Genomic DNA, 56,169 nt, shown 5'->3' with positions numbered 1-56,169 from the left:
TGTGGGCGTAGACGTACGGCACCTCGATGTCGAGGTTCCGCGCCTTGATGTTGACGACGCAGAACGTGGTGACGGTGCCGCGGGGGCCGACCTCGACCTGTTCGGACGTGGCGACGCCGCAGGTGGGGCAGGCACCCCTGGGCGGGACGTACACCTTGCGGCAGGAAGGGCAGCGTTCGCCGACGGTGCGCCGCTCGGCGAGGGCGTCGAGGTGGGCGGTCTGGGCGCGGCCGGGCGTGTACGTGTAGTCGAGTCGGGCGGGGGCGACGATGCCGGTCACCGGGTCCGCGAAGTCGCCGTGGTGGCCGCCCGGTCCGCCGGCCTCGCCGTCGTACGGTTCGAAGCAGGCGATGTCGGTGATGGCGCCGGAGCGTTCCCCGGCCCAGCGGACGCGGACCCGCATGCCGGTGCGCACGGCGTCGGGGCCGGGGGCGTCGAGGGCGTGCAGGAGCGCGGTGTCGGCGCCGTCGAGGCGGACGAGCACCCAGGCGAAGGGGGTGCGCAGGGGCTGGCCGCGGCGCGGGGCGTGGTTCCAGGCCCAGGTGGTGACCGTGCCGGTGGGGGCGACCTCGACGAGGTCGCGGATCTCCTCGGCCGTGACGGGGTCGTACTCGACGGGAGGTACGAGGGTGCGGCCGTCCGTCGTGCGCACGCCGAGGACGACGCGTTCGCGCAGGCCGGTGAGGAAGGCGCTCTGCACGGGTCCGAGGGAACGGGTGAAGGGGAACTCGACGACCAGGGGGGCTTTCAGGACGTCCGGCACGGTGGCTCCCTCACTAGGCGCGTTTGTAGACGGGTGGCCGCTTCTCCGCGAAGGCGCGGGCGCCCTCCTTGGCGTCGGCGGTGTCGAACACCGGCCATCCGCGCGTGAGTTCGGCGGCGAGTCCGTCGGTCTCGGTCATCTCGGCCGTCTCGTACACGGACGCCTTCACGGCCTCCACGGCGAGCGGTGCGCAGGCGTTGACGCGGTCGGCGATCTCCAGGGCCTTGTCGAGTGCGGTGCCGTCGGGCACGACGTGCCCGATCAGGCCGATGGCCGCGGCCTCGCGGGCACTGTAGGGCCGTCCGGTGAGCAGCATCTCCAGGGCGTGGGTGCGGGGGATCTGGCGGGGCAGGCGCACGGTGGAGCCGCCGATCGGGAACAGGCCGCGCCGGACCTCGAAGAGCCCGAAGACGGCCGACTCGCCGGCGACCCGGATGTCGGTGCCCTGGAGGATCTCGGTGCCGCCCGCGACGCAGTGCCCCTCGACGGCGGCGATCACCGGTTTGCGTGGCCGGTGGTGGCGCAGCATGGCCTTCCAGTGCAGGTCGGGGTCGGCCTTGAGCCGGTCGCGGTACTCCTCCCCCGCCATGCCGTCACCGGCGAGGGCCTTGAGATCCATGCCGGCGCAGAAGGCGCCGCCCGCGCCGGTCAGCACGACCGAGCGGATCGAGTCGTCGGCGTCGGCCTCGGCCCAGCCGTCGTGGAGGCCGACCAGCATGGGCAGCGAGAGCGCGTTCCTCGCGGCGGGCCGGTCGAGCGTGAGCACCAGGGTGGCGCCTTCGCGCCGCACGGTGAGGTGTTCGGTCCCGCTCATGAGCCCTCTCCCCTCTGCCGGAACGAGAACAGGTTGCAGGAGGCGACGGAGCACTTCAAGGGTTTTCTGACAGTCAGTCAGATTCTTTTGCGCGGAGGCTTCCCACCTGTGCCGCCCTTTGCTCTGATGACCGGCGAACCGTCACGGAGCCAGGCCCCGCCGAGGTCAGGAGGAGCGGTGGAGTACAACCTTGCCGACCTGTTCGAGTCGGTCGTCGACGCCGTCCCGGACCGTGAGGCGCTCGTGTACCTCGACCACCCCGGCTCGGGCGCCGAACGACGGCTGACCTACGCCCAGTTGGACGCGGCCGCCAACCGGATCGGGCACCACCTGATCGACAGCGGCATCCGCCCCGGTGAGCACCTCGGGCTGCACCTGTACAACGGCGTCGAGTACCTGCAGACGGTGCTGGGCTGCCTGAAGGCCCGGATCGTCCCGGTCAACGTCAACTACCGCTACGTCGAGGAGGAACTGGTCTACCTGTACCGGGACGCCGACCTGGTGGCCCTGGTCTTCGACGCCGAGTTCACCGGCCGGGTGGCGGCAGCGCTGCCCGGCGTCCAGGGGCTGCGGCATCTGGTGCGGGTGGGCCGGGCGGATCCGGGCGCCGCGCCGGCGCCGGTCGTGCCGGCGGTGCCGTTCGCCGACGCGGAGGCCGCCGGGTCGCCGAAGCGCGGGTTCCCGGCACGCTCGGGCGACGACCAGTTCGTCATCTACACGGGCGGCACCACGGGGATGCCGAAAGGCGTGATGTGGCGGCAGGAGGACCTGTTCTTCGCCGGTCTCGGCGGCGGCGCGCCGACGGGTGAGCCGGTGCGCAGGCCGCAGGAGCTCGCCGAGCGGGTCACCGCGGGCGGTGACGGCATCACGTTCTTCCCGACGGCCCCGCTGATGCACGGGACCTCCACCCTGACGGCGTTCATCGGCTTCGGCCTCGGCCAGCGCGTGGTGATCCACCGCGGGTTCGTACCGGAGGAGGTGCTGCGCACGATCGAGCGGGAGCGGGTGACGAGCGTGTCGCTGGTCGGCGACGCGATGCTGCGGCCCCTGGTGGACGCGCTCGACGGGCCGCTGAAGGGCACGGACTGCTCGTCCCTGTTCAGCGTGTCGTCCTCCGGCGCGATCCTGTCCGACACCGTGCGCCGCCAGTTCCAGGAACGGGTCCCCGACGCGCTGCTGCTGAACAACTTCGGGTCCTCCGAGTCCGGTTTCAACGGCACGGCGACGGCGGACTCCGGACCCGGGCGCGGTTTCCGCGTCCGGGTCAACTCCCGTACCCGGGTGGTCGACCCCGTGACCCGTGAACCGGTCGGCGCGGGCGAGGTGGGCCGGGTCGCGCAGTGCGGCCATGTGCCGCTCGGCTACTACAACGACCCGGTGAAGACCGCGGAGACGTTCTTCGAGAAGGACGGCGAACGCTGGGTGCTGCTCGGCGACATGGCCACGGTCGACGAGGAGGGCGTCGTCACCGTGCTGGGCCGCGGCTCGCAGTGCATCAACACCGGGGGCGAGAAGGTGTACCCGGAGGAGGTCGAGCAGGCGCTCAAGTCCCACCCCGACGTCTACGACGCCCTGGTGGCCGGGGTACCGGACGCGAGGTGGGGCAACCACGTCGCGGCGGTGGTGCAGTTGCGCGAGGGAGCGCCGCGGCCGTCCCTGGAGGACGTCCAGACGTACTGCCGCACCCATCTCGCCGGTTACAAGATCCCCCGGCAGCTGGTGATCACGGACGCGATACGACGCTCGCCGAGCGGCAAGGCGGACTACCGCTGGGCACGGGACGTGGCGAAGGCCGCCGACCGGAGGGGACGGGCGTAGTCTTTGCCCGCGGTTGACCTGTGTGCCTGAACGGAGGGTGGGGGCGGGCCGTACGCGAGGTAGGCGGTCCCGACCTGCGGGCCCGGTCCGCCGTACCAGCAGGGAAACCGCACGGAAGGACCTACGGGTGTCGCACCTCACGCCCCCTCGCCAGCTGCCGGACGCGGACGCGGACGCCGACGGGAGCCCGGACCCCGACGTGCCGGCGACGGACGAACCCGAGAAGGACTCCGCGCCCGGCGCGCGGGAGCCGGGCGCCCACGTCGCGGACGAGCCCGACGCGCAGGCCCCCTCTCCCGCTCGCGGCGGCTGGTTCGGCTGGCGCCGGCGTTTTCCGCGCACCGCGCGGGGCGTGTGGATCGGTACGACCGTGCTGGCCGCCGTGCTGGTGTTCGCCGTGCTGCTCGTGCCCAACCGGCTCGACCAGATCACCGTCCAGTCGTTCCTCCGCCTCCCCGTCGAAGGCCTCTTCCTCGCGGCGGTCCTGCTCGCCCTGCCGTCGCGGGCGCGGCGGATCACGGCCGCCGTCCTGGGCGTGTTCCTCGGGATGTCGGCCATCCTGAAGTGCCTCGACATGGGCTTCCGGCAGACCCTCGCCCGGCCGTTCGACCTGGTCTTCGACTGGGTGCTGCTCGGCGACGCCGCGGACTTCCTGAAGGACTCGCTCGGCCGCACGGGCGAGATGCTCGCGGTGATCGGGGTCATCGCCCTGGCCGTGGCCGTGCTGGTGCTGAGCGCGCTCGCGATGGTGCGGCTGGGGAACGTGCTGGCCCGCCACCGCCGGATGGCCGCGCGTACCACGCTGGTCCTCGGCGTCGTGTGGGTCATCTGCTTCACCGTGGGGGTGCAGTCCGGCGGTGTCACGGTGGCCACCAAGGGCTACGCGCAGTACCTGTCGAACCGTGTGCAGTACGTCCGCGACGGCCTCGGTGACGCCGAGGTGTTCAAGAAGCAGCTCACCGTCGACGCCTATGCCAAGACCCCGTCCGACCACCTGCTGGCCGGGCTGCGGGGCAAGGACGTCATGCTCACCTTCGTCGAGAGCTACGGCCGGGTGGCCATCGACGATCCGAAGATGGGACCGGAGGTCAAGGCGACGCTCGAGGCGGGCGACGCCCGGCTGAAGGCCGCGGGCTTCTCCGCGCGCAGCGGCTGGCTCAGGTCTCCGGTGACGGGCGCCGGCAGCTGGCTCGCCCACTCCACGTTCCTGTCGGGCCTGTGGGTGAAGAACCAGCAGCGCTACCGGACCCTGACCACCAGCGACCGCGCCACCCTCACCAGCTACTTCCAGAAGACCGGCGCCTGGCGGACCGTCGGCATCGTCCCCGGCGTCCGCAAGGCCTGGCCGGAGGGCAAGTACTTCGGCCTCGACCACATCTACGACTCCGAGCACCTGGGGTACCACGGCCCCTACTTCAGCTGGTCGCCGGTGCCGGACCAGTTCAGTCTGGAGGCGTTCCAGCGGCTGGAGCACGGCAGGAAGAACCGCGACCCGATCATGGCGGAGATCATCCTGGCCTCCAGCCACAACCCGTGGTCGCCGATCCCCCGCGTGATCGACTGGGACGACCTCGGTGACGGCTCGGTGTTCGACGGGATCGAGAAGGAGGGCACCGACCCGACGCAGGTCTGGAAGAAGCCGGAGCGCGTGCGCACCGAGTACCGCCGTGCCATCGAGTACTCGATCCAGAGCCTCACCGAGTGGGTCGAGCGCTACGGCACCGACGACACGGTGCTGGTCTTCCTCGGCGACCACCAGCCCGTCCCGACGGTCACGGGAGGGAGCACGAGCAGGGACGTGCCGATCACGATCGTCGCCCGGGACCCGAAGGTCCTGGACCGGATCGAGGGATGGAACTGGACGCCGGGTCTCAAGCCCGCCGACGACGCCCCGACCTGGGGCATGGACCGGTTCAGGGACCGTTTCCTGACGGCGTACGGGCCTAAGGCCCGGTGACGGGCCGGCGGCCGTGCGCGGTCTGCCCGGGCACGGGCCGGGCCGGCGCGGCCGGCCCCGCCGGGTTGTCGGCGGCGTCCAGGAAGGCCCTGATCCGCCGGACGAACCACACCGGGTCGTCCAGCCACGGATAGTGCCCGGCGCCGGGCTGCACGGCCGGTTCGGCGTGCGGGAGGGCGGTGGCGGTGCGGCGGGCCAGGTCGGGGCAGGGGCCGCCGTCGGCTCCGCCGGCGAGGACGAGGACCGGGGCCGTCAGGCGGGCCAGGGCGGCACGGGTGGCCGCCGGGTCGTAGGCGCCCTCGGAGAAGTAGATCGCGGCGGCCTCGTCGTTCGACTCGTCCTCGGCGCGGGCGTCGTGCTCCCGGGCGGCGTCGTCCCAGCGGCCGTAGAAGAAGGGGGCGATGGCGGGGTCGAAGTCGCCCTCCCCGGACAGCCACCTCTCGAACAGGGGGTAGGCCTCGGCGAACCAGGGCTCGCCCTCCCGCTGCCGCGCCGCCGCCCGGCGCTCCTCGGCCGTGGCCGGCATGCCCAGGACCCACGGGGTCGTGGTGACCAGCGCCAGCCGTGCCACCTGCTCGGGATGCCGGGCGGCGTACAGCAGGGCGAGGCTGCCGCCCGCGGAGTGGCCGAGCACATCCACGCGGGACAGTCCCAGGTGCTCCCGCACCCGCTCGACGTCGTCCACGAGGCGGTCGCAGCGGTACGTGGCGGGGTCGGCGGGTGTCCCGGAGGCTCCGGTGCCGCGCAGGTCGAGCAGCACGAGGCGCCGGTGAGCGGAGAGTCCGCCCAGGTCGCCGAGGTAGGCGGAGGCCCGCATCGGCCCGCCCGGCAGGACGAGCAGCGGTGCGCCGTCCCCTCGCAGGTGGTAGGCGATCTCGGTGCCGTCGGCGGAGCGCAGGGTGGGCATGGGCCCGATCATGGTGGTGGCACGCGCCCGCCCGCAAGGTCGTTCCGGGCGAACGCGTGCCACGGGCCGTTCCCGGCAGCCGGAATTTCCGCGCGACCCCCTTGCCTGATCACGCACCGCCTGAATTACTGATCCGGAAGACCCAGACCGAATGATCGGTCGTCCGGATCAGCGCGGTTGGCGGGAGATCTCCCTATGACGGATGTGACGGACCCGCGGGACTCGGGGGAACGCCTCGACCTGGAGGGGCTGCGGGCGCTCCAGTTGGAGCGGCTGCGGGCCTCGCTGCGGCACGCGTACGACCATGTGCCCTTCTACCGGGCGTCCTTCGACAAAGCCGGGATACGGCCCGAGGACTGCCGTTCGCTCGCCGACCTGGCCCGGTTCCCGTTCACCACCAAGGCCGACCTGCGCGAGAACTACCCGTACGGGATGTTCGCGGTGCCCCACGACCGCATCCGCCGCCTCCACGCCTCCAGCGGCACCACGGGCCGTCCCACGGTCGTCGGCTACACCGACGGCGATCTCTCCCTGTGGGCGGACATGGTGGCCCGGTCGATCCGGGCGGCGGGCGGGCGGCCCGGCGACAGGGTGCATGTGGCGTACGGCTACGGGCTGTTCACCGGCGGGCTCGGCGCGCACTACGGGGCCGAGCGGCTCGGCTGCACGGTCATTCCCGCGTCCGGCGGCATGACCGCCCGCCAGGTGCAGCTGATCCAGGACCTGGGGCCCGAGATCATCATGGTGACGCCGTCGTACATGCTGACCCTGCTCGACGAGTTCGAGCGGCAGGGCGTCGACCCGCGCGGGACGTCGCTGCGCGTGGGCATCTTCGGGGCCGAGCCGTGGACCGAGCGGATGCGGCACGAGATCGAGGAGCGCTTCGCGATCGACGCGGTCGACATATACGGGCTGTCCGAGGTCATCGGCCCGGGCGTGGCCCAGGAGTGCGTGGAGACCAAGGACGGGCTCCATGTGTGGGAGGACCACTTCTTCCCGGAGATCGTCGACCCGGTCACCGGTGAGCCGCTGCCCGACGGGGAGCAGGGCGAGCTGGTCTTCACCTCGCTCACCAAGGAGGCCATGCCGATCGTCCGGTACCGCACCCGGGACCTGACCCGACTGCTGCCCGGCACGGCCCGGGTCTTCCGGCGGATGGAGAAGATCACCGGGCGCAGCGACGACATGGTGATCCTGCGGGGCGTCAACCTCTTCCCCACCCAGGTCGAGGAGATCGTGCTGCGTACGCCGGGCGTGGCGCCCCACTTCCAGCTGCGGCTGAGCCGGGAGGGCCGGCTGGACGCGCTGACCGTACGGGCCGAGGCCCGCCCCGGCGCCTCTCCGGAGATCCGGGACGCCGCCGCGCGGTCGATCGCGGCGGCCGTGAAGGACGGCATCGGGGTGTCGGTCACCGTGGAGATCGTCGAGCCGGAGTCGCTGGAGCGCTCGGTGGGCAAGATCCGGCGGATCATGGACCTGCGTCCGCGGTAGGAGTCGACGCGGTGGAGGTCCCACCGCCGGCGAAGCCGGGAGTGGGGGAACCGGCGACCGACGACGACGCGAGGCGCGGTGCCGGACGCCGGAAGCCCGGCATGATCGACGGGAGGCCCCTCAGGGGGTGGCCCCCGCGAACCGGTCGCGCAGCGCGCGCTTGAGGATCTTGCCGCTGGCGTTGCGCGGGAGCTCGTCCACGAACACGACCCGCTTCGGGGCCTTGAAGGGGGCGAGCTTCTCGCGCGCGTGCTCGATCAGCTCCGCCTCGGTGGCCTCGCCGCGCGGCACGACGACCGCGGTGACCGCCTCGATCCACCGGTCGTCCGGCAGCCCGATGACGGCGACCTCGGCGACGCCCTCGTGGGTGTAGAGGGCGTCCTCGACCTGCCGTGAGGCGACCAGGACGCCACCGGAGTTGATGACGTCCTTCACCCGGTCGACGATCGTGAGGTAGCCGTGCGCGTCGCGCACCGCGAGGTCACCGGAGCGGAACCAGCCGTCCCGGAAGGCCGCGGCGGTCTCCTCGGGCTTGTCCCAGTAGCCCTCGCACAGCTGCGGGGAGCGGTACACGATCTCGCCGGGCGTGCCGTCGGGGACGTCCTTGCCGTCCTCGTCGACCACGCGCGCGTCCACGAACAGCACGGGCCTGCCACAGGAGTCCATCCGGCCCTTGTGCTCGTCCGGCGCGAGGACGGTGGCGAGGGGGCCGATCTCGCTCTGCCCGAAGCAGTTGTAGAAACCGAGCTTCGGGAGCCGTTCGCGCAGCCGCTCCAGGACGGGCACCGGCATGATCGAGGCGCCGTAGTACGCCTTGCGCAGCCCGCTCAGGTCGCGGTCGGCGAAGTCGGGGCGGCCCGCCAGCGCGATCCACACCGTGGGCGGGGCGAACAGGCTGTCCACCCGGCCGGCCTCGATCAGGTCCAGCAGCCGGTCGCCGTCGGGGGCGTCGAGGATGATGTTGGTGGCGCCGACCGCGAGGTAGGGCACCAGGAAGACGTGCATCTGCGCCGAGTGGTACAGCGGCAGGGAGTGCACGGGCCGGTCGCCCGCGCTGAGGTCGAGCGCGGTGATGGCGCTCAGGTACTCGTGGACGAGCGCGCGGTGCGTCATCATCGCGCCCTTGGGGAGGGCCGTCGTCCCGGAGGTGTAGAGGAGCTGGACCAGGTCCTCGGTGCGCGGCTCGGGGCCGTCGTAGGGCTCCGCGTCGGCGAGCCGGGCGAGGAGGGAGTCGTCGGTGTCGCGCAGCACCAGGGTCCGGGTGCCCTCGGGCAGCCGGGCGGCGAGACCGGGGTCGGCGAGGACCAGCGCGCTGCCGGACTGGTGCACGAGATAGGCGAGGTCGTCGCCGGTCAGATTCTGGTTGACCGGGACATGGACGAGGCCCGCGCGGGCGCAGGCGAGGAATCCGATCAGATAGGCGTCCGAGTTGTGGCCGTAGGCACCGACCCGGTCACCGGGGACCAGCCCCTGGCCGAGCAGGACGGTCGCCGCGCGCGAGACGGCGTCGTCGAGATCGGCGTACGTCCACGAGCGGTCGCCGTACTCCACCGCGGTGCGTGCCGGGGTGCGGCGGGCGCTGCGCCGCAGCACCCCGTCAACCGTGCTGCCCTGTCCCTGCGTCATGACTCATGATCCTCGGTGCGCCGCCGGGACAGGTCAAGCATCCGGGGGGTCGATTGCACCGACCAGTAGGTACGCTCAACCGCTCCTTCCCTCAACGACGTCGGGAGGCACAGATGCGCACCACCCGTCTGAGACGACTGGCCGCCGCGGCCACCGTCCTGTTCACCGCCACCGCGGCCCTGCCGGCCGCCGCGGCCGAACGGCCGGGTCGTCACGACCACCCCTCGCACGGCGGCCTGTCGGCCGTGATCCGCTACACCGAGTACGGCATCCCCCATATCGTGGCCAAGGACTACAAGTCCCTTGGTTTCGGCACTGGTTGGGCGCAGGCCGCCGACCAGGTGTGTACCCTCGCCGACGGGTTCCTGACCGTGCGCGGCGAGCGCTCCCGGTTCCTCGGGCCGGACGCGGCGACCGACTTCTCGCTGTCGTCGGCGGGCACGAACCTCTCCAGCGACCTGTACTTCCGCGGGGTGCGCCAGACGCGGACGGTCGAGAAGCTGCTCGCACGTCCCGCGCCGCTCGGTCCGAGCCGCCAGGTCTCCGATCTGCTGCGCGGTTTCGCCTCCGGGTACAACGCCTGGCTGAGGCAGAACCACGTCACCGACCCGGCCTGCGAGGGGGCCGCTTGGGTGCGGCCCGTGACCACGCTGGACGTGGCGGCCCGCTTCTACGCCTTCGCGGTGCTCGGCGGCCAGGGTGGCTCCGTCGACGACATCACCTCGGCGCAACCGCCGACCGGTGCCGCCGCCGGTGCCGAGGGCGCCGCACCGGACGCCGACGCCGTGATCCGTGCCGTGCGGCAGCGGACCGCGGACGCCGCCATGGGGTCGAACGCGGTGGCCTTCCGGGGCGACACCACGGCCAACGGCCGCGGTCTGCTGCTGGGCAACCCGCACTACCCGTGGCAGGGCGGACGCCGGTTCTGGCAGGCGCAGCAGACCATCCCCGGTGAACTCGACGTCGCGGGCGGGTCGTTGCTGGGTTCGCCGACGATCTCCATCGGCTACAACGCGCAGGTGGCGTGGAGCCACACCGTGTCGACCGGGGTGCCGTTCAACCTGCACCAGCTCACGCTGGATCCGGCCGACCCCACCGTCTACCTCGTGGACGGCCGGCGTGAGCGGATGACGAAGCGGACCGTGACGGTCTCGGTCAAGGGCGCCGCCCCGGTGACCCGCACCCAGTGGTGGACCCGGTACGGACCCGTCGTCGCCGACCCCACCGGGAATCCACCGCTGCCCTGGACGGCCACCACGGCGTTCGCGCTGCACGACCCGAACGCCGCGAACATGCGGTTCGCCGACACCTCGTTGGGCTTCGGCAAGGCCCGCAGCACGGCCGACGTGCTGAAGTCCCTGGCCCGGCACCAGGGTCTGCCGTGGGTGAACACCATCGCCGCCGACTCCTCGGGCCACTCGCTGTACAGCCAGTCGCAGGTGCTGCCCCGGATCACCGACGAGCTGGCGGCGCGCTGCTCCACCCCGCTGGGCAAGGCCACGTATCCGGCGGCGGGCCTCGCGGTCCTCGACGGCTCCCGCGGTGACTGCGCGCTCGGCCGGGACGCCGACGCCGTCCAGCCGGGGACGTTCGGGCCGGCGCGCATGCCGACACTGAAGGACGCGCCGTACGTGGAGAACTCCAACGACAGCGCCTGGCTCGCCAACGCGGACCGGCCGCTGACCGGGTACGAGCGGATCTTCGGCACGGTGGGCACCCAGCGTTCGCTGCGCACGCGTGGTGCCGTCGAGGACGTGGCGGCGATGGCGCGCAAGGGCGCGCTGACCGTACGGGACCTGGAGCGGCAGCAGTTCGCGAACCGGGTGCCCGCCGCCGATCTGGCGGCGGCCGACACGGCGAAGGCGTGCGCCGCGCTGCCGGGCGGCACGGCGACGGGCAGCGCCGGCGAGGCGGTCGACGTGTCGGCGGCCTGCCGGGTGCTCGCCGCGTGGGACCGCACCATGGACACCGGCAGCCGCGGCGCCCTGTTGTTCGACCGGTTCTGGCGGAAGTTCAACGCCTCGGTGCCGGCGGCCGAACGGTGGAAGGTGCCGTTCTCGGCGGCGGACCCGGTGCGCACCCCGAACACCCTGAACACCGGCGCGCCCGGGTTCGCGAGGGCGCTCGCGGACGCGGTGGCCGAGCTGAGGGGGGCGGGCATCGCCCTGGACTCCCGGCTGGGCGCACACCAGTTCGTCGTACGGAACGGGCAGCGCATCGCCGTTCCGGGCGGCACCGAGCAGCTCGGGGTGTGGAACAAGGTCGAACCGGTGTGGGCGCCGGCGCAGGGCGGCTACACGGAGGTGACGACCGGCTCCAGCCACGTCCAGGCGGTCGGCTGGGACGGCAGCCGCTGCCCGGTGGCGCGGACGCTGCTGACGTACGCGCAGTCCTCGAACCCGAAGTCGGCGCACTTCAGCGACCAGACCCGGCTGTTCTCGGGTGAGAAGTGGGTGACGGCGCGGTTCTGCGAGAAGGACGTCCTGGCGTCGCCCGCGCTGCGGGTCGTGCGGGTGCGCGAGCGCTGAGCGGCCACGGCCCCGCCGCGTGTCCCGGCCGGGCGCGGGGCGGGGCCGTGCCGTGTCACATGGGCCGGGCGCGGCCCTGCCAGTACGGGTCGCGCAGCCGCCGTTTGTACAGCTTGCCGTTGGGGTCCCTCGGCATCTCGGCGACGAAGTCGACGCTGCGGGGCCGCTTGTAGCCGGCGAGGCGTTCGGCGCAGTGGGCGAGGACGGCGTCCGCGAGGGCCGGACCGGGTTCGTGGCCGGGGGCCGGTTCGACGACGGCCTTGACCTCCTCGCCCCAGTCGTCGTGCGGGACGCCGAAGGCGGCGGCGTCGGCGACCGCGGGATGGGAGAGCAGCACGGACTCGATCTCGGCGGGGTAGACGTTGACCCCGCCCGAGATGATCATGTCGATCTTCCGGTCGCGGAGGAAGAGATAGCCCTCCTCGTCCAGGTGGCCGAGGTCTCCGACGGTGAAGAAGTCGCCGACGCGGTTCTCACGGGTCTTGGCCTCGTCCTTGTGGTAGGTGAAGCCTCCGGTGTCCATCCGCAGGTAGACGGTGCCGAGTTCGCCGGGCGGGAGCCGGTGGCCGTCGTCGTCGAGGACGGCCACCTCGCTGATCGGCCAGGCCCGGCCGACCGTGCCGGGCTTCTTCAGCCAGTCCTCGGCGGTCGCGAAGGTCCCGCCGCCCTCGCTGGCCGCGTAGTACTCCTCGACGCACGGCCCCCACCAGTCGAGCATCGCCCGTTTGACGTGCTCGGGGCAGGGCGCGGCGCCGTGGAGGGCGTGCCGCATGGAGGAGACGTCGTAGCGCGCCCGTACGTCCTCGGGCAGGGCGAGCAGCCGGTGGAACTGGGTCGGGACCATATGGGTGTGGGTGCAGCGGTGGGTGTCGATGGCGCGGAGCATGTCCTGCGGGGTCCACTTGTCCATCAGCACCAGCCGGTGCCCGATGTGCAGGGACGCGCCCGCGAACTGCAGTACCGCGGTGTGGTAGAGCGGCGAGCACACGAGGTGGACGTTGTCGTCGAACGGCCGGATGCCGAAGATGCCGAGGAAGCCGCCCAGGTAGGCCTCCTCGGGAGCCCTGCCGGACAGGGGGCGGCGGATGCCGCGGGGCCGGCCGGTGGTGCCCGAGGTGTAGTTCATGACCCAGCCGAGGGTGCGGTCGGCGGGCGGGGACTGCGATTGCCCGTCGAGGAGTTCGGGATACGGCCGGAAGCCCTCGGCGCTGCCCACGGCGTAGCGGTGGGTCGGTGGGAGACCGGCCTCGTCGGCGGCCTGGCGTGCGGCGGCCGCGTAACGCTCGTGCGCGATGAGCACCTTGGCGCCGGAGTCGGCGACGATCCAGGCGATCTCGGGGCCGACGAGATGGTGGTTGACGGGGACGAGGTAGAAGCCGGCCTGTCCGGCCGCCAGGTAGGCGGTGAGAAACTCGGCGCCGTTGGGGAGGACGACGGCGAAGGCGTCGCCGCGTTCCAGGCCGGCGGCCCGCAAGCCGTGCACGAGGCGGTTGGCGTCGGCGTGCAGCCGTCCGGCGGTCCACCGCTCGCCGTCGGGGGCGACGAGGACGGTGCGGCCGGGTGCGGCGGTGGCCTGGGCCCAGAAGCCGACAGGCGCCTTCTTCTCCGCGGGTGCCGCGGAGGTCCCGGTCATCGTCCGCTCCGGCCGGCGATGCGGTTCAGGCGGTCGACGGCTCGTTCGAAGCCCCGGGTGAGGTCGTCGAACACCTCCCGGACGCTGCGTTCGGAGGTCATCCGGCCGACGATCTGCCCGACCGGGGTGCCCAGGAGGGGTTCCACCTCGTAGCGCTGGATACGGGAGACGGCGTCGGCGACGAGGAACCCTTGGAGGGGCATGGGCAGGGTTCCGGGGCTGTCCGGGTCGTCCCAGGCGTCGGTCCAGTCGGTGCGCAGCTGGCGGGCGGGTTTGCCGGTGAGGGCGCGGGAGCGGACCGTGTCGGAGGAGGTGGCCGCGAGGAGTTTGCGGAGGAGGGCGGGCGAGTGGAGGTCCGCCTCGGTGGTGGTGAGCCACAGGGAGCCCAGCCACACACCTTGCGCGCCCAGCGTGAGCGCGGCGGCCACCTGCTGTCCACTGCCGATGCCGCCGGCCGCGAGGACCGGCAGCGGGTGGACCTCCTCCACCACCTCCGGGGTGAGCACCATGGACGCGATCTCACCGGTGTGGCCGCCCGCCTCATAGCCCTGGGCGACGACGACGTCGATGCCGGCGTCCTTGTGCTTGCGGGCGTGGCGGGCGCTTCCCGCGAGGGCGGCCACGAGCACGCCCTGGTCGTGGGCGCGGGCGACGACGTCCGCGGGCGGGGAACCGAGGGCGTTGGCGAGCAGCTTGATGGGGTGGTCGAAGGCGACGTCGAGCTGGCCGCGGGCGACCTGTTCCATCCAGCCGGTGATACGCCAGCCGGCGGCCTCCCCCGCGGGCAGTTCGGGCACGCCGTACTTGGCGAGGGTGTCCTCGACGAACCGGCGGTGCCCGTCCGGGATCATGGCCTCGACGTCGGCCTCGCCGACACCTTCGACCTTGGTGGCGGGCATGACGACGTCGAGGCCGTAGGGCAGCCCGCCGACGTGGGCGTCGATCCAGTCGAGGTCGCGGGCGAGGTCGTCCGGGGCGGTGTAGCGGACCGCGCCGAGCACTCCGAAGCCGCCGGCCCGGCTGATGGCCGCGGCGACGGCGGGGAACGGCGTGAAGCCGAAGACGGCGTGCTCGACTCCCAAGGTGGTGCTCAACTCCGTCTGCATGGGCGCAGGATGCCGCAGTCGCGCGGACGACGGAAGGCCTTTTCTGATGCACCGTCAGATTATTTGATGCCGCCGGATGGGCACACACCGTTGACATGACCCCGCCCTGACAGGAAAGTTTCACCCAGTACGGCGATCACGAAAGATACTTTCAGCCGGACGGTGGGAGGACCTCGGTGACGGACGACAACGCGAGGATGACGCGGCGTCAACTCGGCAGGGTCGTCATGGCCCTGGGCGGCGCTCTCGCGCTCGCCCCTCTCCCGGCCCTGCCCGCGGCCGCCGCGACAGGCCACGCCGGCACCCTGCGGCACGGCTCCCCGGAGCGCGCCGGCCTCCTGTCCTCCGCGCTGCGCCGGCTCGTCACGGACGCCGAGGCGTTCCTCGGCCCCTCCCCGAAGCACCCCTGGTACGCGGGCGCGGTATTGCTGGCGGGTCGCGGCGCCACGGTCGCCCTGCACGAGCCGATCGGCATGGCGGTGCGCTACCAGGCGTACGACGAGAAGACCGACACCGGCGTGGAGTTCCCCGCCGACCAGCAGATACCGATGGCCGAGGACACCGTCTTCGACCTGGCCTCGGTCTCCAAGCTGTTCACCTCGATCCTCGCCGTCCAGCAGATCGAACGCGGCGCGCTCGGCCTGGAGGCAACGGTCGCCTCCTACCTCCCGGACTTCGGGCGGGCCGGCAAGCAGGACATCACCATCCGTCAGCTCCTCACCCACACCTCGGGGTTCCGGGCCTGGATCCCGCTCTACAGCGCGCCCACCCACGAGGGAAAGCTCCAGCTCATCTGGGACGAGACGCCGCTCAACCCGCCGGGCGGCACCTACCTCTACTCGGACCTCAACCTGATCTCCCTCCAGCTGGTCCTGGAGAAGATCACCGGCCGCACCCTCGACACCCTGCTCCACGACGAGATCACCGGCCCGCTCGGGATGCGCCACACCCGCTACAACCCGCCCGCCTCCTGGAAGCCGCGGATCGCGGCGACCGAGGACGCCCGCACGCCGTGGTCCGGTCTGGACCGCGGGCTCGTATGGGGCGAGGTGCACGACGAGAACGCCTTCAGCCTCGGCGGCGTCGCGGGCCACGCCGGGGTGTTCTCCACCGCCTGGGACCTCGCGGTCCTCGGCCGGACCCTGCTCGACGGCGGCTCCTACGGCCGGGCGCGCATCCTGGCGCCGGACTCCGTGGAGCTGATGTTCACGGACTTCAACACCGCGTTCCCCGGGGACGAGCACGGCCTCGGCTTCGAGCTCTACCAGCACTGGTACATGGGCGCCATGGCCACCCCGCGCACAGCCGGCCACACCGGCTTCACGGGCACCTCGCTGGTCCTCGACCCGACCACCGACTCCTTCCTCGTCGTCCTCGGCAACTCCGTGCACCCGGTGCGCGGTTGGCGGTCCGGCTCGGCGCCCCGGGTGGCCGCCGGGAACAACCTGGCGCGCGCGGTGCCGGTGCGCGCGGCCCACGGCCGGACCGCGTGGTTCTCGGGGATGGCCGCCGCCACGACCGCCACCCTCGCGCTCCCCGCCCTCGACACCTCGCGCGGCGGCGCGCGGCTGACGTGCGCGGTGTGGTGGGACACCGAGCCGGCGGCGGACGTCCTCGCGCTGGAGGCGTCCACGGACGAGGGCGCCACCTGGCAGCCGCTGCCCTTCACGACCACACGCAAGGGCGACGGGCCCCAGGAGCATCCCGCGGGCACGGCCACCGGCTGGTCGGGCCGGGCCTGGCACCGGCTGGCCGCGCCACTGCCCGCCGACCCCGCCCTGCGGGTGCGCTGGCGCTACACCACCGACCGGCTCTACGTGGGCCGGGGCGCGTACGTGGACGGGCTGCGGGTCGAGGGATCCCACCGAGTCCTGTTCGACGCGTCACGGCCCGCGGACGCCGCACGGCTGACGGCCACCGGCTGGACGGCCTCGGCCGACTGACCCTCCCTCACGACGCGTCGCCGGCCTCCAGCACCGCCATCGCCGCGTTGTGCCCCGGCACCCCGCTCACCCCTCCCCCGCGCACGGCCCCCGCCCCGCACAGCAGGACGTTCGGGTGGCGGGTCTCCACGCCCCAGCGGCCGGTCGCCTCGTCGGCGTACGGCCAGGACAGGTCCCGGTGGAAGATGTTCCCGCCGGGCAGACGCAGGTCGCGTTCCAGGTCGAGGGGCGTCTTCGCCTCGAGGCAGGGGCGTCCGTCCGCGTCGGTCGCCAGGCAGTCGGCGAGCGGCTCGGCGAGGTGGGCGTCCAGCTGGGCCAGCGTCGACTTCAGCAGATCCTCGCGGACCACGTCGTTGTCCCGCTCGAACAGCCGCGCGGGGGTGTGCAGGCCGAACAGGGTGAGCGTCTGGTAGCCCTGCTCGACGAGATCCGGCCCGAGGATCGTCGGGTCCGTGAGCGAGTGGCAGTAGATCTCGGACGGCGGCGCGGTGGGGAGCTCCCCGGCGGCGGCCTGGGCGTGGGCGGCGGCGAGCTGGCCGTATCCCTCGGCGATGTGGAAGGTGCCGGAGAACGCCTCACGGGGGTCGACGGAGGTGTCGCGCAGCCGGGGCAGCCGCTTCAGCAGCATGTTGACCTTCAGCTGGGCGCCCTCGGCGGGCGCCGGGGCCGGGTCCCCGGTGAGGGCGGCCAGCTCCTGCGGGGAGGCGTTCACCAGGACGTGGCGGGCGGCGGCGACGCCCTCGTCGCCCTCCGCGGTGCGGTACGCGACCTCGGCCGTACGCCCGTCGGTGTCGATGCGCACGGCCTCGTGGCCGGTGACCAGGACGGCGCCGGCCGCGCGGGCCGCGGCGGCGAGGGCGTCGGTGAGCGCGCCCATGCCGCCGACGGGGACGTCCCAGTCACCGGTGCCGCCGCCGATCACGTGGTAGAGGAAGCAGCGGTTCTGCTTCAGCGAGGGGTCGTGGGCGTCGGCGAACGTGCCGATGAGGGCGTCCGTGAGGACGACGCCCCGCACCAGGTCGTCCGTGAACCGCTCCTCGATCGCCACCCCGACCGGCTCCTCGAAGAGCATCCGCCAGGCGTCGTCGTCCGCCACCCGCCGGCGCAGCTCGTCCCGGGTCGGCAGGGGTTCGGTGAGGGTGGGGAACACGCGCCGGGCGACCTCGCCGGTCATGCCGTAGAAGCGCTGCCATGCCTCGTACTCGTGGTCGCCTCCGGTCAGCCGGGCGAACGCCTCCCGGGTGCGCTCCGCTCCGCCGCCGACCAGCAGCCCCGTCGGACGTCCGGCCCGCTCCACCGGCGTGTACGAGGAGACGTCCCGCTTGCGGACCCGGAAGCTCAGCCCCAGATCCCGGACGATCTTGTCGGGCAGCAGGCTGACCAGGTACGAGTAGCGCGACAGCCGGGCGTCGACCCCGGCGAAGGGGCGCGTGGACACGGCGGCCCCGCCCGTGGTCCCCAACCGCTCCAGCACCAGCACGGACCGTCCGGCCCGGGCCAGATAGGCGGCGGCGACCAGGCCGTTGTGGCCCCCGCCGACGATCACGGCGTCGTACGTGCGGTGTCCTGGGCGTGCGTCGAGTGCGGGCATGGTCCTTGGTAACACGGGGTGATCCATTACGGCCAGAGCCCGGGTGGTCCGGGTCACCGGCCCTCGGACACCCGACGCTGCCGCAGCACCGCGACCCGGCGGTAGAGCTGGGCCGCCTCCGCGGCGCGGCCGAGCTGCTCCAGGCAGTGGGCCTCGTCGTTGCGACTGGCGAGGGTGTCGGGGTGGTCGGCGCCCAGGACCCGTTCCCGGGCGGCGGCCACCCGCCGGTACGCGGACAGCGCGTCCGGCCAGCGGCCCAGCCAGCCCAGGCCGACGGCCACCTCGCGACGGCTGACCAGGGTGTCCGGGTGGTCGACGCCGAGGACCCGCTCGCGGATCGCGCAGACGTCGCGGGCCTCGGCGAGCGCCTCCTCCCAGCGGCCCAGCCGGCCCAGGTTGACGCCCAGGCCGTGGCGGGCCCGCAGGGTCTCCGGGTGGGCGGGGCCGTGGACCCGGGTGCGGTCGTCGACGAGGGCGCGGTAGAGCTGGAGCGCCTGCGCGCTGCGGCCCAGACGGCCGAGGCTGATGCCGACCTCGTAGCGGGCGGCGAGGGTGTCCGGGTGGTCCGGGCCGAGGGCGTGGGCGCGGGCGTCGGCGACCTCGCGGTAGGTCTCCAGCGCCTCGGTCCAACGTCCCAACTGGCCCAGCGCGTACGCGACCTCGTAGCGGGTGACCAGGGTGTCGGGGTGGTGCGGGCCGAGGACGCGGGCGCGGGCCGCGGCCACCTCCTCGGCCATGCGGTGGGAGTCCTCCAGGCGGCCGAGTCTGCTGAGGTTGAACGCGAGGTTGTGGCGGCAGCGCAGGGTGTCGGGGTGGTCGGCGCCCATCGCCCGCTCCCGGTCGGCCAGCACCGACGTGTAGACCTGGTGCGCGTCGACGTGCCGGCCCAACTGACCCAGTACGTAGGCCATCTCCTGGCGTGCGGCGAGCGTGTCGGGGTGGTCCGCGCCGAGCGCGAGGCTGCGGGAGCGAGCGACGTGCTTGTACTCGCGCAGCGCGTCGGCGGCGCGGCCGGTCCGGCTGAGGGTGAAGGCGAGTTCGTAGCGGCTGGCGAGGGTGTCGGGGTGGTCGGGGCCGAGGAGGCGTTCGCGTTCGGCGGCCACCGCCCGGTGCACCTCGCGGGCCTCCGTCCAGCGGCCGAGGCGGCCCAGGCTCAGCCCGGCGCCATGCCGTCCGGCCAGCGCGGTCAGCGCTGCCGCCGAGGCGACGGGCGGCGCACCCGTGGCGCCGGAGGGCCGCGGGATCCATTCGCCGGTGAGACCGGCGGCCGCGTCGGGGGGTGTGCTGCGCGGTCCGGTGCCGGTGGCCTTGTGGCCGGTGGTCATGCCCCGCGTCCAGGACGGCAGGCGCGACGCGCGGCCGGCGGGCGGCTCGGGCCCGGTCCCCTGCCGCGCGGTCACCACGGTGGGCACGTACGCCGGTGTGGTGCGGCCGAGGCTGATGCGGCGGCCCAGTTCGCCTCCGTCGCGCGGGCGTTCCTCGGGGCGTTTGGCGAGCAGCTCCAGGATGACCTTCTCCAGGTACTCGGGGAGGTCGGCGCGGTGGCCGCGCGGGGGCCGGGGCGGGGTGTCGCGGTGGCCGACGAGGACCGCCCAGGGGTCGTCGAGGTCGAACGGCGGGACGCCGGTGGCGATCTCGTACAGCACGCAGCCCAGGGAGTACAGGTCGCTGCGCTGGTCGACCTCCTCGCCGCCGATCTGCTCCGGCGACATGTAGTGGGGGGTGCCCATCGCCACGCCCGTGCCGGTGAGCCGGGAGGTGAACCCGATGTCGTGGGCGAGGCGCGCTATGCCGAAGTCGCAGATCTTCACGGTGCCGTCTGCGACGCGCATGATGTTCGCCGGCTTCAGGTCGCGGTGCACGATGCCCTGCTGGTGGGTGTAGGCGAGGGCGGCGGCTACCTGCTCGGCAATGTCGACGACGTCCGCGACGGGCAGCGGATGGTGCTTGTTGTCCTCCAGGAGCTGGCTGAGGTTGCGGCCCTCCAGGAGCTCCATCACCAGGAACAGCACCCCGTCGGACTCGCCGAAGTCGTGGACGACCGTGACCCCGCGGTGCTGGAGCGCGGCCGCGACCCGGGCCTCGCGGCGGAACCGCTCCCGCAGGACCCGCATGAAGGACGGGTCGTGGTGCGGCCCCAGCGGATTGAGGCACTTGACGGCGACGCGCCGGCCCAGTGACTCGTCCCGTGCCATCCAGACCTCGCCCATACCGCCCCGCCCGATCGGTTCGAGCAGCCGGTACCGGCCCTGGATCAGCCTGCTTTCCCCCATCTGCCGCGCTCGCCCCCCGTATGGTCCACCCTCCCGGCTCGTCCAGTATGGCGAGCTATCGTCCGAGTTTGTACGGTGCCGGGCGGGCGCCGGGGCCCAGCCGGTCCATGGCGCGCAGGATGTGTTTGGGCGGGAGTTGCCAGCGCAGACGTGCGGGAACACAGCGCAGCACGGTGCCGGTGGCACGCAACCGGCGGGTGACGACGGCGGGTTCCGGGGCCGGCCGTCCGTACAGCTCGTGGGCGTACGGCGGCAGAGCGGCGTATGCCAGCCGGGCCACGCGCCGCCACAGCACCTCGCGCGCCGGGACGAGGAGGGGGTGCGTCGGCGGACGGAGCAGGAAGTCGTCCACGACGCGTGCCTCGGGCCCGCAGGACAGCTCGGGCCGCACGGTCTCGAAGTACCCCGCCATCTCCTCCTGGTCGCCCGGCACCCCTTCGGGGTCCAGGCCCACCAGGCGGGCGGCGACCCGGTGTTCGGCGATGTAGCGGTCGGCCTGGGCGTCGGTGAGCGGGAAGCCGGAGCGGCGCGCGACCTGGAGGTAGGAGTCGATCTCGGCGCAGTGCACCCACAGCAGCAGCGCGGGCTCGTCGACGCCGTACCGCTCGCCGGTGTCCGGGTCGGTGGCGCCCAGCATGCGGTGGATCTTCCGGACCCGGGCACCGGCCTTCTCGGCGGCCTCGGTGGTGCCGTAGGTCGTGGTGCCGACGAAGTCGGCGGTCCGCAGCAGCCGGCCCCAGGCGTCCCGGCGGAAGTCGGAGTTCTGCAGGACGCCGCGCACCGCGCGCGGGTGCAGCGCCTGGAGGTAGAGGGCGCGGATTCCGGCGACCCACATCATGGGGTCGCCGTGCAGCTGCCAGGTGACCGAGTTCGGGGTGAACAGCCCGGGATCGCCCATACCGGCAGGGTAGGGGATCTCCCGCCGCCCATCCCGGGCTCGCGGCGTCCGACGTGATCGACGAGACATCTTCTAACGGCGTACCCGCGGCATCCCCAGCCCGATCCAGGCGATGATCTCGCGCTGGATCTCGTTGTTGCCGCCGCCGAAGGTGAAGATGACCGCCGAGCGGTAGCCGCGTTCCAGTTCGCCGCGCAGGACGGCGCCCGCCGAGCCCTCCTTCAGGGCGCCGGGCGCGGCGGCGACCTCCATCAGCCAGGCGTAGGCGTCGCGGCGGGCCTCGGAGCCGTAGACCTTGACGGCGGAGGCGTCCTGCGGGGTGAGGCTGCCGTCCTCGACGGCGCTGACCATCTTCCAGTTCAGGAGCCTGAGGGCGTCGAGCCGGGTGTGGGTCTGCGCGAGGCGGCGGCGCACCCAGGGCAGGTCGATCACCCGGCGCCCGTCGGCGAGCTTGGTCTCCATGGCCCAGCGCTGGACGTCGTGCAGGGCGCGGACGGCCATGGTGCCGTGGGCGGCGAGGGTGACGCGTTCGTGGTTGAGCTGGTTGGTGATCAGGCGCCAGCCCTGGTTCTCCTCGCCGACGCGGCGGGAGACGGGGACGCGGATGTCCTCGTAGTAGCTGGCCGTGGTGTCGTGGGAGGCGAGGGTGTGGATGAGGGTGCAGGAGTAGCCGGGGTCGGCGGTCGGCACCAGGAGCATGGTGATGCCCTTGTGCGGCGGGGCGTCCGGGTCGGTGCGCACCGCGAGCCACACCCAGTCGGCGGTGTCGCCGTTGGTCGTCCAGATCTTCTGTCCGTCGACGACGTAGTGGTCGCCGTCGCGGACCGCGCGGGTGCGCAGGGCGGCAAGGTCGGTGCCGGCCTCGGGCTCGCTGTATCCGATGGCGAAGTCGATGTCGCCGGAGAGGATCCTCGGCAGGAAGTACGCCTTCTGTTCGTCCGTGCCGTACTGCATGATCGTCGGCCCGACGGTGTTGAGCGCCATGAGCGGCAGGGGGACGCCGGCCTGCGCGGCCTCGTCGAAGAAGATGAACTGCTCGACGGCGGTCAGTCCGCGTCCGCCGTACTCCTCGGGCCAGCCCACGCCGAGCCAGCCGTCCGCCCCGAGCCGCCGGATCGTGGCGCGGTAGTGCCGTTTCTGGGCGGCCGGGTCGCCGAACGGGGTGGCGGCGTCCGGCACCAAGCCGGCGAAGTAGGCGCGCAGTTCGCTGCGCAGCCGCTGCTGCTCGGGCGTGTATGCGAGGTGCACGGCGCCTCCAGGCTCCCAGGGCTGGTCCTGACGGCGCACACCGTAGAACGTGTTCCAGAAATAGGGAATGGCGAGGAGGGTCCGCGATCCGCGCGGGGGACGGGTCTCAGACGAGCAGCGCCATGAAGTCGGTGCACGCCCGGGCGCACGCACGGCAGGCCAGGGCGGTCTCCTCCGCCTCCGGGTGCCGCTCGAAGACGTGCGCGCTCTCCAGGCAGACCGTGCGGGTCCACTCCAGCTGCATGCGCAGCGTGTCCTCGGCGTCCTTGTCGAAGTGGCCCTGGTCGGACAGCATCCGGCAGGTCGCGTCGCAGACCTCGGCGCACAGGATGCCCTTGCGGCGCAGCAGTTCGTGGTCGTCGACCCCGTCCGGGTCGACGAGGCTGGCACGCAGGGCGCAGGCCCGGGCGCATTCCGTGCAGGCCTGCGCACAGGTGAAGCGGTCCTCCAGGAACCGGACGAGTTCTTGTTGCGATGCCGTGGTCACAGGAGCCGGGTAGCCCCGCCCGCCCGGCGTCAAACCCGCGCCCGGCGTCGGCACCCGCCTGGTTCACGCGGGGTTCCGGGGGTATACGCCGGCCATGAACATCGCATCGACGGACATCGCCGCAGAAGGTGCCCTGGGTATCGGACTGGCCGTGGTCGGCCTGGTCCTCGTGGCGCTGCTCATCGGCGCCTTCGCCCTGGGGGTGCGCTCCAAGCGCCGGGAACCGCCCCGCCCCCGCCCCGAGGAACAGCCGCGGCTGCCCGCGGACGGCCCGGTCCACGAGATCCGGGAGAACCGCGAGCCCGACGAGGTGCCCCGGAGCGACCAGCGCACGACCCCGCACGAGATGCCCGGCAGCGGCAACGTCTCCTCCCGCGGCAGCTCCTCCAAGGGACGGCGCCGCTGGGACGAGGGCCGCAGCGGCTCGTTCGGCGGCGGCGGCTCGGGCTGACACCCGTCCCGTCCGGCGCGCTCGTCCCAGGGATCGGCGCGGACCCCAGGAATGCCCGGGGTCCGCGCCGTCGTCGTGCGCCACACCGGCCGGCCCCGGCGTGCGCTCGGTGATCCCGCTCAGTACGGTGCTGTTCCGGTGTCCGGGATCGGGTAGTGGGGAGGCGCCATGTCCGGCGGCAAGACGGGGAAGCTGGCGCGCAAGACGTACGAGAAGGAGCTGCTGCGGCTGCAGACGGAGCTGGTGAGGCTCCAGGAGTGGGTGCGGGCCGAGGGGGCCCGGCTGGTCGTGGTCTTCGAGGGCCGGGACGCGGCGGGCAAGGGCGGCACCATCAAGCGCGTCACGGAGCATCTCAATCCCCGGGCGGCCCGGATCGCGGCGCTGCCCAGGCCGACCGAGCGGCAGCGCACCCAGTGGTACTTCCAGCGGTACATCGAGCATCTGCCGGCCGCCGGTGAGATCGTCCTGTTCGACCGCAGCTGGTACAACCGCGCGGGCGTCGAGCACGTCATGGGGTTCTGCACCAAGGAGGAGCACGAGCTCTTCCTGCGGCAGTGCCCGCTGTTCGAGCGGATGCTGGTGGAGGACGGCATCCTGCTGCGCAAGTACTGGTTCTCGGTGAGCGACGAGGAGCAGCAGGAGCGGTTCCGGCGGCGTCTGGAGGACCCGCTGCGCCGCTGGAAGCTGTCCCCCATGGACCTGGAGTCGATCACCCGCTGGGAGGACTACTCGCGGGCCAAGGACGAGATGATGGTCCACACCGACATCACCGAGGCGCCCTGGTACGTCGTGGAGAGCGACGACAAGCGCCGGGCCCGGGTGAACATGATCGCCCACCTGCTGGGCTCCGTGCCCTACGACGACGTCCCCCCGCCGGTCATCGAGATGCCCGAGCGGCCGGAGTCGACCGGCTACCGGCGCCCGCCGCGCGAACTGCGCACCTACGTCCCGGACCACGCCGCCGGTCTGTAGGGCCGGGCGCTCAGGCCGGGCGGGCGCGGACGACGGCGACCGGGCACGGCGCGTGGTGGAGGACGGCCTGACTGACCGAGCCCAGGAGCAGACCGGTGAAACCGCCCCGGCCGCGGGCGCCGACCACGAGCAGCCCGGCGTCCGCGCCCGCCGCGATCAGGGTGTGCCGGACCCGGCCGCGCACCAGCCTGCGCTCGACTCTCACGTCCGGGTACAGGTCGCCCAGTCCGCCGAGCGCCTCGGCGAGCACCCGTTCCTCCTCGTCATGCAGCCGGCCCTCGTCGTACGTGACGAAGGGCGGGTCGGCCGGTGAGGCGTAGGCGCGCTCGGTCCGGTTGTTCCACACGTGCAGCGCCACCAGGTCCGTGCCGTGCCGGGACGCCTGGGAGAAGGCGAACTCGACGGCGTCGCGGGCGGCGGGCGAGCCGTCGACGGCGAGCAGGACCGGCGGCCCGGCCGGCCGGGGGCCGCCGCGCACCACGACGACCGGGCAGGAGGCGTGGGCGGCGAGGTGCCCGGCGGTGGACCCGACCATCAGGGAGCCGAACCGGCTCAGGCCCCGGCTGCCGACGACGACCATGGACGCGGTGCGCGACTCGATCTCCAGCACCTCGACGGGGTGGCCGACGACGACCTCGTGGGTGGTCTGGACGCCGGGGGCCGCCGTGTGGGCGCGCTGTTCGGCCTCGCCGAGCGTGCCGTCGATGAGCTGGTGCACACCGGCCGTCGAAGCGGGCTGCCAGGGGCGGCCCCCGGCCGGGATGCGCGCGGGCGGCCTGCCGAAGGCGTGCACCACGCGCAAGGCCACACCGTGCGCGCGGGCCTCGCGGGCGGCGGTCTGCACCGCCGTGAGGCTCGACGGCGACCCGTCCACGCCCACCACGACTGGGTCGGCACCGTCCATGGTCATCCCCTTCCCGGGCCGCTCCCCCGCTCTTCCAGGGTCGCCCCGCGGCCGGTGTCCCGCACGGCCCGGCCGCCGCGGACCGGCGCGTCAGCCGGGGAGGGCCAGCCGGGCCGTGTCACCGGGCTCGACGGACACCTCGCGGTCCGGCAGGCGGAGGGTGATCGGTGAGATGTCGGAGGACGGCACCGCGACCTCCAGCAGGCCGCGTTCCAGCCGCAGCCGCACACCCCAGTTGCCCTGGTAGCGCAGCGAGAAACCGTACGACGACAGCTCGGGCAGCGGCACCGGGTCCAGGCGCAGGGCGCCGTCGCGGGTCTCCAGGCCGGTCAGCCCGCGCTGGACGAGGTCGAGGGTGCCGGCCATGGCGCCCAGGTGGATGCCCTCGCCGGTGGTGCCGCCCTGGACGTCGGCGATGTCGCCCTGGAGTGCCTCCTGCACGAACGTCCACGCCTCGCTGCGCCGGCACCGGGCGAGCACCCAGCCGTGGACGAGGCCGCTGAGGGTGGAACCGTGGCTGGTGCGGTGCAGGTAGTACTCGACGGTGCGCCGCCACACGTCCTCGTCCATCCGGTGCCCGAGCCTGCGGAACAGCGCGCCCAGTTCGGACGGCGAGAACAGATAGCCGAGCATCAGGACGTCGGCCTGCTTGGACGCCTTGTAGCGGTTGACGGTGTCGCCCTCCGCCTCCAGGATCCGGTCGAGCCGCCGGATGTCGCCGTACCGCTGCCGGTAGCCGTGCCAGTCCAGTTCGGACAGGTCGCCGTAGCCCTCGAACTGGCTGACGACCCCGTCGTGGAAGGGGACGTGCAGGGTGCGGGAGACCTCCTGCCAGCGTTCGAGCTCCCCGCCGTCCAGGGCGGTCCGCTCGGCGAGTTCACGGCGGCGCGGCTCGGGCAGGCTGTCCATGAGGTCGAGCGTGCGGGCGAGCACCCAGGCCGCGGTGACGTTCGTGTACGCGTTGTCGTCGAGTCCGGGGATGTCGGCGTCCGGGTAGGCCTCGTGGTACTCGTCGGGCCCGACGACGCCCTTGACGCGGTGCCGGCCCAAGGCGTCGTCGTACTCCGCCATGTCCGCCCAGAAGCGGGCGATCTGGAGCAGCATCTCGGCGCCCTTGGTGTGCAGGAATTCCGTGTCGCCGCTCGCCTCGCAGTACTGCCACACGTTGTACGCGATGGCCGAGCCGACGTGGTGCTGGATCCAGGAGTGGTCGGGCAGCCAGCGTCCCGAGCGAGGGTTGAGGTGGAGCTGCTGGGTCTCCTCGCGTCCGTCGCTGCCGCTCTGCCACGGGTACATCGCGCCGCGCCGGCCGGCCCGCGCGGCGGTGGTGCGGGCCTGTTCGAGGCGCCGGTGGCGGTAGTGCAGCAGGGCGCGGGAGACCTCCGGGAAGTGCAGGTTGAGGTAGGGCAGGACGAACAGTTCGTCCCAGAAGACGTGGCCGCGGTAGGCCTCGCCGTGCAGGCCGCGCGCGGGGACGCCGACGTCGAGGTCGGCGGTGTGCGGGGAGAGGGTCTGCAGGACGTGGAAGAGGTGCAGCCGCAGGATGCGGCCGGGTTCGCCGGGCACGTCGAGTTCGGCGCGGCGCCACAACTGGCCCCAGGCGATCCGGTGCGTGGCGGTCAGCGCGTCGAATCCGGGCAAGCGGGCGACGCGGTCGGCGGCCGCGTGCAGGGGATCGCTGATGGCGGGGTCGTGGGAGGTGTGCAGGGCGACGGTCTTGTCCACGGTGGCGGGGCGTCCGGGCGCCAGGTCGAGCGTGACGTGCTGGACGATGCGGGACGTCTCGCGGCGGACCGTGACGGGGGCGTCGGCGCTCAGCCGGGCGGCGAGGCCGATCCGGACGTCGGACGTGCGGGTGCGGCAGCGCAGCCACACCGTGTCCGGGGCGGAGCTGCCGCCGTGCACGTGGGTGAGGTGACGGCCGTCGAGGTCCCGGTAGCGCGCCACGCCGGAGTTGGTCACTCCCCCGTCGAGGGCCGCCTCGACCTCCAGCGGACCGGCCGGGCCCTCGGCCGTGAACTCGGTGCGCAGCGCGGCGACATGGGGGTCGGCCATGTGCACCAGACGCCACTGGCGCACCGTCAGAATACGTCCGCCGTCGAGGCTGAACCGGGTCAGGCGCTCCAGCACGCCCGCGGCCAGGTCGAGGCCCTGCCGGTGCTCCAGCACGTCGGCGGAGTCGGGGTCGATCCAGTTCCCCTCGGGGAGGCGGAAGCGCAGCGGGAGCCAGTTGGGGACGTTGACCATGTCCTCGTTCTCGACCCTGCGGCCCGAGACCTCCGAGGTGAGGCGGTTGTAGATGCCCGCCACGTAGGTCCCCGGGTAGTGGACGTCGTCGGCGTCGCACTCGGGGAGCGCGCCCCGAGTGGCGAAGTAGCCGTTGCCGAGCGTGCACAGGGACTCCCGCAGCCTCTCGTCGGCGGCCTTGTATCCCTCGTACTCCCAGCTCCAGCCGTCCGCCTCGGCGTCCCTGCCCACGTCCGTCACTTCGGCTCTCCTCCCGCGCACAGTTCCCCGAGGTCGCGGACGACGATGTCGGCGCCGTGCCGCAGCAGGCGCGCGGCGGTGTCCGCGCCGGCCGCCCGGTCCACGCCGACGACCAGGGCGAAGCCACCGCTGCGCCCCGCCTCCACGCCCGCCAGGGCGTCCTCGACGACGGCGGCCCGTCCGGCGGGCACGCCGAGCCGGCCGGCCGCCTCCAGGAACAGGTCGGGTTCCGGCTTGCCCGCGAGACCCAGCCGGGCCGCCTCGCCCCCGTCCACGAGCACGTCGAACAGGTCGAGCACGCCGGCCCGGCCCAGCAGTTCCCCGGCGTGCCGGGACGCGGAGGCGGCGGCCCGGGGAACTCCGGCCGCCCGCAGCTCCCGCACCAGCCGTACGGTCCCCGGGTAGACGTCGACGCCCTGCTCGCGGAGCCGGTCGGTGAACAGGCGGTCCTTGGCCGCGGCGATCGCCCGCACCGTCCCGGGCGTGGCGTCGACGCCGCGCGCGGCGAGGAAGGCGGCGGCCCCGTCGAGCCGGGACCTGCCGTCCACGTGGCGCAGATAGTCCTCCCGTACGTCGAACGGGCGGCGCGCGGCGGGGTCGCCGGGCGGATGTGCGCGCAGGTAGTCGTCGAAGGCCACCTTCCACGCCGCCGCGTGCAGCTTCGCGGAGTCGGTGATCACCCCGTCGGTGTCGAAGACGACGGCCCCCACGTCCCTCAGGACGGGAGCGAGGGACCCCTCGGGGGCGGGGGCGGTCACGGCCGGTGCCCCGGACGGGCGAGCGGCGGGTCAGGGCGGGCCGCCGGGGAACGCGGTGCCGGTGGGCCGTCGGAGCGGTGTCCTGCCGGGCCGGTGTCACTGTTCGTGAGGCCCACGGCCTCCTCACCTCCCTGTCACGGCGGTCCCGCGTCCGGTGGGATCCGCTCACGGCTACCCGCCGATCCTGGCCCTGTCCCCACCAGGCCGCCCATGGGCCGGACGTCCCGTGCGGCGGCCGGGCGGGTCAGAGCAGGGACGGGCCGCCGCTCAGCTGCGGGTACAGCGCCTCGGTCCCCTGGCACAGCGCGTCCCGCACCCGCCGGCTGACGTCGTCGGCGACCACCTCGTGCAGTCCGGCGTCGACGCCCTCCAGGGTCGCGCGGGCCACTTCCGCGGGGTCGGCCTTCGGACCGGTCACGGTCGCCGCCATGTCGGTGGCGAGGTAGCTGACGTGCAGGGCGGTGACCTGGGTCCCCTGGCCCGCGAGGGCCAGCCGCAGGGCGTTGGTCACCGACCACTCGGCGGACTTCGCGGCGGCGTATCCGGCGCTGGGGACGATCGACACCCAGGACAGCACGGAGAGGACGTTGACGAGGGCGCCGCCGCCGTTGCGGCCGAGGATGGGCGCGAAGGCCCGGCTCATGGCGAGCGTGCCGAGCACATGGGTCTCGAACTCCGTGCGGAACGCGTCCAGTTCCGCGGTGAGGATGTGCGCCCTGGTCGTGGAGCCGGCGTTGTTGATGAGGAGGGTGACGTCCTCGGCGAGGTCGGCCGCGGCGAGGACCGACTCGTGGTCGGTGATGTCCAGGGCGACCGGTTCGGCCTCCGGCACGGTGACCTTCGCGGGATCGCGGGCCCCGGCGTAGACCTTGGCGGCTCCAGCGCCGAGCAGTGCCCGGACGAACTGCTCCCCGAGCCCGCGGTTGGCTCCGGTGACGAACGCGACAGACCCTTCCACCTTCATGCGTGCACCTTCCCGGCATGTGGTCCCGCGGGCTGACGACCGATCGGTCACGCTGCGGTTCGCCGGCCCGTGGCGGTCTCTCCGAAGCTATATCGCCCGACCGGCCGTCACCACTTGACGCCGGCCGTGCTCCGCGGTCCCGTGCCCGGAACGGGACGTGGCCGTCCCGGGCACGGGGCACCGCAGGGGGTCACCAGGCACTCGCGCCGCCGTCGACGGCGTAGTCGGCGCCGGTGATGTAGCCCGCCCGGTCCGAGGCGAGGAACGCGGCGAGTTCGACGACCTCCTCGGGGCGGGCGAACCGCTTGAGGAGCGTCTTGCCGGTGATCGCGTCCCGGGCGGCCCGGTCGTCGCCGAGGTCACGGTCGCTGGCCGGGGTGAGCACCGGGCCGGGGCTGATCGCCACCGCGCGGATGCCGTGCGGTGCCCCCTCCAGCGCGAGCTGCCGGGTCATGCCGATGACACCGGCGTTGGCGGCGGTGTGGGCGACCATCGGAGGAGTGGCGCCGGCGACGAGACCGGCCACCGAGGCGACGTTGATGATGACGCCGCCGCCGCGCCGGACCAGGTGCGGCCAGGTGAACTTCGACACGAGGAAGGGGATGTGGAGTTCGCCCGCGACGGTCGCGTGCCAGTCCTCCACCGAGAAGTCGGGCATCGGGCCGAAGCGCTGCACGGCCGCGTTGTTGTAGATCACGTCGAGTCCGCCGTACGCCGCGGCGGCCTCGTCGGCGAGCCGCCGCACCGCGTCCGCGTCGGTGAGGTCGACCGGGGCGATGCTCGTCATCTCGCCGCCCGCGCGGCGGACGAGTCCGGCCGTCTCCTCGTTGGCCGCGACCTGGATGTCGGCGCCGACGACGCGGGCGCCCTCGCGGGCGAAGACGAGAGCCGCGACCCGGCCCATGCCGCCCGCGGTGCCGGTGATGAGCGCCACCTTGCCGTCGAGTGTTCCCATGGCACTGCTCCTGAGTGAGGCGCGCGGCGCGGGGGTGCGCCACGCGGTGGGGTATGCGGTGGCTCGGAACAAGCCGCCGCATTTTGCTTGATGCGTCAAGCAAATAACTTCAACCCCGCCCGGCGCGGATCCATTCCCCGGGGAGTCAGGCCGCCTCGCCGGACGCCGTCGACGCGGCGGCGCGGGCCCGGCCCACGGCACGGCCGAGTTCGGTCCGCGGGAACCGGTCGAGCATGGCGCGCAGTTCACCGGCCCCGACGTACGCGCCGAAGGGTTCGGAGCCGGGCTGGAGCCGCACCCCGTCGGCGAGAGTCCCCGCCACGACGGGGTCGAAGCCGAGGCTCCGGACCAGCCGGGCCACCACGGCACGATCCTCCGGCCGGTCACCGGCTACGGCGATCGCCGAGGGGTCGGCGGCACCGGCGGCCGGGCCCCGCCCTCCAGGTCGCGGTAGCCCATGTGGTTGAACGCCTTGACGATGCGCGAGTCCGGCAGGAACGCCTGGACCAGTTCGCTGGTGGAACGGCGCGGGTCACCGAACTCCTCGCGTACGCCGTCGGCCTCCCACCAGTAGTTCATGGCGTCGATCACCAGCCTGCCCCGCAGCGCCTCCACCGGGACGCTCCGGTACCTGCCCAGGGGCAGGGCCAGGATCACCACGTCGGCGGCCGAGGCGGCCTCCGCGGCGGTGACCGGGACCGCGCCGGGGGCGAGGACGTCCACGGTGAGGGCGATGGCGCCGGGCTCGCCCGACCCCGAGATCAGCACGCGGAAGCCCGCCGCCAGGGCGAGCAGCCGGGCCAGCACGGTGCCGAGCTTGCCCGCGCCGAGGATGCCGACCGTGCGCACATCCGTGTCCATCGGGTCTCCTTCCGTTCCGTCCGGGTCAGCCGGCCAGCAGATCGCGGACCATGGGGATCACCTTGGTGCCGTACAGCTCGACCGCGCGGAGCCGGGCGCTGACGGGCAGCGCCCCCGCGGTGTAGAGGAGGTCGAACCGGCCCACGCCGAGCGAGCGGACGTTGGCGGCGATCTTGCGGGCGACCGTCTCGGGCGAGCCGATGCAGAGGGAGCCGTGCTCGATCTCGGCCTCGTACTCGGCGCGCCGCAGCGGGGGCCAGCCGCGCTGGGCCCCGATGCGGTCGCGGATCTCCCGGTACGGCTGCCAGTGCGCGTCCCGGGCCTCCTCGTCGGTGTCGGCGACGAAACCGGGCGAGTGCATGCCGACCGGGTGGGCGGCGGTGCCGAGCTGGTCCGTCGCGCGCCGGTAGAGGTCCACGTAGGGGACGAAGCGCCCCGGGGGGCCGCCGATGATCGCGAGCATCATCGCGAGGCCGTGCCGCGCGGTGCGCAGGACGGACTGGGGTGAGCCGCCGACACCGACCCAGGTGGTGAGGCGCCCCGACTCGGTCCGGGGCAGGACCTGGGCGTCCCTGAGCGGGGCCCGCACCGTGCCCTCCCAGGTGACGGGCCGCTCCTCGAGGAGGCGCACGAACAGGTCGAGCTTCTCCTCGAACAGCACCTCGTAGTCGGCGAGGTCATAGCCGAAGAGCGGGAAGGACTCGGTGGACGAGCCGCGGCCGAGGATGACCTCGGCGCGCCCGCCGGACAGCGCGTCGACGGTGGCGAACCGCTGGAAGACCCGGACCGGGTCGTCGGAGCTCAGGACGGTCACCCCCGAGGAGAGGCGGATGCGGGCGGTGCGCGTGGCGATGCCGGCGAGCACGGTCTCCGGAGTCGACACGGCCCACTCGGGGCGGTGGTGCTCCCCCACGGCGAGCACGTCGACGCCGACGCCGTCGGCCAGGACGGCCTCGTCGACGACCTGCCGGATCGCCGCGGCGTCGGTGAGCAGGGCACCGGAGTCGTCCACGGGCACGTCACCGAACGTGTCGAGGCCGAGAACGAGCGCGGACGGGTCGTACGGGTCGGACATGCGGGCTCCTTCGTGTGCGGTGGGCGCAAGACGGGCACAGGATCGCTTTTCTTGACACGTCAAGTATTGCTTGGGATGCTTGACGCGTCAAACGAAAGGGGGCGGGGCGGGCGGACGACGCCGGGCCCACCCGACGACCGAAAAGCCGCGGATCCGGCGGGACTTCACCGAGACCGCGCAGGCGCTCCGCACCGAGCCGGCCGCACGGCTTGAGAGAACACGAGCCGCCGGGAGCCCGGGCCGACCGACGGGACACCCTCTGGCGCCGGGCAGTTGGGGGTTCCCCGGCAGGAGCGCCGCGTGTCCGCGCACGGCTCCCCGGGTGCGCCCCAAGGGGAACGAGAGCAGCATGGGGCAGTGGGGATCGCGGCCATGGCTCCGTAGGCGGGCGTGGCGCGCCCCCCTTCACAACGCGCGGCGACAGCGGGAGTGACCATGAGCGCGAAGCTGCTTTTCGTGATGACCGGGGCCTCGTACTGGACACTCAAGGACGGGACCAGGCACGCGACCGGCTATTGGGCCGAGGAGTTCGCGGCCCCCTACAAGGCGTTCACGGACGCCGGCCACCGGGTCACGGTGGCCACCCCCGGCGGCGTGATCCCGACCGTCGACATGATGAGCCTGCGCCCCGACATGGCCGGCGGCGCGGAGACCGCCGTCGAACTGGAGGGGATCATCCGCTCGGCGGAGGAGATGCGGCGGCCGATCCAGCTGTCCGACGCGCGGCTGGAGGACTACGACGCCGTCTACTTCCCGGGCGGACACGGCCCGATGGAGGACCTCTGGCAGGACCCCGACGCGGGACGGCTGCTGACCACGGCCCTGGCCTCCGGCAAACCACTGGCCATCGTCTGCCACGCACCGGCCTCCATGCTGTCCACCAGGATCCACGGCGTCTCCCCCTTCGCCGGCTACCGGGTCACCGCGTTCACCAACGACGAGGAGAACGCCGTCGGGCTGGCCTCCCGGGCACGGTGGCTCCTGGAGGACGAACTCAAGGCGCTCGGCGTGGACTTCGTACGCGGCGAGATGTGGAAGCCGTACACGGTCGTGGACCGCAACCTCTACACGGGGCAGAACCCGGCGTCGGCGGGGGCGCTCGCGTCCGAGCTGCTGAAGGCCCTGTAGGGGGCCCTGTGAGCGGCCCGGCCCCGCAGTCGGGACAGGCGGTCCACGGTGCCCAATTGCACTGTGGCCGTGGCGGATACGACGGCGATCAAGCCCCTCGATCAGGACGAGGAGGCGTTCCTCCGGGCCCTCGGAAGGGTCATGGCGTATCTGCCGCGCGTCGTCGACGCGGACATGGCCAGGGAACGGCCGATCACCGGCAGCGAATACACCGTGCTGGTGCATCTCTCCGAGGCCCCGGAGAACCCTATGCGGATGAGCGACCCGGCCCGTGTGCGCGGGCTGTCCCTGAGCGGGTTGACCCGCGTGGTCAAGCGTCTGGAGGCGCGGTCGCTCGTGCTCCGCGAGAAGTGCCCGGACGACGGCCGGGCCTGGCTCGCGGTCCTCACCGACGCGGGCTGGGAGCGTCTGAAGCCGGCCTGGCCGACCAACCTGGCGAGCGTGCGACGGCATGTCTTCTCCCGTCTCGAGGGCTGTGACGTCGCCGCCGCCCGGGACCTGGAGCGCATCGCCGCGGGCGACTGACCGGCGCCCGGTGGTCACCCCGTGGGTGCCGTCGTGGGGGCAGGGCGCCCCGGCCGGGCACAGTCACGAGCGACACCCCTGCCTGGCCGCCTGCTTCCGCACCTCGGGACCTCCGGAGAACAGCGCCCGCGTCGAGCGGCTGTGCGACGCCGGGCTGCGGCGGCCGGACGGCGTCGAACGCGACCTGGGACGGCACCTGGGCCCATCGTCCTGAGAGCGGGCCGCCGGACCCCGAGGGGCCGGGCGCTCCGCCCACGTTTCGCCCCGCCGAAGAACAGGAGGCCGCGTCATGCGGATCACCTTCCCGGGAGCGGTCGCGGACGCCGCGTACACGCACGTGAGCGGGGTGCTCGCCCCGCCCGTCCTCCAGCACAGCGTCCGGGTGTGGCTGCTCGCCGACCACATCGGCCGGCGGCAGGGCGTCGACGGCCCCGAACGCGAAGCCCTCGCCGTGGCCTGCCTGTTCCACGACGCGGGCACGGCCGACGTCTACGACGGGCCGGAGCGGTTCGAGGTGGAGGGCGCCGACGCGGCGCGCGTGTTCCTCGCGGGTCACAACTGGCCGCAGCCGCTCGTGCGGAGCGTGTGGGAGGCGATCGCGCTGCACACGTCGCCGGGGATCGCGGAGCGGATGGGACGCCTGCCCCGCCTCGTCCGGGAGGGCGTCCTCGCCGACTTCGGCCGGACCGACCTCATCCCGCCCGGCGACGAGAAGGCCCTCACCGCCGCCCTCACCGCCTTCCCGCGCCTGGACATCGAAGCCGTGCTGAGCGGCGCGGTGGTGGCGCAGGCGCTCCGGCGGCCGGAGAAGGCCCCGCCGTCGAGCTGGCCGGGCGGGCTGCTCGCCGCACACCGGGCCGGCCCGGGCGCGAACCCGGCCTTCTGACGCCCGGATGCGGGCCCGTAGCGGTACGCGGCTCACGTCCCCCCGGGACACCGGCCCGCCCGCGGAGATGACCCGCGCTCGCGCAGGACCGATACTTCCGACAGGAGGACTTCTCCGCGCCCCGCGTGCGATCGTTGACGCGTACCCGCTCTGAACAGCACCGACGCAGGTCGCCAGGCCACCTGTGAGAGCTTCCCGGGAGGTATCCATGAAGATGCTGATCAACGTCGCGGAGACCGTGGTCGCGGACGCGCTGCGCGGAATGGCCGCCGCTCATCCGGAACTGGTCGTCGACGTTGACAACCGGGTGATCGTACGGCGGGACGCCCCCGTCGCCGGAAAGGTCGGGCTGGTGTCCGGTGGCGGGTCGGGACACGAGCCGCTGCACGGCGGATTCGTCGGACCGGGCATGCTGTCGGCGGCCTGTCCCGGTGAGGTCTTCACCTCCCCCGTGCCGGACCAGATGGTGCGGGCCGCGGCCGCCGTGAACAGCGGAGCCGGCGTGCTCTTCATCGTGAAGAACTACACAGGTGACGTCCTCAACTTCGACATGGCCGCGGAACTCGCCGAGGACGAGGGCATCCAGGTCGCGAAGGTCCTGGTCGACGATGACGTCGCGGTGACCGACAGCACGTACACGGCCGGGCGGCGCGGCACGGGCGCGACCCTGTTCGTGGAGAAGATCGCCGGGGCCGCCGCCGAGGAGGGCCGGCCGCTGGAGCGGGTGGAGGCGATCGGGCGGCAGGTCAACGAGAACGCGCGCAGCTTCGGTGTCGCCCTGGGCGCGGTCACCACACCGGCCAAGGGCAGCCCCACCTTCGACCTGCCCGCGGGCGAGCTGGAGCTGGGCATCGGCATCCACGGCGAGCCCGGCCGGGAGCGGCGGGCGATGATGACCTCGGGTGAGATCGCGGACTTCGCGGTCGGCGCCATCCTGGACGACATGACGCCGCGCAACCCGGTCCTCGTCCTGGTCAACGGCATGGGCGCGACACCGCTGCTGGAGCTGTACGGCTTCAACGCGGAGGTGCACCGGGTGCTCGCCGAGCGCGGGGTCGCGGTCGCCCGCACGCTGGTGGGCGACTACGTCACCTCGCTGGACATGGCCGGCGCCTCGGTCACCCTGTGCCAGGTCGACGAGGAGACGCTGCGGCTGTGGGACGCGCCGGTCAGTACACCGGGCCTGCGCTGGGGTATGTGATCCGGGGCCGCACGAACACGAGCCACCTGCCACGCAAGGAGATCAAGTGCTCGACGCCGACTTCTTCCGCCGTTGGATGACGGCGACCGCCGCCTCCGTGAACCGCGAGGCGGACCATCTCACAGCCCTCGACTCCCCCATCGGCGACGCCGACCACGGCAGCAATCTGCAGCGCGGGTTCACCGCCGTCACCGCCGCCCTGGAGAAGGAGCAGCCGCAGACGCCGGGCGCGGTCCTGATCCTGGCCGGGCGGCAGCTCATCTCCACGGTGGGCGGGGCGTCGGGGCCGCTGTACGGCACGCTGCTGCGCCGCACCGGCAAGGCCCTGGGCGACGCGGCCGAGGTCGACACCGAGCAGTTCGCACAGGGCCTGCGGACGGGGGTGGACGCGGTCATGGCGCTCGGGGGCGCCGCGCCGGGCGACGCCACGATGATCGACGCCCTGCTCCCCGCGGTGGATGCGCTGGGTGACGGTTTCGCCGCCGCGGCGACAGCCGCGCAGGAGGGTGCCGTCGCGACGACGCCGTTGCAGGCCCGCAAGGGACGGGCCAGCTATCTCGGCGAGCGCAGCATCGGGCACCAGGACCCCGGCGCCACCTCCTCGGCCCTGCTGGTCGCGGCTCTCGAGGAGGCGTCCGATGAGTGACACCGAGAAAGGACGGCTGGTCGGCGTCGTGCTGGTCTCGCACAGCGCGCAGGTGGCCGCGTCGGTGGCCGAGCTGGCGCGCGGGCTGGCGGGCGGCGGGACCGCGGTGCCCGTGGCCCCGGCGGGCGGCACCGAGGGCGGTGAGCTGGGGACGAGCGCCGAGCTGATCGCCGCGGCGGCGGCGTCGGTGGACCGGGGTGCCGGGGTCGCCGTCCTCACCGATCTGGGCAGCGCGGTCCTCACCGTCAAGGCGCTGCTGGCCGAGGGCGACGAACTGCCGGCGGACACCAGGCTGGTGGACGCTCCCTTCCTGGAGGGCGCGGTGGCCGCGGTCGTGACGGCGGCGACGGGCGCCGACCTCGCGGCGGTGGAGGCGGCGGCCGCGGACGCGTACACGTACCGGAAGGTGTGAGCCGTCGGGGGCGGCGGGGCCGGTGACGGACTGGGCGGGGCCGCCCCCCGGTCCGTCACTGTCCCCGGGTGAACTTCCTGGCGACCCGCTCCCCGGTCCGTACGGCCTCTGCCGCGTCCTCGAGGGGCTTGACCACCTCGTCCTTGAAGACGATGTAGGTGACGCCGGAGGGGACGCCCCCGGCGCGGGGGTCGGCGGGGATACCGAGCGCCTCGGCGGCGGCGTACGACGCCTCGCCGATGACGTCGCCCGGGCCGACGTCGCCGACGACCGCGTAGCGCACCCGGCCCTGGTACACGACGGCGGCGAGGGAGCCGCCGCGGATGCCGTGGGCCCGGTAGTCCCACAGGGCGCTCGGGGCGGGCACCACGATGTAGGGCAGCTGCTCGGCGCTCGGATAGCGGCCGTCGGACTGCGTGAACGCGGTGGCGGCGGAGAAGTACGGGTCCGTTCGGCTGCTGCACCGGGCGGTGGGGCGTCCGTCGCAGTCGATGTCCATGTCGGCCTTCCAGAACACCGCCTCCTTGGTCCCGCAGACCGGGACCGTCGCGGGCCGGCCGCTGTCGGTGCGGTAGCGGCCCCGGGACACCGGGGTGCACGTGTCCACCTTGGCCAGCAGCTCGGCGGCGCTCACGTCGGCGTCCTGGCTGACGGCCGGCTCCTCGGGGGCGGGTGGCGGCGGGGTCGGCGGACTCGTCGGGGCGAGCAGGGCGGCTCCTGCCGCGGCCAGCGTCAGCGCATGCAATCGCACGATGGGGGCCTCACGTCGGGGACAAGGACACGCGTCCGCCGGCGACCGGGGGATGAGATCCGGCGGTCACGCGCTGTGCACCGCGTGGGCACCGGCGAACACTGAGCCCAATGTGCTGGCCGTCCGAGCAGGCTGCCACCAGAGGGGTCCGTACGGTGCACACCGGCCGGCGACACGTCGGGCGCGCCCGCCGGCGGCCGGGGGCCTGACTCCCTGACGGACCCAGGCCCCGGGCCACCCGCGTCCGGCGCGGGATCAGCGACGACAGCGGCCCACGCCGAGGGCATGAACTCCCGAGCCCTCGAGGGAAGTTCAGCCATGAGGACCTTCAGCATACGAAACGCCCCGCACCGGTCTCCAGCGACCACCCCCTTGGACCACACCCTTGATGTGAGCGCGTCATCCGCGTCATATTGGTCCGGACCATTGCCGTCGGTCCCCTTCGGGAGGCAGAGCCGTGCGACGCCTGTCCGCTCTCGTTCCCGCCGTCTGCGCCGGGTTCCTGCTCGCGTCCTGCGGCTGGGGAGGGTCCGGCGACGAGGGTGCCCGCCCGCCGGGGGCACCGACCGGGGTCACGGCGCGGGCGGGCAGCGCGACCAGCGTCCACGTGATGTGGAACGCCGTGGCGGCGGGGGACGCCGGCGGGATCCGCGGCTACGAGGTGTACCGGGGCGGCACCAAGGCCGCGGAGGTGCCGGCCTCCGCGCACATGGCCGACATCACCCGGCTGGAGCCCTCCCACGGCTACGCGTTCACCGTGCGGGCCCGGGACACGGAAGGGCGGCTCGGGCCGCCGAGCCGGACGGTCCGGGCGACCACCCCGGCGGCCGTGGCCGCGGACCGGGCGGCGCCCAGCCGTCCCGGACGGGCCGCCGGACGGGCGGTCGGCAGCCGGGCCGTGCAGCTGTCCTGGACGCGGGCGACCGACGACCGGGACGTGGTGTCGTACGACGTCTACCAGGGCGGAACGAAGATCCACAGTGTGGGCGGGAACCAGACGGCCACCGTGGTCACGGGGTTGCGGCCCGGCACCCGGTACTCCTTCACGGTGCGGGCCCGGGACGCGGCCGACAACCTGTCCCCGGCGTCGGCCGCCGTGCGCCTTGCGACGCCGGGCACCGACGACGGCCGGGGCACCGCGCCGACGGGCTTCCGGGCCACGACGCGGCGCGCGGACGGGGCGTACCACGTCGATCTGAGCTGGACACCGCCGCGCACCGACGGCACCGTCACCGAGTACCAGGTCCAGCTCGACGGGCGGGCGGCCACCTCGCTCGTGTTCGGCGGGAACCCGCCGCGCGGGAAGGCCACGTACAGCTTCTACCTGGGCCCGGAGACCGGGGTGCGGCACCGGGTGCGGATCCGGGCCATGCTGCCGGACGGTACATGGGGCGGGTTCTCGGCGGAGCGGACCGTGACGACCGGGCCGTGACACCCGGCCGGCGCCGGCCGGGGGCCAAACCGGTTCCGGCCGCTGGTCCCCCGAACGCGGCACCGCGTCACCTGAGCGGCCGACGCCCGCATGCGCGCACGTCCCGGTACGCGTTGGCTGCACCTGAGGCAGCACGGGCGTTCCCGACTACGGCGGCGCAACGGACGTACCGCCGACCGTGCCGCCGGAGGGCATCTCATGCGCAACTCCTCGCTCTTCCGCTCGGGCCTGACCGTGGCAGCCGCCTCCGCACTCCCCCTGTTCGCGGCCGCCGTCCCGGCCACCGCACAATCGGGGATCTCCGTGAGCACCACCGGCTCCACGGTCTCCGTCACGACCAGCGCGTGCACCCGGTCCAACGGCAGCTGGGGCACCGCCTCGCTGCTCAACAGCCGGCAGTCGAACTTCTCGCAGGGCCGCCAGGTCTCCCTGACCGGCACGGAGGCCCTGCAGTCGGCGGCATGGTCGGACGTGGGCGCCGGGACCTCCACCGTCATCGTCATCTGCTCGGACGGGACGAGGGCGGGCACCCAGGCGGTCATCGTCTCCCCGACCGCCCGGCCCACGATCTCCGCCACGACCTCACGCTCCCCTTCGCCCTCGCCCTCCCCCTCGTCCTCCCCCTCGCGCGGGGTGATGGGCGGAGTGGGCGGCAGCAACCGCGACTACGGCACGCTGACCGTGGTGGGCGGCGGTGTCCTGGTGGGCGCGGGTGTCGCGGGGGCCGCCTGGTACCTGCGCCGCCGGTCGTCGCGCCCGCGCCACCTGTGACGACCGTCCACCGCCCGCACGGCCCCGGGACTCACGCGGTCCCGGGTCCGGGCAGGTCCGGGAGCTCCTCCAGCGCGTGGGTGAGCCACTGCGTCCAGAAGGTCTCCAGATCGATGCCGGCCCGCAGCACCAGGTGCCGCAGCCGGTCCGGGGAGCTGTCCCTGCCGGGCGGGAAGTCGCGCTTCTCGATCTCCTCGTACTCGGCGAGCTGACGCCGGTGCAGGTCGAGGTGGCGGCGCAGATCCGCCTCGACGCCCGCGGTCCCCACGACCGCCGCCGCCCGCATCCGCAGGAGCAGCGTGTCCCGCATGGGCCGCGGGTCCTGGGAGGCGGCGGTCCAGCGGGCCAGTTCCTCGCGGCCCGCGGGCAGGACCTCGTAGCTCTTCCTCTGCCCGCGGGCGGGCTGTTCGGACGGCAGGGTCCGGATCAGCCCGCCGCTCTCCAGCCGCCCCAGCTCGCGGTAGATCTGCTGATGCGTCGCCGACCAGAAGTAGCCGATCGACTTGTCGAAGCGACGGGTCAGCTCCAGCCCCGAGGACGGCTTCTCGAGCAGGGCGGTGAGGATCGCGTGCGGGAGTGACATGGGGTCATCCTAGGGACGCGATACGGGGGTTCTACAGGCTCGCCGCCAGCTCCGTGCCCTGCTTGATGGCCCGCTTGGCGTCGAGTTCGGCGGCGACGTCCGCGCCGCCGATCAGGTGGGCGCTGCGACCCGCGGCGACCAGTGCCTCGTACAGGTCGCGGCGCGGCTCCTGGCCGGTGCACAGCACGACGGTGTCGACCTCCAGGACGGTGCTCTCGTCGCCGACGGTGATGTGCAGTCCGGCGTCGTCGATCCGGTCGTAGCGCACGCCCGGGACCATGGTCACGCCCCGGTGCTTCAGCTCGGTGCGGTGGATCCATCCGGTCGTCTTGCCGAGGCCCGCGCCGACCTTGCCGGCCTTGCGCTGGAGCAGGTGCACGGTGCGCGGCGGTTCGGGGCGCTCGGGTGCGGCGAGGCCGCCGGGGGCCGTGTAGTCCATGTCGACGCCCCAGAGCCGGAAGTACGTCTCGGGGTCCTCGGCGGCCTTGTCACCGCCGTCCGTGAGGAACTCGGCGACGTCGAAGCCGATGCCGCCCGCGCCGAGGACGGCGACCCGGTCGCCGACCGTGGCCCCGTCGCGCAGGACGTCGAGGTAGCCGACGACGCTGGGGTGGTCGACGCCCGCGATGTCCGGGACGCGCGGGGTGACGCCGGTGGCGACGACGGCCTCGTCGTAGCCGGCGAGGTCGTCGGCGGAGACCCAGGTGCCCAGCCGTACGTCGACGCCGTGCCAGTCGAGCTGGTGACGGTAGTAGCGCAGCGTCTCGTCGAACTCCTGCTTGCCGGGGACCTTGCGGGCGACGTTCAGCTGGCCGCCGATCTCGTCCGCGCCGTCGAACAGCGTGACGTCGTGGCCGCGTTCGGCCGCGCTCACCGCGCAGGCCAGGCCGGCGGGCCCGGCGCCGACGACCGCGACGCGCTTGCGCAGCCGGGTCGGGGAGAGTGTCAGCTCGGTCTCGTGGCAGGCGCGCGGGTTGACCAGGCAGGAGGTGATCTTGCCGCTGAAGGTGTGGTCGAGGCAGGCCTGGTTGCAGCCGATGCAGGTGTTGATGGCCTCGGGGCGGCCGGCGGCGGCCTTGGCGACGAAGTCGGGGTCGGCGAGCATCGGGCGTGCCATGGACACCATGTCCGCGCAGCCGCCGGCCAGCAACTCCTCGGCCAGCTCGGGGGTGTTGATGCGGTTGGTGGTGACCAGCGGGACCGACACCTCGCCCATCAGGCGCTTGGTGACCCAGGTGTACGCGCCGCGCGGCACGGACGTGGCGATGGTGGGGATGCGGGCCTCGTGCCAGCCGATGCCGGTGTTGATGATGGTCGCGCCGGCGGCCTCGACGGCCTTGGCGAGGGTGATCACCTCGTCCAGCGTGGAGCCGCCGGGGACGAGGTCGAGCATGGACAGCCGGTAGACGATGATGAAGTCCTCGCCGACGGCCTCGCGCACCCGGCGCACGATCTCGACCGGGAAACGCATCCGGTTCTCGTACGCGCCGCCCCAGCGGTCGGTGCGGTGGTTGGTCTGCGTGGCGATGAACTCGTTGATCAGGTAACCCTCGGAGCCCATGATCTCCACGCCGTCGTAGCCGGCCTGCCGGGCGAGGCGGGCGGTGCGGACGTAGTCGTCGATGGTCCGCTCGATGTCGGCATCGGTGAGCTCGCGGGGCGGGAACGGGCTGATCGGCGCCTGGAGGGGGCTCGGGGCGACCAGGTCCTGGTGGTAGGCGTACCGGCCGAAGTGCAGGATCTGCAGGGCGATACGGCCGCCCTCGCGGTGCACGGCGTCGGTGACGGTCCGGTGCTGGTCTGCCTCCGCGTCGGTGGTGAGCTTGGCGCCGCCCTCGTAGGGCCGGCCCTCGTCGTTGGGCGCGATGCCGCCGGTGACGATGAGGCCGACGCCGCCGCGTGCCCGCTCCGCGTAGAAGGCCGCCATGCGCTCGAATCCACGCTCGGCCTCCTCCAGGCCCACGTGCATGGAGCCCATGAGGACACGGTTGGGCAGCGTGGTGAAGCCCAGGTCCAGCGGGCTCAGCAGATGCGGGTAACGGCTCATGGGGGCCCTCCGTCGCGGTGTGGTCTGACGTAGTTGTAAAGGACCGCGCCAGGGTTATGCAACTAGTTGCACAATCGGAGGGGCGTGACTCCGGCCACGGAGAGAGGCGGCGCGGCCGGGGCCCGGCACGCCGGAAGCCCGCGTACCGGCGGTACGCGGGCTTCCCTCCGTGCGACGGGGCGGGCGGGCGTCCCTACGACGCCTCGGGCCTGCTCTCCAGGACCACGTGCAGTTCGCGCTCCTGGTCGCCGGAAGCCGACGCCTGGTCGTGGACGGTGAACAGGGAGTCCAGGGTCGCCCGGAGCCGTTCGATGGCCCAGTAGCCGCCCTGCGCGTCCGCCTCGACACGCGACGAGAGCCGGGCCGGAGGGGGGCACGTCTGCGCGTCCGTCACCTCGAACGTGCCGAGCCACACCATCGGACGGGATTCGTGGAGCTGCTGCGGCACCTCGTCCGGCGCCCGGTCGGACTGGAAGCACGTGGACAGCGCCTCGAAGACGATCCGGGCGTCCTCCTTGTCGTATCCGCTGATCTCGACGGACACGGCTTCGTCGTGCATTCGTTCACGATCCATCGTGATCGCTCCTCTCGTGGCCACACCGCGGTGCCACGGGTAGCCCGCGGAACGGGACCCAACCCAAGAAAAGCACCACACATGCCGGCGCACTACCGGCGAGGACGCCCGGGCGGCCTTCCGGCCGCGGTTCAGCCCCTGGTGAACCGGTACGTCTTGCTGTCCGTCAGCACGCAGAACCCCGGCGAGACGACGATGACGCGCAGGGTGCCGGTGCGGCGGTCGTAGTCGATGCCCTCCGTCTCGAAGGAGCCCGAGCAGGAGCTGCGCAGCGGGAGCTGGCGCAGGGCGGTGACCCTGCCCGTCACGTCCGAGGCGCCGGGGGCGGCGGAGAGGTCGATCTGGAGCAGCGGCTTGGTGATCCCGAAGAGGCTGCCGTCGGGGTCGTCGGACGAGCACAGCAGCGTCGTCGCGTCCCGGAAGTCGCAGCCCTGCACGTCACGGACCGGTCGGTCGAGCCTGATGCTGGAGGTCCAGGGCAGGTTCGCCGAGGGGGACGTGGACGGGTTGACGCCGGGCGTCGGGTGGACGAGCAGGCGGGTCATGGTCCCCCACTCGCCGGAGACCATCCACTGCCCGCTCGGGGAGATCGCGACGAAGGAGTTGTTCAGCGCCTCCCCCGGACCCAGCGCGTGGACGTACTCGGTCCAGCCGCCGTTCGGCGCCTGGACCCGGAACATCTTCGCGGAGCCCGAGTCCGCCTGGTAGGGCTCGACGTAGTAGCCGTCGTAGGAGGCGTCGGGGTCGCCCACATGGTTCCAGCCGCGGCTTGCGACCGACAGGGGGATCGTGCCGATGCCGGTGTAGCGGTTGGGGCTGTTCGCCGGGACCTCGACGGAGGCCAGGCCCTGGCTCTCGGTGAGCGGGTCGGCGCGGTCGGAGCCGACCTCCGTCCAGGTGTCGGCCGCCTGCGCGGGCGTGGCGGCGGACAGGACGGCGGCCGAGGCGAGGGCCACGAGGCCCGTCACGAAGGCATGACAACGTTGCCGGGCACGGTGGGCCATGGCGGCGACTCCTTGGGGGGTGGGGGCGCGTCGGCGGACAGTGTGGCGGCCCCGCATAGTCATGTACAGACCAATGACAGCCATGTCTGTTGTAGTGTCCGCCACACATGGCACCCACGTGCGGCTTCGCGCCACACCCGCCGCCGGGTCGAGGGATGGTGGAGGTGGCGAACGCGGGGGGCCCGCAGACGGCTGGACGCGGTAGAACAAGGGGAGTCGGCACGGGGGAGAACGACGTGCCGCGACTACGGGCGAAGGCGGTGCGTGGGATGGCTCCAGGCGAACGTCCCATGGCCGGGGACGACGAGGCGGTGCGGGGACCGGTGCGTCCGAGCGGGCTCCTCGACGTGCTCGGGGTGGCTTCCGTCGTGCTGGACACCGAGGGCCGCATCGTGCTCTGGAGCCCCCAGGCGGAGGAGCTCTTCGGCTATCCGGCGCGCGAGGCACTCGGCGAGTACGCCGCCCGGATCATGGTCCACGAACAGCACCTGGACCTGGTCGTCAAGCTCTTCGCCGACGTGATGGAGACCGGCGAGGGCTGGGCGGGCGCCTTCCCCATCCGCCGCAAGGACGGCAGTACCCGCCTGGTCGAGTTCCGCAACATGCGGCTCCTGGACGACCAGGGCGACGTCTACGCCCTCGGCCTGTGCGCCGACCAGTCGACCGTCCGCCAGGTGGAGCGGGACGTAGCGCTGTCCACCCGCACCATCGCCCAGGCGCCGGTCGGCCTGGCCGTCCTCGACACCGAGCTGCGCTACGTCTCCGTCAACCCGGCGCTGGCCGAGCTCAGCGGCCTGCCCCCCGAGGCGCACCTCGGCCACATGCCGCACGAGCTGATGCCGGACGCCGAGGCGGCCCAGGTCGCGGAGGCGGCGCTGCGCGCGGTGCTGCGGACCGGTGAGCCGGTCGTCAACCGGCGTGTCGTGGGCCGTACCCAGGCAGACCCCGATGTGGACCACTTCTGGTCGGTCTCGCTGTACCGGCTGGAGGACACCACCGGGACGGTGCTCGGGGTGGCCGGCATGGCGGTGGACATCACCGAGCAGCACCGGGCCGCGGTCGCGGCGGAGACGGCGCGGCGCCGGCTCGCGCTCATCGCCGACGCCTCCACCCGCATCGGTACCACCCTGGAGCTGGACCGCACGGCCAGCGAACTCGCGGACGTCGCCGTGCCGGAACTCGCCGACGTGGCGGCGGTGGACCTGCTGGACGCCGTCGTGGAGGGCAGGCGCAGCACCCTCGGCCCCGCCGAGGCGGCGGTGATCCGCGCCCTGGCCGTCCGCTCGGCGAACGGCACCGAGGCGCTCCAGGCCGCCGATCCCCCCGGGCACGTCGCCCGCTACGGACCGGACCGCCTCGTCACCGAGTGCGTGCGCACGGGCAACCCGGTGATGGTGGCGCACGTCCGGGAGGAGGACCTGCCGCGCATCGCCCGCTCCCCCGAGGCCGCCGGTCAGCTCGGCCGGGCGGGACTGCACTCCTATCTGGCGGTGCCGCTGATCGCGCGCGGCGAGGTCCTCGGCGCCCTCGACCTCAAGCGCATCCGCAACCCGTTGCCGTTCAGCGAGGACGACCTGCTGCTCGCCCGGGAGCTGGCCGCCCGCGCGGCGATCCAGATCGACAACGCGCGCTGGTACCAGAACGCCCGCGACACCGCCCTGACCCTCCAGCGCAGCATGCTGCCCAGCCACCCGCCGGTCACCGGTGGCCTGGAGGTCGCCTCCCGCTACCAGCCGGCCGGCGCGGGCGCCGAGGTCGGCGGCGACTGGTTCGATGTCATCCCGCTGGACGGGGCCAAGACCGCGCTCGTCGTCGGCGACGTCATGGGCAGCGGCATCGAGGCCGCCGCCACCATGGGCCGGCTGCGCACCGCGACACACACCCTGGCCTCCCTCGACCTGGAACCGACCCGGCTCCTGGAGCACCTCGACAAGATCACGGACGGCCTCGACCACTCCATCGCGACGTGCGTGTACGCCGTCCACGACCCGGAGCTGCGGCAGTGCCGCATTGCCAACGCCGGGCACCTGCCCCCCGTCCGCGTCCGCCCCGGACACCCCCCCGAGCTGCTGGAACTGCCGACGGGCGCGCCGCTCGGCGTGGGCGGCGTCGCCTTCTCCACGACGACGGTCGACCTCGAGCCCGGCGACCGGCTGGTCCTCTACACCGACGGCCTGGTGGAGACCCGCCAGCACCCGCTGGACGAACGCCTCGACGCGCTCCTCGCCCTGCTGGACGAACCGGAGCGCCCGCTGCAGGAGTGCTGCGACCTCCTCCTGCGCAAGCTCCACCAGCCCGAGAACTCCGACGACGTGGCGCTGCTGATCGCCCGGGTGCTCCCCACCGCGTGACCCCTCAGGTCGTGGCGGGCCCGCCGCGGACCCGACCGACCACGACATGGGCGTAGAGCTCGTCGGAGACCAGCAGGCGGGCCGACAGTCCACTGGCCGCGAAGGCCTCCAGGGCCACCGGCGTCTGCCGCTCGCTGGTCTCGATCAGCAGGCAGCCCTCCGGCGCCAGCCATCGCGGTGCCTCGGCGGCGACCCGGCGCAGCACGTCCAGGCCGTCCGGACCGCCGTCCAGCGCGACCAGCGGCTCGTGCTCACGCGCCTCCGCGGGCAGCAGCGCCACCTCGTCGGTGGGGACGTACGGCACGTTCGCCGCGAGGATGCCGACCCGGCCGCGCAGTCCGGCGGGCAGCGCCTCGAACAGGTCGCCCTCGTGCACGCGGCCCCCGAAGGGCGCCACGTTGCGGCGGGCGCAGCGCACGGCGACCGGATCGATGTCGCCGGCGTGGAGTTCGGCCCCGTCGAGCGCGGCGGCCAGGGCGGCGCCGACCGCGCCCGAGCCGCAGCACAGGTCGACGACCACCCGGGCGTCGGGGACGTGGGCGAGGGCTTGCCGTACGAGGAACTCGGTCCGCCGTCGCGGGACGAAGACGCCGGGTGCGACGGTGATCCGCAGGCCGGCGAACTCGGCCCATCCGAGGACGAGTTCGAGGGGAAGGCCGCTCACGCGCCGGTCCACCAGGGTGGCCAGCTCGCGGGGGCCGTCGGCGGCGGACAGCAGGAGCCGGGCCTCGTCCTCGGCGAACACACAGCCGGCGGCGCGCAGGGCGCCGACGACGGCGTCGTGGGTGAGGGATGCGGGAGAGGAGGGCGACGGGGACGCAGGGGGCATGGAGCCGAGAGCCTTTCGGGAAGCCGAAGGGTGCTCTGGCGGTCGCCTACCGGCGGTGGCCCGCGTCGATCCGAGGGATGAGCACCCGAGCTGACACAGCGGTGATGGGTCCCACCTCCCGGTCTCCAGGGCCGGGGCTCTCCCGGCTGGACGGCACCCTACCGCAACGGTCCGGGCCGTCCCCGGGATTCCGGGGAGGGCCGAGCCGGGGCCGGTGGCGACGCGGACGGGCGTCCGTGGTCGCCGCCCGGCGTCCCGGCCCGTGAGCGGCCGGCCTCCCGCGCGCGGGTCCGCCGCCTGGACGTCGTACGGTGGTACGCGCACCTGCCGATCCCGTTCGACCAGCGGGCCGTCGCCCACGGCGGCCTGGAGGCCCCACCCCCATGCATGTCACCCGAGGCTTCACCGGACGCCCGCGCGTCCCGAACGCCGCCCTGCCGCCCGGCCAGTACGACGCCGGGGACGACTGGCCCGTCCTGTCCGCGGAGGTCACTCCCGAGCTGACGCCCGAGGAGTGGACGTTCCGCGTCGACGGCCTGGTGGAGCGGCCCCGCACCTGGACGTGGGAGCAGGCGCACGCCCTGCCGGACTCCGTGTACGAGGGCGACATCCACTGTGTGACGAGCTGGTCCAAGTTCGGCGTACGGTTCGGCGGTGTCTCGCTCGACGCCTTCCTCGATGTGGTCCGGCCCCATGGGTCCGCCACCCATGTGGTCGCCTACGCGCACACCGGGTACACCACCAACCTCCCGCTCGCCGATGTCACCGGCGGGCGGGCCTGGATCGCCTGGGAGTACGACGGGCGGCCGCTCGCCCCCGAGCACGGCGGACCGGCGCGGCTGATCGTGCCCCATCTGTACTTCTGGAAGAGCGCGAAGTGGATCGCGGGCCTGCGCCTGCTCGACCACGACGAGCCGGGTTTCTGGGAGAGCAACGGCTACCACCCGCGCGGCAACCCCTGGGAGGAGCAGCGGTACTCCGGTGACTGAGACCCTCGGGACGCCCTCGTCCTTCACTCCCCCGACCCGTTTCGCCGTGCCCGGCCGTATCGCCGTGGACGACCGGGCGGCGTCCGAGTGGCAGACCACGACGATCACCGCGATCCGCCGCGAGACGCCGCGTGTGGCCACGTTCCGGCTGGCCGTGCCCGCCTGGCCGGGGCATCTGCCGGGCCAGCACCTGATGGTGCGGCTCAGGGCGCAGGACGGCTATGTGGCGCAGCGCCACTACTCGATCGCGTCCGCGCCCGACGACACCGGCCACATCGAGCTGACGCTGGACCATGTCGACGGCGGTGAGGTGTCCGGCTGGTTCCACACGGTGGCCCGACCGGGCGACACGGTCGAGGTGCGCGGCCCGGTCAGCGGGTTCTTCGCGTGGCCGGGCGACCGGCCCGCGCTGCTGCTCGGCGCCGGGTCCGGCGTCGTCCCGCTGATGGCGATGGTGCGGCACCACCGCGCGCGCAGCTCGGACGTGCCGTTGCGGCTGCTGGTGTCGGCCCGCAGCCCCGAGGAGCTCATCTACGCGTCGGAGTACGGTTCCGAGACGACGGCGGTGTTCACTCGCGGCGCGCCGGCCGGTGTGCCCGTGGGACGTATGTCCGCGGCACATGTGGCGCCGCTCCTGGCCGAGCGGCCTCCCGGTGGGTGGGAGGCCTATGTGTGCGGCTCCAACGGCTTCGCCGAGCACGCGTCGCGGCTGCTGGTGGCCGCGGGCCAGCCGGTCGAGCGCATCCGGATCGAGCGCTTCGGCTGACGCCGGCACCGGTCCGAGGGCGCCAACACGCCGCGGGGTGGGGCGGAAGACGTGCCGCCGCGAGGAACAGGGGCCGGTGTTCGGGGTACCTGGACGGCATGCGAAGTCGGGTGCGTGGCTGGCGCCTGCGGCCCAACGAGCTGCGGCGCCGGTCGGATGTCGTCGAGACGTGGACCTTGCTCGGGGTGGGCCTCCTGCTGTTCGTGGTCGCACCCCTGGTGGGTGTGGCCGCGGGCTGGTGGGCGCACGATGACGCCCAGGCCACGGCCGAGCAGCAGCGGGCCGAGCGACGGCAGGTGCGGGCGATGGTCGTCCGCACGGTGTCGGGCGCGCTGCGCACCCCGCAGACCGGGCGGCAGCCGTCGGCGAAGGTGACGGTCCGCTGGACGGAGCCGGGGACGGGTCCCCGGACGGCGGCCGTGCGCGTCCCCACGGGCACGCGGCCCGGTGAGACGGTCCCTGTGTGGCTGGACTCCGCCGACCGGAGCGTGCGGCCGCCGCCGGACGACTCCGCGGTCCGGCAGCACGCGGTGACGATGGGTGTGTGCGCGACGGGCGCCGCCGCCGCCGTCGTCGTCCTCGGCCACGGCCTCCTCCGGCACACGGCGATGCGCCGCCGGCTGGCCGAGTGGGACCGGGCGTGGGCCGCCACGGAACCGGCGTGGACGGGCCGCAACGTCTGAGCCGCGTCCCGCCGTCGTCCATGGACGGTCCCTGGTCGGCGCGCCGGTCTCCGACGTAGCGTGCGGTGTCCGCGCTCCCCCTCGCACAAGGTGGTCTCCATGGCCCTGTTCGACCTCCCGCTCGACGAACTGCGCACGTACCGCGGCGCGTCCGCCGAGCCCGAGGACTTCGACTCCTTCTGGTCCAAGACGCTGGACGAGGCGCGCGAGCACGACCTGGGCGTCCGCTACGAACCGGTCGACACGGGCCTGACCACGGTGCGGGTGTACGACGTGACGTTCGCCGGGTTCGGCGGGCACCCCGTCAAGGGCTGGCTGCGGCTGCCGGCGGGGGCCACCGAACCGCTGCCGCTGGTGGTGGAGTTCGTCGGGTACGGCGGTGGACGCGGGCTGCCGCACGAGGGCCTGCTGTGGGCGTCCACGGGGCGGGCGCACTTCACGATGGACACCCGAGGGCAGGGCAGCACCTGGGGCGGGGGCGGCGACACCCCGGACCCGGTGGGCGCCGGGCCCGCGTTCCCGGGCTATATGACGCGGGGCGTCGACGCGCCCGAGAACTACTACTACCGCCGGGTGTTCACCGACGCGGTCCGTGCCGTGGAGGCGGCCCGCGCCCACCCGCTCACCGATGCCGCCCGGACGGTCGTGTCGGGCGCGAGCCAGGGCGGCGGCATCGCGATCGCGGTCGGCGGGCTGGTCCCCGGCCTCGTGGCGGTGGCGCCGGACGTGCCCTTCCTGTGCGACTTCCCGCGCGCGACGACGCTGACGGACCGTCACCCCTACCGGGAGATCGGCCTCTACCTCAAGACGCACCGGGGACGCACGGCCGAGGTCCTGCGCACCCTGGCGTATTTCGACGGCGTCCACTTCGCCGCGCGCGGCCGGGCACCCGCCCTGTTCTCGGCGGCGCTGGAGGACCAGACCTGCCCCCCGTCGACGGTGTTCGCGGCGTTCAACGCCTGGGCGCACGACGAGAAAACCATCGAGGTCTACGACTTCAACGACCACGAAGGCGGCGGCCCCTACCACGAGGCGGTCAAGCTGGACTGGCTGCGCTCCCGCGTCTGACGGCCTCCCGCCACGGCACACCGTACCGGGGACCCTTCCGCACAGTCCGACCAGTCGGTACGTTCAGGGCCGGGGCCGCACCGGCGTGGCCCCGTACCTCCGGTGGACGACGAGGGGTGGGCGGCTCATGACGGACCTTCCGGCGCGGGTGCACGGGCACTGCGATCCGCGGTTCGAGGCGGTGCGCACGGCGTTCGAGGCGAACTTCCGGGAGCGGGGCGAGCTGGGGGCCGCCGTCGCCGTGACGGTCGGCGGTGAGACGGTCGTGGACCTGTGGGGCGGCTGGGCGGACGGGGCGCGCAGCCGGCCCTGGGAGCGCGACACCCTGGTCAACGTCTGGTCGACGACCAAGGGTCCGACGGCACTGTGTGCGCACATCCTGGCCGACCGGGGACTGCTCGACCTGGACGCGCCGGTGGCCGCCTACTGGCCGGAGTTCGCGGCCGCGGGCAAGGAAGGGGTCCTGGTACGGCACCTGCTGGCGCACCGGGCCGGGCTGTGCGGGCTGCGCGAGCCGCACTCGCTCGGGCAGCTGTACGACTGGGAGAAGACGACCCGGCGGCTCGCCGCGACGGAACCCTGGTGGACGCCGGGGACGCGGTCCGGGTACCACGCGCTCACGTACGGCTTCCTGGTCGGGGAGGTCGTGCGGCGGGTGTCGGGGCTGCGGCCCGCGGCGTTCCTGGAGCGCGAGGTGACCGGGCCGCTCGGCGTGGACTTCACGATCGGGCTGCCGGAGAAGGAGTCCGGCCGCGCGGCCGAGCTGGTCCAGTCCCCGGCCGGCCCGGCGAGCGGACGGTCCGCCACGCCGGCCGCGTTGGGGCCCGCGGCGCTGGCCGCGCTGGCCAATCCGGCGCTGGCCGCGCTGGCCAATCCGGCGGTGGGCGCGGACCAGGCCAACACGCCCGCGTGGCGGGCGGCCGAGATCCCCGCCGCGAACGGGCACGGCACCGCGCGGGCGGTCGCCGCCCTGTACGGGATCTTCGCGGGCGGCGGCTCGTACGGCGGCCGGCGCTTCCTGTCCCCCGAGGCGGCCGAGCGGGTGCGGGAGGGGCAGGGCAGGTGCCGCGATCTGGTGCTGGGGGCCGGGCTGGGGCACGAGACGGAGATCGGGCTCGGGTTGTGGCTCAGCGGCCCGAACGGCTCGTACGGGCCGAACCCGCGGGCTTTCGGTCACGACGGCTTCGGCGGTTCCTGCGGTCTGGCCGACCCGGAGGCCGGGATGTCGCTGGGGTACGTGATGAACCGGATGGGGCCCCATATCGCCGACGACCCCCGCAAGATGGCCCTGGTCGACGCCGTCTGCACCGCACGGTGAGTCATGGGGCGACCACGCGGTTTCGGCCGAAGTGGAGGTCCACCCTTCCCTCATGGTTTAGACCAATGCTTGGATCTGGTGACGCAAGGAGCCCGCACGGCTACGACACGTCACCGATCAGGAGGCGCGGCATGGTCCGCACCACCCCGCACGAACGCCCCCTCACCACCGCGCAGCCGCTGTACTGGCGGATCGCCACCCAGCTGCTGGGCGAGCTGCGCGACGGCACCATCCCGCCCGGTGAACGGCTGCCGGGGGAACGGCAGCTGGCCGGGCATTTCGGAGTCAGCAGGGAGACCGTTCGGCAGGCACTGGAGGTGCTGCGCCGCAGCGGTCTGGTCGCCACCGACCGGCGCGGCAGCCATGCCAGCCTGCCGGGGCTGCCGGTCGAGGCGCCGACGTCGGCGGCGTTCCCGATCGGCGCCCGGGCCGCGGGTCCCGGTGCCGTGGACCGGTCCGCGGTCGTCTGGGAGCCGCCCTCGCCGGAACACGCCGAGGCGCTGGGGATCGATCAGCACCGGCCGACCCTGGTGCACCGCTACGAGTCCACCGGCGCCGACGGACGGGCCCGGCGTACGGCGGTGACGACGTTCTCGGCGGTGGCGCTCGCGGAAGTGGTGGAGCTGGCCCGCTACCGGGACCGCGCGGACGGTTCCGGCGCGGCCCAACTGCGGCGCGCCTACGACTGGATGCGCAGGGCGGGCCTGACGCTGCACCACCGGGACGCCATCACCCGGCTCCCGGTCGGCTCCTCGGTCCGGGTCACCCGGCGCTCGCACGACCAGTTCGGGCGCCCGCTGGAGATCACGGACCTGGTGGTGGACGCCCATCAGGACGCCCTGGTCTACGAGTTCACGGTCCCCGCGGCGGGCTGAGGGCGCACGACCCTCGACTGCCGCCCCAGCGCGAGCAGCCGGCCGTCGGCGGCCCAGACAGCACTGTCGTCGACGGCCCAGCCGCCGCCCGAGTGCTCGGTGCGGATCCTCACCAGCACCCATCCGTCGGGTGCGCCCTCGTCGAGGGCGCCGGTGAAGTGGACGGTGAGTTCGGCGGTGGGAACGGGACGCGGGGCGTCCCAGACGGCGTAGAGCGCGGGCGGCAGGACGTCGGTGAGGGTGACGACCGCGGCCGCGTCGAGCGGCCGGCCGTCCAGGAAGCGGATCCACGCCGTGAGTTCGGCCCGTTCCCCGCCGGCGAGCGGGCGGTCCGCGGTCGCGGGACGTATCTCCAACTCCTGTGAGAAAGGCGATAGTTCGGCCGGAAGACGCAGCAGCGGGGAGCCGTCGGGTCCGGGCACGCGGGGTACCGGGTGCCCCTCGTGCGGCACCCCCTGACGCCGGGCGCCGAAGAGCGCGGACCCGAGGACGACCGGAGCGCCGTTCTGGTGGCCGGTGAAGACGCACGTCGCCGTACGCCGGCCGGAGGCGGCCGGGGCGGTGCCGGAGAAGTGGAGCGGACCGTCGTCCACGGGGGCGAGGTAGTGGGTGGTCAGCGTGCGGACCGGATGCGCCCCGCCGGGGAAGCGGTCGCGGACGGCGGTCAGCGCGAGGGCGGCGACATGGCCGCCGTGCGCCCCCTCCCAGGAGTACCAGGCAGGGTCGACGCGGGTCTCGGTATCGGTCGTGGTGCTCACCCGGTCACGATAACCGTGTGAGTTTGAAAAACAAACCCTAGCTGGCTGTTCCGTCCGGAAGTCCAACTCGCCACGTCAGGGCCGCTCACCCGAGAGGCCGGCGCGCCAGCACCATCCGCACCCGGGGGCTGCCGTCCCGCCGCGTCCCGAACTCGGGCAACGACTGCCAGGTCACCTGGAACCCGGCGCCCTCGAGGCCCGTGCGCACCTCCGCCGGCCGGAAGGTCCGGTAGTACATGACGAACGGCGGCCGCCGGACGGCGTTGCGCACCCGCATCACCGCGTCGAACCCGAGCAGCGCCCAGTAGGCGGGGGACGTGGGGCGCGGCGGCGCCACGATCGGGAAGGCGAAGCGGCCGCCCGGCCGCAGGACGGAGTGGACCTGACGGAAGAGGCCGGGCAGTTCCCCCGGCAGGAAGTGCCCGAACGCCCCGAAGCTCACCACCAGGTCGAAGGCTGCCGTGAACGGAAGGGTCCGGGCGTCCGCGCGCACCCAGCGCACCCGTGGCCCGGCACCCGCGGTCCGGACCGCCTCGCCCCTCTTCCGGGCGACCTCGAGCATGCCGGCGCTGAAGTCGACGCCGGTGACGCTGCGCCGGCACAGCTCGCTCAGGACGGCCAGTCCCGCGCCCGTGCCGCAGCACAGGTCGAGTCCGTCGTCGCAGAGGCCGCCGCGGGCGAGCGCCCCGGTGACGGCGGTCAGCACCGAGTCCGGCGTCCTGAAGGGCGTGTGGTCGAACTTGGGGGCGAGCAGGTCGTAGCCGTGCTCGACCGACGACAGGGCCTGGACGGTGAGTTCGCGCAGACTGGGGCTCTCGGGGCTGAACATCGGCGTCACCCCGCCGCGACGCGTCGTCCGAGGACCGCGAGGACGCGGTCGCACCAGCGCAGGTTCTCCTCCTCGAAGGAGATGCCGGCGAGCAGCGTCAGATACGGCCCGATGCGCTCCGACTCCCGCAGGTACGCCTCCTCGGTCCGCCCGTCCAGGAGCCGTTCGCGGACGCGTTCGTAGCGGTCGAGCTTGCCGCGTGCCCAACTCCGCCGCTCCTCGACCAGCGCGCGGGCGGTCCCGGGGTCGTCCATGGCCTGCACCTTGATCAGGAGCTCGTCGCGGATGGCGGTGGGCCTCCGGGGCGGTTCCGCGGCGAAGCCGCGCAATTCCTCGCGGCCGGTGGCGGTGAGGGTGAACATCCGCTTGTTCGGCCGCCGCTCCTGCCGTACGTACCGGGCCTCGACGAGGCCGTCCTGGGCGAGGCGTTCCAGTTCCCGGTAGAGCTGCTGCGGGGTCGCGGGCCAGAAGTTCGCGAACGAGATGTCGAAGATCTTGGACAGCTCGTAGCCCGAGGCCTCGCCCTCCAGCAGAGCGGCGAGCACGGCGTACTTGAGGGACATGTGGACACCGTAACAGCGGGTGATTATTGTCATCCGCACCTACTCAACTAATTGACTATGAGGTGATCCGGATGCACGCGTTCCGTGCGGCGGTCGAGGCGGGCGACAGCGACGCCATCGAGGCCCTGCTGGCGGAGGACGTCGTCTTCACCAGCCCGGTGGTGTTCAAGCCGTACACCGGCAAGGCGATCACGGCGGCGATCCTGCGCGGCGTCGTCCGGGTCTTCGAGGACTTCCGGTACGTGCGGGAGATCCACGACGAGGGCGGCCGCGACCATGCGCTGGTCTTCACCGCGCGGGTCGGCGACAAGGAGATCACCGGCTGCGACTTCCTGTCGGTGGACGAGAACGGGCTGATCGACGACTTCATGGTCATGGTGCGCCCGCTGTCCGGGGCCCAGGCGCTGGCCGAGGCCATGGGGGCACAGTTCGGGCAGATCCTGGCGGCGGCCGAGGCGCGGTCCGCGTAGAGGTTCACCGGTCGGCCCCTTACAGAGGGGGCCGACCCCGGCGGCCCGACCGCGCAGGGCCCGGCCGGCACCGCCATCCCGGACGGCTGAGGGCGTGCGTCTCCCCGAGCAGCGGATCACCCCGCTTCACGGACTCCTCGCCACGCACCGAATCCGCGTGGTACCATCCAGTCAGCACTCGTGTACGCCCCGTCGTGGGC

52 protein-coding genes (1 of these 52 cut by a window edge) are annotated in these 56,169 nt (G+C 73.4%); 24 read left to right on the top strand and 28 right to left on the bottom strand.

Translation table 11 applies throughout. The annotated features are described in order from the left end of the window. Window positions 1-763, bottom strand: partial view of a Zn-ribbon domain-containing OB-fold protein gene (locus tag ACFRAC_RS05475; protein ID WP_382921046.1) — the 5' portion only. The gene continues 179 nt to the left of window position 1, outside the view; 763 of the gene's 942 nt are visible here — the first part of the coding sequence; it begins with the start codon at window positions 761-763; the stop codon falls past the left edge of the window. A gap of 13 nt (window positions 764-776) precedes the next feature. Beyond that, window positions 777-1,577, bottom strand: a complete 801-nt coding sequence (locus ACFRAC_RS05470; RefSeq protein ID WP_382921043.1) for a crotonase/enoyl-CoA hydratase family protein — start codon at window positions 1,575-1,577, stop codon at window positions 777-779. 177 nt (window positions 1,578-1,754) lie between these two features. Here ACFRAC_RS05470 and ACFRAC_RS05465 point away from each other — a divergent pair, with 177 nt between their 5' ends. Beyond that, complete coding sequence (locus ACFRAC_RS05465; RefSeq protein ID WP_382921040.1) at window positions 1,755-3,395, top strand: acyl-CoA synthetase; 1,641 nt, start codon at window positions 1,755-1,757, stop codon at window positions 3,393-3,395. A 127-nt stretch (window positions 3,396-3,522) separates the two neighbouring features. Beyond that, the gene (locus tag ACFRAC_RS05460) at window positions 3,523-5,352 is read left to right on the top strand and encodes a sulfatase (RefSeq protein ID WP_382921037.1); all 1,830 of its coding nucleotides are present in this window, start codon (window positions 3,523-3,525) and stop codon (window positions 5,350-5,352) included. Here ACFRAC_RS05460 and ACFRAC_RS05455 read toward each other — a convergent pair. Beyond that, window positions 5,339-6,259 (bottom strand): alpha/beta fold hydrolase, encoded by a 921-nt coding sequence (locus tag ACFRAC_RS05455; RefSeq protein WP_382921035.1) that lies wholly within the window; start codon window positions 6,257-6,259, stop codon window positions 5,339-5,341. The two genes, ACFRAC_RS05460 and ACFRAC_RS05455, sit on opposite strands and share 14 nt — an antisense overlap. 195 nt (window positions 6,260-6,454) lie before the next feature. Between ACFRAC_RS05455 and paaK the strand changes: the two genes are divergently transcribed. Continuing rightward, complete coding sequence (gene paaK, locus ACFRAC_RS05450; protein ID WP_382921032.1) at window positions 6,455-7,750, top strand: phenylacetate--CoA ligase PaaK; 1,296 nt, start codon at window positions 6,455-6,457, stop codon at window positions 7,748-7,750. 120 nt (window positions 7,751-7,870) lie between these two features. Here paaK and ACFRAC_RS05445 read toward each other — a convergent pair whose 3' ends face one another. After that, complete coding sequence (locus ACFRAC_RS05445; RefSeq protein ID WP_382921029.1) at window positions 7,871-9,376, bottom strand: acyl-CoA synthetase; 1,506 nt, start codon at window positions 9,374-9,376, stop codon at window positions 7,871-7,873. A 113-nt stretch (window positions 9,377-9,489) separates the two neighbouring features. Here ACFRAC_RS05445 and ACFRAC_RS05440 point away from each other — a divergent pair, with 113 nt between their 5' ends. After that, complete coding sequence (locus ACFRAC_RS05440) at window positions 9,490-11,904, top strand: penicillin acylase family protein (RefSeq protein ID WP_382921026.1); 2,415 nt, start codon at window positions 9,490-9,492, stop codon at window positions 11,902-11,904. Window positions 11,905-11,959: 55 nt separating this feature from the next. Here the strand turns inward: ACFRAC_RS05440 and ACFRAC_RS05435 are convergent, their stop codons facing one another. Both ACFRAC_RS05435 and ACFRAC_RS05430 read right to left on the bottom strand, forming a co-directional pair. Continuing rightward, window positions 11,960-13,537 carry an acyl-CoA synthetase gene (locus ACFRAC_RS05435; RefSeq protein ID WP_382921023.1) on the bottom strand — a complete coding sequence of 526 codons (1,578 nt, stop codon included), beginning with the start codon at window positions 13,535-13,537 and terminating at the stop codon, window positions 11,960-11,962. Continuing rightward, window positions 13,534-14,643: an NAD(P)H-dependent flavin oxidoreductase gene (locus ACFRAC_RS05430; protein WP_382921020.1), complete on the bottom strand. Its 1,110-nt coding sequence runs from the start codon at window positions 14,641-14,643 to the stop codon at window positions 13,534-13,536. Before ACFRAC_RS05430 ends, ACFRAC_RS05435 begins: the two co-directional genes overlap by 4 nt. Before the next feature lie 197 nt (window positions 14,644-14,840). On the opposite strand from ACFRAC_RS05430, the gene ACFRAC_RS05425 reads away from it, so the two are divergent. Then, window positions 14,841-16,586, top strand: coding sequence for a serine hydrolase (locus ACFRAC_RS05425; RefSeq protein WP_382921150.1), 1,746 nt, complete (start codon window positions 14,841-14,843; stop codon window positions 16,584-16,586). Between the two features lie 7 nt (window positions 16,587-16,593). On the opposite strand, the gene ACFRAC_RS05420 is transcribed toward ACFRAC_RS05425, so the two are convergent. The 5 genes from ACFRAC_RS05420 to ACFRAC_RS05400 all read right to left on the bottom strand — a co-directional run bounded on the left by ACFRAC_RS05420 (window position 16,594) and on the right by ACFRAC_RS05400 (window position 23,083). After that, window positions 16,594-18,177, bottom strand: coding sequence for a phytoene desaturase family protein (locus ACFRAC_RS05420; protein WP_382921017.1), 1,584 nt, complete (start codon window positions 18,175-18,177; stop codon window positions 16,594-16,596). Between the two features lie 53 nt (window positions 18,178-18,230). After that, window positions 18,231-20,450 (bottom strand): tetratricopeptide repeat protein, encoded by a 2,220-nt coding sequence (locus tag ACFRAC_RS05415; RefSeq protein WP_382921014.1) that lies wholly within the window; start codon window positions 20,448-20,450, stop codon window positions 18,231-18,233. Between the two features lie 55 nt (window positions 20,451-20,505). Then, entirely contained in the window at window positions 20,506-21,348 is an 843-nt protein-coding gene (locus tag ACFRAC_RS05410; protein WP_382921012.1) for an oxygenase MpaB family protein, read from the bottom strand. A 72-nt stretch (window positions 21,349-21,420) separates the two neighbouring features. Further along, complete coding sequence (locus tag ACFRAC_RS05405) at window positions 21,421-22,596, bottom strand: acyl-CoA dehydrogenase family protein (RefSeq protein ID WP_382921009.1); 1,176 nt, start codon at window positions 22,594-22,596, stop codon at window positions 21,421-21,423. 106 nt (window positions 22,597-22,702) lie between these two features. Further along, complete coding sequence (locus ACFRAC_RS05400; protein WP_382921006.1) at window positions 22,703-23,083, bottom strand: ferredoxin; 381 nt, start codon at window positions 23,081-23,083, stop codon at window positions 22,703-22,705. A gap of 94 nt (window positions 23,084-23,177) precedes the next feature. Between ACFRAC_RS05400 and ACFRAC_RS05395 the strand changes: the two genes are divergently transcribed. Continuing rightward, window positions 23,178-23,534 (top strand): DUF6479 family protein, encoded by a 357-nt coding sequence (locus ACFRAC_RS05395; RefSeq protein WP_382921003.1) that lies wholly within the window; start codon window positions 23,178-23,180, stop codon window positions 23,532-23,534. Between the two features lie 168 nt (window positions 23,535-23,702). After that, window positions 23,703-24,506, top strand: coding sequence for a polyphosphate kinase 2 (gene ppk2, locus ACFRAC_RS05390; RefSeq protein ID WP_382921000.1), 804 nt, complete (start codon window positions 23,703-23,705; stop codon window positions 24,504-24,506). A gap of 10 nt (window positions 24,507-24,516) precedes the next feature. Here ppk2 and ACFRAC_RS05385 read toward each other — a convergent pair whose 3' ends face one another. The 8 genes from ACFRAC_RS05385 to ACFRAC_RS05350 form a co-directional block, all read right to left on the bottom strand. Beyond that, the gene (locus ACFRAC_RS05385; protein WP_382920997.1) at window positions 24,517-25,416 is read right to left on the bottom strand and encodes a universal stress protein; all 900 of its coding nucleotides are present in this window, start codon (window positions 25,414-25,416) and stop codon (window positions 24,517-24,519) included. An 84-nt stretch (window positions 25,417-25,500) separates the two neighbouring features. Next, window positions 25,501-27,897, bottom strand: a complete 2,397-nt coding sequence (locus ACFRAC_RS05380; RefSeq protein WP_382920994.1) for a glycoside hydrolase family 65 protein — start codon at window positions 27,895-27,897, stop codon at window positions 25,501-25,503. Further along, on the bottom strand, window positions 27,894-28,655 hold the full coding sequence (locus ACFRAC_RS05375; protein ID WP_382920991.1) for an HAD family hydrolase: 762 nt from the start codon (window positions 28,653-28,655) through the stop codon (window positions 27,894-27,896). Before ACFRAC_RS05375 ends, ACFRAC_RS05380 begins: the two co-directional genes overlap by 4 nt. A 244-nt stretch (window positions 28,656-28,899) precedes the next feature. Then, a complete protein-coding gene (locus tag ACFRAC_RS05370; protein ID WP_382920987.1) occupies window positions 28,900-29,619 on the bottom strand; it encodes an SDR family oxidoreductase in 720 nt (239 codons plus the stop codon). Window positions 29,620-29,809: 190 nt separating this feature from the next. After that, window positions 29,810-30,574, bottom strand: a complete 765-nt coding sequence (locus ACFRAC_RS05365; protein WP_382920984.1) for an SDR family NAD(P)-dependent oxidoreductase — start codon at window positions 30,572-30,574, stop codon at window positions 29,810-29,812. A 145-nt stretch (window positions 30,575-30,719) separates the two neighbouring features. Next, window positions 30,720-30,935 carry a hypothetical protein gene (locus tag ACFRAC_RS05360; protein WP_382920982.1) on the bottom strand — a complete coding sequence of 72 codons (216 nt, stop codon included), beginning with the start codon at window positions 30,933-30,935 and terminating at the stop codon, window positions 30,720-30,722. A gap of 29 nt (window positions 30,936-30,964) precedes the next feature. Next, entirely contained in the window at window positions 30,965-31,435 is a 471-nt protein-coding gene (locus ACFRAC_RS05355; protein ID WP_382920979.1) for an NADPH-dependent F420 reductase, read from the bottom strand. 25 nt (window positions 31,436-31,460) lie between these two features. Then, entirely contained in the window at window positions 31,461-32,510 is a 1,050-nt protein-coding gene (locus ACFRAC_RS05350; RefSeq protein WP_382920976.1) for an LLM class flavin-dependent oxidoreductase, read from the bottom strand. A 435-nt stretch (window positions 32,511-32,945) separates the two neighbouring features. Between ACFRAC_RS05350 and ACFRAC_RS05345 the strand changes: the two genes are divergently transcribed. From ACFRAC_RS05345 to ACFRAC_RS05315, 7 genes are all read left to right on the top strand, one after another. Continuing rightward, window positions 32,946-33,638 (top strand): type 1 glutamine amidotransferase domain-containing protein, encoded by a 693-nt coding sequence (locus tag ACFRAC_RS05345; protein ID WP_382920973.1) that lies wholly within the window; start codon window positions 32,946-32,948, stop codon window positions 33,636-33,638. 69 nt (window positions 33,639-33,707) lie between these two features. After that, on the top strand, window positions 33,708-34,163 hold the full coding sequence (locus ACFRAC_RS05340; RefSeq protein WP_382920970.1) for a MarR family winged helix-turn-helix transcriptional regulator: 456 nt from the start codon (window positions 33,708-33,710) through the stop codon (window positions 34,161-34,163). Window positions 34,164-34,173: 10 nt separating this feature from the next. After that, on the top strand, window positions 34,174-34,377 hold the full coding sequence (locus ACFRAC_RS05335) for a hypothetical protein (protein ID WP_382920967.1): 204 nt from the start codon (window positions 34,174-34,176) through the stop codon (window positions 34,375-34,377). A 75-nt stretch (window positions 34,378-34,452) separates the two neighbouring features. Next, window positions 34,453-35,049, top strand: coding sequence for an HD domain-containing protein (locus ACFRAC_RS05330; RefSeq protein ID WP_382920965.1), 597 nt, complete (start codon window positions 34,453-34,455; stop codon window positions 35,047-35,049). Window positions 35,050-35,257: 208 nt separating this feature from the next. Further along, a complete protein-coding gene (gene dhaK, locus ACFRAC_RS05325; protein WP_382920963.1) occupies window positions 35,258-36,250 on the top strand; it encodes a dihydroxyacetone kinase subunit DhaK in 993 nt (330 codons plus the stop codon). A 46-nt stretch (window positions 36,251-36,296) separates the two neighbouring features. After that, entirely contained in the window at window positions 36,297-36,896 is a 600-nt protein-coding gene (dhaL, locus tag ACFRAC_RS05320; RefSeq protein WP_382920961.1) for a dihydroxyacetone kinase subunit DhaL, read from the top strand. After that, window positions 36,889-37,308: a PTS-dependent dihydroxyacetone kinase phosphotransferase subunit DhaM gene (locus tag ACFRAC_RS05315; protein WP_382920958.1), complete on the top strand. Its 420-nt coding sequence runs from the start codon at window positions 36,889-36,891 to the stop codon at window positions 37,306-37,308. Before dhaL ends, ACFRAC_RS05315 begins: the two co-directional genes overlap by 8 nt. 55 nt (window positions 37,309-37,363) lie before the next feature. Here the strand turns inward: ACFRAC_RS05315 and ACFRAC_RS05310 are convergent, their stop codons facing one another. Continuing rightward, on the bottom strand, window positions 37,364-38,059 hold the full coding sequence (locus ACFRAC_RS05310) for a glycoside hydrolase family 75 protein (protein WP_382920955.1): 696 nt from the start codon (window positions 38,057-38,059) through the stop codon (window positions 37,364-37,366). Window positions 38,060-38,516: 457 nt separating this feature from the next. On the opposite strand from ACFRAC_RS05310, the gene ACFRAC_RS05305 reads away from it, so the two are divergent. After that, window positions 38,517-39,491 carry a fibronectin type III domain-containing protein gene (locus tag ACFRAC_RS05305; RefSeq protein WP_382920952.1) on the top strand — a complete coding sequence of 325 codons (975 nt, stop codon included), beginning with the start codon at window positions 38,517-38,519 and terminating at the stop codon, window positions 39,489-39,491. A gap of 198 nt (window positions 39,492-39,689) precedes the next feature. After that, a complete protein-coding gene (locus ACFRAC_RS05300; RefSeq protein WP_382920949.1) occupies window positions 39,690-40,262 on the top strand; it encodes a hypothetical protein in 573 nt (190 codons plus the stop codon). Between the two features lie 31 nt (window positions 40,263-40,293). Here the strand turns inward: ACFRAC_RS05300 and ACFRAC_RS05295 are convergent, their stop codons facing one another. From ACFRAC_RS05295 to ACFRAC_RS05280, 4 genes are all read right to left on the bottom strand, one after another. After that, window positions 40,294-40,845 (bottom strand): PadR family transcriptional regulator, encoded by a 552-nt coding sequence (locus ACFRAC_RS05295; protein WP_361349076.1) that lies wholly within the window; start codon window positions 40,843-40,845, stop codon window positions 40,294-40,296. A gap of 31 nt (window positions 40,846-40,876) precedes the next feature. Continuing rightward, complete coding sequence (locus tag ACFRAC_RS05290) at window positions 40,877-42,892, bottom strand: FAD-dependent oxidoreductase (RefSeq protein ID WP_382920944.1); 2,016 nt, start codon at window positions 42,890-42,892, stop codon at window positions 40,877-40,879. 193 nt (window positions 42,893-43,085) lie between these two features. Beyond that, window positions 43,086-43,466 (bottom strand): hypothetical protein, encoded by a 381-nt coding sequence (locus tag ACFRAC_RS05285; protein WP_382920941.1) that lies wholly within the window; start codon window positions 43,464-43,466, stop codon window positions 43,086-43,088. A gap of 131 nt (window positions 43,467-43,597) precedes the next feature. Then, window positions 43,598-44,470, bottom strand: coding sequence for a hypothetical protein (locus tag ACFRAC_RS05280; RefSeq protein WP_382920939.1), 873 nt, complete (start codon window positions 44,468-44,470; stop codon window positions 43,598-43,600). Between the two features lie 290 nt (window positions 44,471-44,760). On the opposite strand from ACFRAC_RS05280, the gene ACFRAC_RS05275 reads away from it, so the two are divergent. Next, window positions 44,761-46,821, top strand: a complete 2,061-nt coding sequence (locus tag ACFRAC_RS05275; RefSeq protein ID WP_382920936.1) for a SpoIIE family protein phosphatase — start codon at window positions 44,761-44,763, stop codon at window positions 46,819-46,821. Between the two features lie 4 nt (window positions 46,822-46,825). Here the strand turns inward: ACFRAC_RS05275 and ACFRAC_RS05270 are convergent, their stop codons facing one another. Further along, the gene (locus ACFRAC_RS05270; RefSeq protein ID WP_382920933.1) at window positions 46,826-47,650 is read right to left on the bottom strand and encodes a putative protein N(5)-glutamine methyltransferase; all 825 of its coding nucleotides are present in this window, start codon (window positions 47,648-47,650) and stop codon (window positions 46,826-46,828) included. 383 nt (window positions 47,651-48,033) lie between these two features. Here ACFRAC_RS05270 and ACFRAC_RS05265 point away from each other — a divergent pair, with 383 nt between their 5' ends. The 6 genes from ACFRAC_RS05265 to ACFRAC_RS05240 all read left to right on the top strand — a co-directional run bounded on the left by ACFRAC_RS05265 (window position 48,034) and on the right by ACFRAC_RS05240 (window position 53,349). Beyond that, on the top strand, window positions 48,034-48,639 hold the full coding sequence (locus ACFRAC_RS05265; RefSeq protein WP_382920930.1) for a sulfite oxidase-like oxidoreductase: 606 nt from the start codon (window positions 48,034-48,036) through the stop codon (window positions 48,637-48,639). Then, window positions 48,632-49,405 carry a ferredoxin reductase gene (locus ACFRAC_RS05260; protein ID WP_382920927.1) on the top strand — a complete coding sequence of 258 codons (774 nt, stop codon included), beginning with the start codon at window positions 48,632-48,634 and terminating at the stop codon, window positions 49,403-49,405. The genes ACFRAC_RS05265 and ACFRAC_RS05260 overlap by 8 nt, the downstream gene beginning before the upstream one ends. Before the next feature lie 98 nt (window positions 49,406-49,503). After that, the gene (locus tag ACFRAC_RS05255) at window positions 49,504-50,088 is read left to right on the top strand and encodes a hypothetical protein (protein ID WP_382920924.1); all 585 of its coding nucleotides are present in this window, start codon (window positions 49,504-49,506) and stop codon (window positions 50,086-50,088) included. 99 nt (window positions 50,089-50,187) lie between these two features. Then, complete coding sequence (locus ACFRAC_RS05250; RefSeq protein ID WP_382920921.1) at window positions 50,188-51,156, top strand: acetylxylan esterase; 969 nt, start codon at window positions 50,188-50,190, stop codon at window positions 51,154-51,156. Between the two features lie 127 nt (window positions 51,157-51,283). Next, window positions 51,284-52,474 (top strand): serine hydrolase domain-containing protein, encoded by a 1,191-nt coding sequence (locus tag ACFRAC_RS05245; protein WP_382920918.1) that lies wholly within the window; start codon window positions 51,284-51,286, stop codon window positions 52,472-52,474. Between the two features lie 131 nt (window positions 52,475-52,605). Continuing rightward, on the top strand, window positions 52,606-53,349 hold the full coding sequence (locus ACFRAC_RS05240) for a GntR family transcriptional regulator (protein ID WP_382920915.1): 744 nt from the start codon (window positions 52,606-52,608) through the stop codon (window positions 53,347-53,349). On the opposite strand, the gene ACFRAC_RS05235 is transcribed toward ACFRAC_RS05240, so the two are convergent. From ACFRAC_RS05235 to ACFRAC_RS05225, 3 genes are all read right to left on the bottom strand, one after another. Further along, entirely contained in the window at window positions 53,319-54,107 is a 789-nt protein-coding gene (locus ACFRAC_RS05235; protein WP_382920911.1) for an acyl-CoA thioesterase, read from the bottom strand. The two genes, ACFRAC_RS05240 and ACFRAC_RS05235, sit on opposite strands and share 31 nt — an antisense overlap. Window positions 54,108-54,192: 85 nt before the next feature. Then, on the bottom strand, window positions 54,193-54,936 hold the full coding sequence (locus ACFRAC_RS05230; protein ID WP_382920908.1) for a class I SAM-dependent methyltransferase: 744 nt from the start codon (window positions 54,934-54,936) through the stop codon (window positions 54,193-54,195). A 5-nt stretch (window positions 54,937-54,941) separates the two neighbouring features. Further along, window positions 54,942-55,499 carry a PadR family transcriptional regulator gene (locus ACFRAC_RS05225; protein WP_382920905.1) on the bottom strand — a complete coding sequence of 186 codons (558 nt, stop codon included), beginning with the start codon at window positions 55,497-55,499 and terminating at the stop codon, window positions 54,942-54,944. A 71-nt stretch (window positions 55,500-55,570) separates the two neighbouring features. On the opposite strand from ACFRAC_RS05225, the gene ACFRAC_RS05220 reads away from it, so the two are divergent. Beyond that, a complete protein-coding gene (locus tag ACFRAC_RS05220) occupies window positions 55,571-55,969 on the top strand; it encodes a nuclear transport factor 2 family protein (protein ID WP_382920902.1) in 399 nt (132 codons plus the stop codon). The last annotated feature ends 200 nt before the right edge of the window (window positions 55,970-56,169 follow it).

This window comes from Streptomyces sp. NPDC056628, assembly GCF_042792555.1.
Taxonomy (GTDB): Bacteria; Actinomycetota; Actinomycetes; order Streptomycetales; family Streptomycetaceae; genus Streptomyces.
Note: the sequence above shows the minus strand (reverse complement) of the source record. Positions and strands in the feature narration are given on the sequence as shown.

Bases quoted from the DNA above. Each gene is read 5' to 3' on its own strand.
- ACFRAC_RS05455 (WP_382921035.1), bottom strand. From the start codon at position 6,259: ATGCCCACCCTGCGCTCCGCCGACGGCACCGAGATCGCCTACCACCTG.
- ACFRAC_RS05250 (WP_382920921.1), top strand. From the start codon at position 50,188: ATGGCCCTGTTCGACCTCCCGCTCGACGAACTGCGCACGTACCGCGGC.
- ACFRAC_RS05425 (WP_382921150.1), top strand. From the start codon at position 14,841: ATGACGCGGCGTCAACTCGGCAGGGTCGTCATGGCCCTGGGCGGCGCT.
- ACFRAC_RS05410 (WP_382921012.1), bottom strand. From the start codon at position 21,348: ATGGGCGATCCCGGGCTGTTCACCCCGAACTCGGTCACCTGGCAGCTG.
- ACFRAC_RS05220 (WP_382920902.1), top strand. From the start codon at position 55,571: ATGCACGCGTTCCGTGCGGCGGTCGAGGCGGGCGACAGCGACGCCATC.
- ACFRAC_RS05345 (WP_382920973.1), top strand. From the start codon at position 32,946: ATGAGCGCGAAGCTGCTTTTCGTGATGACCGGGGCCTCGTACTGGACA.
- ACFRAC_RS05370 (WP_382920987.1), bottom strand. From the start codon at position 29,619: ATGAAGGTGGAAGGGTCTGTCGCGTTCGTCACCGGAGCCAACCGCGGG.
- ACFRAC_RS05230 (WP_382920908.1), bottom strand. From the start codon at position 54,936: ATGTTCAGCCCCGAGAGCCCCAGTCTGCGCGAACTCACCGTCCAGGCC.
- ACFRAC_RS05420 (WP_382921017.1), bottom strand. From the start codon at position 18,177: ATGCCCGCACTCGACGCACGCCCAGGACACCGCACGTACGACGCCGTG.
- ACFRAC_RS05240 (WP_382920915.1), top strand. From the start codon at position 52,606: ATGGTCCGCACCACCCCGCACGAACGCCCCCTCACCACCGCGCAGCCG.
- ACFRAC_RS05265 (WP_382920930.1), top strand. From the start codon at position 48,034: ATGCATGTCACCCGAGGCTTCACCGGACGCCCGCGCGTCCCGAACGCC.
- ACFRAC_RS05285 (WP_382920941.1), bottom strand. From the start codon at position 43,466: ATGGATCGTGAACGAATGCACGACGAAGCCGTGTCCGTCGAGATCAGC.
- ACFRAC_RS05315 (WP_382920958.1), top strand. From the start codon at position 36,889: ATGAGTGACACCGAGAAAGGACGGCTGGTCGGCGTCGTGCTGGTCTCG.
- ACFRAC_RS05365 (WP_382920984.1), bottom strand. From the start codon at position 30,574: ATGGGAACACTCGACGGCAAGGTGGCGCTCATCACCGGCACCGCGGGC.
- ACFRAC_RS05440 (WP_382921026.1), top strand. From the start codon at position 9,490: ATGCGCACCACCCGTCTGAGACGACTGGCCGCCGCGGCCACCGTCCTG.
- ACFRAC_RS05470 (WP_382921043.1), bottom strand. From the start codon at position 1,577: ATGAGCGGGACCGAACACCTCACCGTGCGGCGCGAAGGCGCCACCCTG.
- ACFRAC_RS05330 (WP_382920965.1), top strand. From the start codon at position 34,453: ATGCGGATCACCTTCCCGGGAGCGGTCGCGGACGCCGCGTACACGCAC.
- ACFRAC_RS05290 (WP_382920944.1), bottom strand. From the start codon at position 42,892: ATGAGCCGTTACCCGCATCTGCTGAGCCCGCTGGACCTGGGCTTCACC.
- ACFRAC_RS05395 (WP_382921003.1), top strand. From the start codon at position 23,178: ATGAACATCGCATCGACGGACATCGCCGCAGAAGGTGCCCTGGGTATC.
- ACFRAC_RS05275 (WP_382920936.1), top strand. From the start codon at position 44,761: ATGGCCGGGGACGACGAGGCGGTGCGGGGACCGGTGCGTCCGAGCGGG.
- ACFRAC_RS05300 (WP_382920949.1), top strand. From the start codon at position 39,690: ATGCGCAACTCCTCGCTCTTCCGCTCGGGCCTGACCGTGGCAGCCGCC.
- ACFRAC_RS05295 (WP_361349076.1), bottom strand. From the start codon at position 40,845: ATGTCACTCCCGCACGCGATCCTCACCGCCCTGCTCGAGAAGCCGTCC.
- ACFRAC_RS05350 (WP_382920976.1), bottom strand. From the start codon at position 32,510: ATGTCCGACCCGTACGACCCGTCCGCGCTCGTTCTCGGCCTCGACACG.
- ACFRAC_RS05445 (WP_382921029.1), bottom strand. From the start codon at position 9,376: ATGACGCAGGGACAGGGCAGCACGGTTGACGGGGTGCTGCGGCGCAGC.
- ACFRAC_RS05415 (WP_382921014.1), bottom strand. From the start codon at position 20,450: ATGGGGGAAAGCAGGCTGATCCAGGGCCGGTACCGGCTGCTCGAACCG.
- ACFRAC_RS05355 (WP_382920979.1), bottom strand. From the start codon at position 31,435: ATGGACACGGATGTGCGCACGGTCGGCATCCTCGGCGCGGGCAAGCTC.
- ACFRAC_RS05225 (WP_382920905.1), bottom strand. From the start codon at position 55,499: ATGTCCCTCAAGTACGCCGTGCTCGCCGCTCTGCTGGAGGGCGAGGCC.
- dhaK (WP_382920963.1), top strand. From the start codon at position 35,258: ATGAAGATGCTGATCAACGTCGCGGAGACCGTGGTCGCGGACGCGCTG.
- ppk2 (WP_382921000.1), top strand. From the start codon at position 23,703: ATGTCCGGCGGCAAGACGGGGAAGCTGGCGCGCAAGACGTACGAGAAG.
- ACFRAC_RS05280 (WP_382920939.1), bottom strand. From the start codon at position 44,470: ATGGCCCACCGTGCCCGGCAACGTTGTCATGCCTTCGTGACGGGCCTC.
- ACFRAC_RS05270 (WP_382920933.1), bottom strand. From the start codon at position 47,650: ATGCCCCCTGCGTCCCCGTCGCCCTCCTCTCCCGCATCCCTCACCCAC.
- paaK (WP_382921032.1), top strand. From the start codon at position 6,455: ATGACGGATGTGACGGACCCGCGGGACTCGGGGGAACGCCTCGACCTG.
- ACFRAC_RS05255 (WP_382920924.1), top strand. From the start codon at position 49,504: ATGCGAAGTCGGGTGCGTGGCTGGCGCCTGCGGCCCAACGAGCTGCGG.
- ACFRAC_RS05385 (WP_382920997.1), bottom strand. From the start codon at position 25,416: ATGACCATGGACGGTGCCGACCCAGTCGTGGTGGGCGTGGACGGGTCG.
- ACFRAC_RS05435 (WP_382921023.1), bottom strand. From the start codon at position 13,537: ATGACCGGGACCTCCGCGGCACCCGCGGAGAAGAAGGCGCCTGTCGGC.
- ACFRAC_RS05245 (WP_382920918.1), top strand. From the start codon at position 51,284: ATGACGGACCTTCCGGCGCGGGTGCACGGGCACTGCGATCCGCGGTTC.
- ACFRAC_RS05430 (WP_382921020.1), bottom strand. From the start codon at position 14,643: ATGCAGACGGAGTTGAGCACCACCTTGGGAGTCGAGCACGCCGTCTTC.